The organism is Streptomyces sp. YGL11-2, assembly GCF_050054615.1.
Classification (GTDB): Bacteria; Actinomycetota; Actinomycetes; order Streptomycetales; family Streptomycetaceae; genus Streptomyces.
In genome coordinates, this window is record NZ_JBNHIN010000002.1 from 68,988 (window position 1) to 111,320 (window position 42,333).

The following is a 42,333-nucleotide window of genomic DNA, read 5'->3' on the forward strand; positions in this document are numbered from 1 at the left end:
CCACCTGTCCCTGATGCTCCGTCATCCGCGGTCGGACACCCGGACGACCGGCTCCTGGATCTCCGTCACCCACTTCTCCTGATCCTCTGGGCATTCCAGGTAAAGCTCCCGGGCATACCCGGCGGAGCGGTAGCCGTTGGCGTCGATCCAGTGCGCGAGGCTCTGCGCGGTCGGCATGATCCGGCTCATCGGGCCGCGGTGCACGACGGTCGCGGCGAGGTCGAGGCCCGGGAGCGTGACGACGTCGAACCCGAGGCCCGGGACGGGCCTGGGGGTGCGGGTCGTACCGTCAACCACGGTGCCGGGGGCGGCCTTTGCCAACGCCTCGGGGCTGATCACGAATCCGGCGTGCACGACGATCGCCTCGCCGCCGCCGTCCCCGCCGCCCTCGGCACCGCCCTCCCCCTGACCGCTGCCGCCGCGCCGCCCCTCCGGGACCTCCCCGGCGTCCGGGGCGTCCTCGTAATACGCCAGCCCCGGCCCCGAGGGCGTCATCCCGGACGCCGCCAGCCGGCGGCACAACTCCTCGTACAGCGGCGTGATGACCGGGCCGATGTCCTGCGGACCGTAGCCGGCGGCGAACCCGCTCAACTCCGCGAGCAGGACCGTTTCGGTGCGCTTGAGCACCACGTCGTCGGCGGACATGTGTCCCTCACTCTCGATCGTGCGGAGCCTCGCCTCGACCTGCGCCAGCCGCGCGCCGGCCGCGGCCCGCGCCGCCGCCAGCTCCGCCTGCCGCAACCGCAGCATGCCGCGCAACTCCGGCACACTCACCTGCTCGTCCAGGATCGCCGCCACCTGCTGGAGGCCGAACCCGAGATCCTTGAGCGCGATGATGCGGTTGAGCCGGGCGAGTTGGGCCGCCTCGTAGAAGCGGTAGCCGCTGGCAGGATCCGTACGGGCCGGGCGCAGCAGCCCGATCGCGTCGTAATGACGCAGCATCCGGGCCGAGACACGGCCGTACCTCGCGAAATCTCCGATGGTGAACATGACGCCTTCCAGTGGAGCGCTTGCCACAGTGTCAAGGTCAAGGTCAAGGGCAAGGGAAGGAGCGGGGACGGCGCCCGAGGGTGGGGGGGCTCCCCGGAGGGACGGGACGGGGACACTGCCACGGTCGCGGGGGCGGGTACCGGCGTCAAGATCAGCAGCGGAGGACCACTATCGGCTGACCCGCTCGCCGGCCGAACCGGTGCCCGACCGGTGCCGGACCGCCGCCCGCCGAGGCCGGACCGGCGTGGCCGCGGGACCAGGCCCGGGACCGCCTCTGCGATCACGTTCCGCCCACCACCGCTCACCTCTCCGCGACCGGAACGCGCCCCTCAGGTCCGTGCAACGGCCACCGGCAGCAGCATCGCGTCAAGTGACGTAGACAAGCCGTCAATGATGCGTCAGCAGGCGGCGCTCTGCCCGGAGGACCGGGCATAGCGTCTGTGGCGAGCCCCGGCATACGCGTTTTCCACCGGTCCGGGGCCGTCCCGTCGAGGAGCAACGCCGTGTCCCACCATCTCTACGCGGAAGATCCCGAGCCTTCTGATCATGTCCCGGCCGGACCTCTGTTCGTCCCCGTCCGGCCGGGACCCGCGGGCTGCACGACCCGCCTGTTCCGCACCCCGCTCGGCGGCCGGACCGCCGTCGGTTTCACCTCACCGCAGCGACTGGCCGAGGCCCTCGGCGGCGGCCAGCCCTGGGTACGGCTCTCCGAGCCCGCGCTGCGCGCGCTGGCCGAGCCCGTCGGGGCGACGATCGTGACCGTGGATCCGCGGTTCGCCCCCGAAGTTTCCCGCAGGCACCACCTACGGGCCGTCTGAGGAAGGGGCACCCCCACCATGAGCCACAGCACACTGCCCCAGACCGCGGTGCCCCGGACCGATCCGGTATCCGGCGCGGCACCCCAGGCCCCCGGGCCGCGCACCGCCACCCGGACCGCCACCCGTGACACCGCCACCCGTGACACCGGCGCCTGTGCCGACCCGCTCGCCATCTGGCCCGCGTCCGTCGTCCCCCTCTCCCAGGACGATCTCGCCGTGGGCGGCGTCCCGCTGACCGAACTCGCCGAGCGCTTCGGCACCCCCGCCTACGTCCTGGACGAGGACGAGGTGCGCAACCGCTGCCGCGCCTACCTCCGGGCCTTCCCGGACACCGATGTCTACTACGCGGCCAAGGCGTTCCTGTGCCGCGCCATGGCGCACTGGGTTGCGGAGGAAGGGCTGGGCCTGGACGTCTGCTCCGCCGGCGAACTGGAGCTGGCCGTCACCACCGGCTTCCCGCCCGAGCGGATCGTGCTGCACGGCAACGCCAAGAGCCCCGCGGACCTGCGGGCCGCGCTGCGGCTCGGCGTCGGCCGGATAGTGATCGACAGCACCTCGGAGATCGCCCGGCTGGCCGCCGCGGTCCCGGCGGGGACCCGGCAGAAGGTGCTGATCCGGGTCGTCCCGGGGATCGCCGCGGGCGGCCACGCCAAGATCCGCACGGGAACCGAGGACCAGAAGTTCGGACTGTCCATCGCCGACGGCTCCGCACAGCACGCCATCACCCGCGTACTGAACCAGCCGCGCCTCGAACTGGTCGGCCTGCACTGCCACTTGGGCTCGCAGATCACCACCGTCAAGCCCTACCTCTCGGCCGTACGGCGGCTGGTCGGCCTGCTGGCCCGCGTCCGGGAGCAGCACGGCATCACGCTCCCCGAACTGGACCTGGGCGGCGGCCACGGCGTCGCGTACCGCCCCGGTGAGGCCGCCCTCGACGTCGCCGGACTCGCCACCAAGATCCGCGCCGAGCTGGCCGGCGGCTGCGCGGCGGCCGGCCTGCCGGTGCCCCGGCTCGCCGTCGAACCCGGGCGGGCGATCGCCGGCCCGGCCGGAGTCGTCCTCTACCGCGTGCTCTCCGTCAAACGCACCGGCTCCACCACCTTCGTGGCGGTGGACGGCGGAATGAGCGACAACCCGCGGCCCGCACTCTACGGGGTGCGCTACGCGCCCCGGCTGGTCGGCCGCCGCTCGGGCACCGCGACCGAACCGGTCACCGTCGTCGGACGCCACTGCGAGGCGGGCGACGTCCTCGCCTCCGACGTCCACCTCCCCGGCGACATCCGCCCCGGAGACCTGATCGCCGTCCCCGTGGCCGGCGCCTATCACCTCTCCATGGCCTCCGGCTACAACCTCGTCGGCCGCCCCCCGGTCGTCGCCGTCACGGCAGGCCACGCCCGGCTGCTCGTCCGCCGCGAGTCGCTGGCGGACATCCAGGAGCGCGACATCGGGCTGTAGGACCGGGCGAGGGCGAGGAGGGGGATCCCTCACCATCCCCCTCCTCGCCCCGCCCACTCTTCCTCCGGTTTCTCCCCGCGCTCCCAGTTCCGTCCGCCCCCGCTGCCTCCAGTGGGGGCGTCGCCGTACGGGCATCGATGCGCACGCCGGCCTCCGTACGCACCCAGGCATCCATGTACAGTGAAACCATCGGTTGTAGGATGACTGGGCAACTGGAGCCACCGAGCAACCGGCCGGACCGGCGACACAGCCTGGTGATCCCGGACCGGCGATACCGGACCGGCGATAACCGAGAACGACGACGACACGACAGGAAGCGGGACAGCGGTATGGCACTCCAGGCGGCCGGACGGCAGTCCCTGGTCGACACTGTCGTCGAGGCCCTGCGCTCCCAACTGGCCGCCGGGGAATGGACGGTGGGGACCCGCATCCCCACCGAGCACGCCCTCGCCGAACAGCTCCAGGTCGGCCGCAACACCGTCCGCGAGGCCATCCGGGTCCTCGTACACGCCGGAATGCTGCGCTCCCGTCAGGGCGAGGGCACCTTCGTCGTCTCCACCGCGGATCCCGCCGAGGTCATGCGCGGCGTCCAGCGGGCCGGGATCCGCGACGTCCTCGAACTGCGCATCGCCCTGGAGGCCGAGGCCGCCCGCCTGGCCGCACTCCGGCACGAGCCCGCCGACCTGGAGCGCATGCGGGCCGCCCTGGACGCCCAGGCCGAACTGGAGGGCGCCGACGGCCATCCCCGCTCCGGCAACCTGGAGCTCTACGCCGACCACGACGTCGCCTTCCACCGGGCCGTCGTCGAGGCCGCCCACAACTCCGCGCTGACGGCGACCTATACGTGGTTCAGCAGCTCGGTCCGCGAGGCCCTGGTCACCGCGCTCGACGACCAGGCGATGCCAAGGATCCTGCACGGCGACCACCGCGCCGTCCTGGACGCGATCGCCCACGGCGACCCCGAGGCCGCGGAGCGCGCCACCCGCAACCTCCTGGAGAGGCCAAAACGGGCCGTGGAAGCCCTCTTGGCCACCACCGAGCCCACCACTCACTAGGCCGCCGCCCCACCCCTCCCTCACGGGCCGGCCTCCAAGCCCGTTCCCTCGCCGACCCGCTCCCCTCCACGTTCGTCCTCCGCACGCCTTCACCCCCACCTCCCGCACGATTGGCTGGTACACACGCATGTCTGGGCCCAGGTCCGAAGCCCCCGTGAACGCCTCCTCGGCCGCTCCCCCCACCGCTCCCCCGACGGCCTCCACCACCCCGCCCCACCGGCCCGAGGGGGTCGGGGCAAGCGGAGCAATCGACGCGGCCAGCACGATCAGCACGACCGAGGCGGCCAGCACGACCAACGCGACCGACAGGACCGAAGGCGTCAACGGGACGAGCGCGATCGACGTGATCGACATGATCGACGCCGAGGAGGACCTGGTCGCGACGCCGCAGGTCGCCAGCGCCCGCCACCGGCTGCGGACACACCCCGCCCTCCTCCTGACCGGCATCGTCCTCGCCGCGGTGAACATGCGCGCCGCCCTCGCCGGCGTCTCCCCCCTGGTCGGCGAAATAGCGCACCACTTCCACCTCGCCGCCACCGCCAGCAGCCTGGTGACCACCGTCCCGCTGGTCTTCATGGGCCTCGGCTCGATCATCGCCCCGAAACTGGCCCGCCGTTGGGGCACCGAGGCGGTGCTGTGCGGCGCGCTGGTGGCCCTGTGCGGGGGCATCGCGCTGCGCATCGCCCCGCCGGTGGCGGCGCTCTTCGCGGGCTGCGCGGTGGTGGGCGCGTCCATAGCCCTGCTCAACGTCCTGATGCCGGGCCTGATCAAGCGGGACTTCCCGGACCGAGCGGCCGGTATGACGGCGCTCTACTCCACCGCGATGATCATGGGGGCCACCCTCTCGGCCGCCTCCGCCGTCCCCCTGGAGAACGCCCTCGGCGGCTGGCAGGGCTCCCTCGTCTCCTGGGCCCTGCTCGCCGCCGTCGCCGCACTCGTCTGGATCCCCCAGGCCGTCATCGCCCGCCGCGGTGGGGGCCACTCCCCTGCCCTTCAAGCTGTGGGGGAGCACCACGGCGCGGCGGCGGCAACTCCCGCCCACGGCACGGCATCCGGCCCGAAGCTGAGCCGCTCGCCGCTCGCCTGGCAGGTCACGCTCTTCATGGGCTCGCAGTCGCTGATCGCCTACGTGATCATCGCCTGGATGCCGACGATCTTCACCGATCACGGCATGGGCAAGAGCGAGGCGGGCCTGGTCTTCGCCTTCAGCACGCTGGTGCAGATGGCCGGTTCGTTCGTGGTGCCGATGCTCGCGGGCCGGATGCGCCGTCAGCGGCTGCTGGGCGTGGCCGTCTCCGCCCTGATGGCCTGTGGCGTCACGGGCCTGCTGGCCGCCCCGGTGGCCGGCGCCTGGCTGTGGGCGGCGGTCCTCGGCATCGGCCAGGGCGGCGCCCTCGGCCTGGCCCTGACCATGATGGTCCTCCGCTCCGGCGACGCCCACACCGCCGCCCGCCTCTCCGGCATGTCCCAGACCGGCGGTTACCTCCTCGCCGCCGCCGGCCCCCTGGCCCTGGGCGCCGTCCACCAGGCCACCTCCGGCTGGACCGTCCCGCTCCTCCTCCTTCTCGCCGTGTGCGCGGGCCTGTCCCTCCTGGGCCTGGGCGCGGGCCGCGACCGCCGCATCGGAGAGGACGCCTAACGCCCCCTGACAGGACGCCTACCCGAACCCCGCCGAAACGACGCCGCGTTCGCGGTTCAGCGCCAGGAGACCGGCGCTGAACCGTGGCGCCGACCGCATCCGGTCACGACTCCGGTGGGCATACAGCCCACCGGACTTGAGGGCTTCCGGGGCCGGAGCAGAGCCCCGGTCAAGAGCCCTGGTCAAGAGCCCCGATTACGGGACGGGCGGGGTGACTGAACCCCCACCCGCGCTCCGCACGTCCGGAACGCCCCACACCCCCGCCGTCTGCCCTACCGTGCCCCCCATGAGCGATGTTCAGCACACCGTTCGCCGGCCCGGCCCACGGCTCTCCCGCACCGGCTGGCTCCTTCTCATCGCCGTCCTGTGTGTCGTGGCCATCCTCGCCGTACTGATCGTGCCGCGGTTGTTGCGCGAGCGGCAGCAAGGGGAGCTGACGGTCCCGGAGGGGCAGCGGGCCTCACAGGTCTACGCCGCCGCCGACCGGGCCCTGCACCTGCCGGACGGCACCACCGCGAAGGCCGCCAAGACCGCGCACCTCCCGCTGCCCACCGCGGCGAACGGCAACGCGGAGGGCTATCTCTTCCCGGCGACGTACCCGATCCGCTCGGACACCACCCCGACGTCGCTCCTCACGTACATGGTCAAAACCGCCGACCAGCGGCTCGCCGGCGACGGCATCACCGCCTACCGCACCGTCGTGATCGCCAGCATCGTGCAGGCCGAGGCCGACAGCCCGGCCGACATGGGCAAGGTCGCCCGGGTGATAGAGAACCGGCTCGCGAAACACATGCCGCTGCAGATGGACTCGACGATCAACTACGCGCTGGGCCGCAGCACCCTCCACACCAGCCACTCCGACACCCGGACCGAAAGCCCGTACAACACGTACCGGAACGAGGGCCTGCCGCCCACCCCGATAGACAATCCGGGTGCCGACGCGCTGAAGGCGGCAAGCGCCCCACCGGCGGGCGACTGGCTCTACTTCGTCACCGTCAAACCGGGCGACACCCGCTTCACCGCCAACTACCAGGAACACCTGCGGAACGTCCGCGAGTTCAACAACCAGCAGAAGCACACCACCGCGAACGCCGGCTAGCCCGCCCCCGGACGAAACGGCACCGTTGAACGAAACGGCACCGCTGGACGAAACGGCACTGCTCACGCCGGCCCCCACACCAGGGCAACCCGACCGAAGCCCGAGCCCGACGGCAGAGCGACAGGGCTGCAGGGCTGCTGTACGACAGTGGGCCGACCGGCACCGGCGGAGTGACCGGGGCCGGCGGACGGACCGGGACCGTGGGCCGACCGGAACGGCGGACGGACCGGCACCGGAGGCCGCACCGGCGGTGGCTGCGCACCACCCGTCGGCACCGCCCCGCCCCGGCCGCTCCGATCTCCGCTGCTCCCCGTCTACTCCTCGCCCGCCAGTGTGAGCGCCTTCAGCCGCCGTCCCGCGTACCACGTCGCCGCGACCGTGACGCCGATCAGCAGGCTGACGGCGAGCGGCAGTTGGACGTCCGAGCTCAGGGCGCCCTCGGCACCGATCTTCTGGCCTACGGCGAGGGCCCACTGCTGGACGCTGAGGGTCCGCGCGCCGGGGACGAGGGTCCCCACGAACGCCTCCCAGACCAGGGCGTAGACCAGGCCGAAGACCACGGCGTGCCGGGTGATCGTGCCGAAGAGGAGGAACAGGGCGCTGTAGGCGACCGAGGCGACCGCCGCCGCCACCGCATACGCCACGGCTATCTGCTGGCTGTTGCCGTTGAGGACGAATCCGGCCACCAGGACCGGTATCGCCGAGAAGGCGGCCGTCACACCGATCGCGACCAGCAGCTTGGTGAAGATGATCGTCGAGCGCGGCACCGGCTTGGCCAGGAGATAGACCACCGAGCCGTCGTCGATCTCCGGCCCGATCGCGCCCGTCCCCGCGATGACCCCGATCAACGGGACCATCGTGCCCAGCGCGAAGCCGCCGAGGATGCCGCTCGCGGTGGTGTCGTCGGCACCGGTCAGCGCGCGGACGATGACCGCGATGACCACCAGCATGGCGGGCAGCGCGAAGAGGATCAGGGCGCGCCGCCGGCCGAGCAGGGCGCGGTAGGTGAGCCGGGCGACGGTCGGGTGGAAGAACGCGGCCTTGGGTGCGGCGGCGGGCGCCGGCGGGGCCGTCGGAGAGGTCGTGGACATGCTGCCTCAGGGCTCCTTTCTGGCCTCAGGCCGCTACGAGGTACGAGAAGACGGATTCCAGCGACTCGTCGGAGGGCGAGACGGTCAGCAGGCGGATGCCGTGGTCGCGGGCGACCCGCGGCAGGAGCTCGGTGAACCGGCCGAAGTCGACGGCCTGGATACGCAGCGCACCCTCGGCGAAGTCCACCTCGATGCCGGCGGTCGAGGGATCGGCTATGAGCGCCCCGGCCAGCGCCCGGTCGTTGTCGGACCGTACGAGATAGCGGTGCGGCCGGTCCGTCATCAGCCGGCGGATCTTGCGGAAGTCGCCGGAGGCGGCATGCCGGCCTGCCACCACCACCTCGATGTGCGAGGCCAGTTGCTCGACCTCTTCCAGGATGTGCGAGGAGAACAGGACCGTACGGCCCTCGTCGCCCATCCGCCGCAGCAGCTCCATCAGCTGCATCCGCTGCCGGGGGTCCATGCCGTTGAACGGCTCGTCGAGCAGCAGCACGGACGGGTCGTGGACCAGCGCGGAGGCCATCTTCACGCGCTGCCGCATGCCCTTGCTGTAGGTCGAGATCTTGCGGTCCTGGGCGTACTCCATCTCGACGGTGGCCAGCGCCCGGGCCGCCGCGGCCCGGCCGAGGCCGTGCAACTCGGCGTTGGCGACCACGAATTCACGGCCGGTGAGGAAGTCGTACATCGCCTCCCGCTCCGGCACGATGCCGATGTGGTGGTAGCTGCCCGCATTGCGCCAGATCGTCGTCCCGTCGAGGGTGACGGTGCCGTTGGAGGGGGCGAGGAAGCCGCCCATCATGTTGATCAGGGTGGATTTTCCGGCGCCGTTGGGGCCGAGCAGGCCGGTGACGCCGGGGGCGATGGTCATCGAGATGTCGTTGACGGCGACGACGTTCCCGAACCAGCGCGAGACATGGTCGATGCGAAGAGTGCTCATGGGCGCAGCCCATTCCTTGAAGAGTGGTGGTCGGGCGTCGGGCAGGCGGTCACAGGCCGGCCTTCCGGTAGCGCCGCATCAGCAGGGCGTAGCAGCCGGCTATGAGGAGCAGCGTGACGAGCACGTAGACGACTCCGGCGCCGGTCGACGGCGCCTGGCCGTTGGGGAACGAACTGCTGCCCCCCAGGAACGTCGACTGCACACCGTCGATCAGCGTGATGGGGGAGAACAGTCCGAGCCAGCCGACGGCGGCTTCGCTGCCCCGGAAGGAGGCGATCCCCTGGACGGCGCTGACGGCGCCGTACGGGATGGTGAGTACGGCGATCACGGCGGCGACGCCGAACCCGCGGCGCGGGGTGAGCGCCGAGACCACCAGCCCTATCCCGGCGAACAGCAGCGAGAGCAGGGCGCTGGAGACCAGCCCCTGGCCGAACCCCTTGGTCTGGTCGAGGAAGTCGAGCTTCGCCAGCAGCGCCCCGGCATAGAGGATCACCAGCGGCGCTGCGGTGAGGATGAACAGCGCGCTGGCCATCGCCGCGAACTTCGCCATGACGTAGTCGGCCCGCTCGATGGGCCGGGAGAAATACAGCGGAACGGTCTTGAAGCGCAGATCACGCGAGACCGACTGCGGCGCCTGGGACGCGAGATAGAGGCCGATGACGGCCTGGAGGTAGATGGCGTAGCGGGTGTAGCCGATCGGCAGGCTGCCGGCCTTGGTGAACACCGTCACCGCGACCGTGATCCCGGCGGGCAGGCACATCACCCCGAAGAGCAGCATCGGCAGCACCTTGCTCTTCGCGGACCGCCCGAGGCCGTACGCACCGCGCAGACTCTGCGAGAACAGTGACCGCCGGGCATACGCGCGGCCCAGGCGGGGGCCGTCGTAATGGCGGTAGCCGATGTTGTGGATGTAGGCCCCACCGGGCGTGGTTTCCGTACTCATGCTGCGTTACCTCCGCCCACGGCGGAGGGACGCCCCGCGTCCCGCTCCGCCGGCCCGTTTCCCTCCGCTTGCGCGCCGGTCCGGGCGTCCGCGTCCCGGAAGACCTCGGCGATCTGGTGCCGCCGCTGCTCCATCCGCACCAGGCCGAGTCCCAGCCCGGCGACGGTGTCGCGCACCAGGTCGTAGGTCTGCTCGCCGGCCGCCTCGACGAACAGCACATGCCCGGGAGAGGCGAAGCCCTCGGTGCCCGGGCCGCCGGTGGACACCACCGCGCCCGCGGCGGCCAGGGCCGCGCGCAGCGCCTCGGTGCCGTCGGGATGCGCGTCGGTGTCCGTGACCTCGACCGCCAGCGAGGCGGTGGCCTTGGTGAACTCGTCCGTGGAGGAGGACCGCAGCAGCTTGCCGCCGTCGATGACGACGACGTGATCGCAGGTGCGCTCCAGCTCACCGAGGAGGTGGGAGGTGACCAGGACGGAGATGCCGAAGTCGGTGTGGACGCGCCGGATCAGGCCGAGCATCTCGTCCCGCCCGACCGGGTCCAGGCCGTTGGTGGGCTCGTCCAGGAACACGAGCTGCGGATCGTGGACCAGTGCCTGGGCCAGCTTCACCCGCTGCTTCATGCCCGTCGAATAGCCGCCGATGGGGCGGTAGCGCTCCTCATAGAGCCCGACGTGGCGCAGGGTGTCGGCGGTGCGCTCGCGGGCGGCGGTCGGCGGCAGGCCGGACATCCGCGCCATGTGCACGACGAATTCGGTGGCGGAGACGTCCGGCGGCAGGCAGTCGTGCTCGGGCATGTAGCCGACCCGTTCACGGATGGTGCCGCCGTCCTTGGTGACGTCCAGGCCGAGGACGTGGGCGGTGCCCTCGGTGGCCGGGGCTAGGCCGAGAAGGATCTTGATCAGGGTGGACTTTCCGGCGCCGTTGGCACCCACCAGGCCGGTCACGCCGGGGGCGATGTCAACGGAGAGCCGGTCCAAGGCGGTCACCCGCGGGTACCGCTTGCTCAGGCTTTCGGTCACGATCACTGTCACGCATTCGACGGTAGTGGCGCCCTCCACACCCGTCGTCAACCCAGGCGGTGGTATCCGCATACCCCTCCGGTACTACATGCCCGTAGGGGTCTCCTGCTTTCAGCCGCTCCGGAGGTCAGGGGGTCAGGTACCCACGGCCGGTGTCGCGGGTACGCGGCACCGGAGCAGCACCGGAGCAACCGCCTCCGGTCGGCCGGTCGCCGGCCGGATCGCCGTGTGCTGCGCCTCGTCGGCCGCACACCCCTTGACGCAGCCGCCAGTCATTGTCACATTCATCAGTGTCAAGTTACGGGCACGTACCGCGATGCACCGCTTACGGACGGACGGTTGGCGATGGCCTCAGGCACCTCAGCGACCTCAGCAGCAACCGGAGATCGCACCGCCGAGCTCAGGGGATTCCGGGAGGTGCAGCGGCTCGCCTACGCCTGCGCGGAAGCCGTGGCCGCCCAGCTCAAGCCCGGGGTCACCGAGCGCGCGGCGGCGCGGATGCAGCGCGAGTGGCTGCGCGAGCGCGGGGTGCAGGACTGGTTCCATCTGCCCTTCGCGTGGTTCGGCGACCGCACCGCGTTCGTCAACTTCCGCATTCCGCTGCAGTTCTTCCCCACCAACCGCGAGCTGGAGCCGGGGATGCCCTTCATCCTCGACATGGCACCGGTCCACAAGGGGTTCACCGCCGATATCGGCTACTCCGGCTGCCTCGGGCTCAACCCCGTGCACGACCGGCTGCTCGCCGACCTCGAAGCGCACCGGGAACTGATCCTGCGCGAGGTCCGCGAACGGCGCCCCCTCAAGGAGATCTACGAGGACGTCGACCGCCTGATGGTGCGCCAGGGATACGCCAACCGCCACCGCGCCTACCCCTTCGGCGTCATCGCGCACAAGATCGACCGGGTCAAGCAGCGACGCTGGTCACCGACGCTCTTCGGGTTCGGCACCCAGTCCCTCAAGGGCCTGGCCTCCGACGCGCTGCACGGGCACCGCGACGGCTGGTCCCCTCTGTGGAGCCCGTACTCCTTCTCCGACCACCCGCCGCAGCCGGGGCTCTGGGCGGTCGAACCACACCTCGGGTTCCGGGGCACCGGCGCCAAGTTCGAGGAGATCCTGGTCGTCACGGACTCCAAGAACCCGCAGGAAAGCGCCTTTTGGCTGGACGATGATCTGCCGCATGTGCGGCGCTGGCAGGAGGAGAAGGCCGCGTGAACACGGGACGTGGACGGGACGGGCGTCAGGACCGGCAGCCGGGGCAGGGGCAGCCGCCGGTGACCTGGGCCGGCCTCCAGGGGGCCAGGGAGCGCCGGGTGCGAACCGGCGGCATCGATCTGTGCGTGGCCGAGCTCGGGGATCCGGACCGGCCCACGGTGGTGCTGGTGCACGGCTATCCGGACAGCAAGGAGGTCTGGTCCGAGGTCGCCCGCGGACTGGCGGAGCGCTTCCACGTGGTGCTCTACGACGTCCGGGGCTGCGGTCGATCCACCGCACCGCAGCCACTCCGCGGCGGCTTCACCCTGGAGAAGCTGACGGATGACTTCCTGGCCGTCGCGGACGCCGTCAGCCCCGGCCGCCCGGTCCACCTCGTCGGCCACGACTGGGGCTCCGTACAGGCATGGGAGTTCGCCACCGTACGGCGCACGGAGGGCCGGATCGCCTCCTTCACCTCCATGTCCGGGCCGTCCCTCGACCACTTCGGCCACTGGATCAAGAAGCGGATGGCGCGCCCCACCCCCCGGCGGGCCGCCCAGCTGCTCGACCAGGGCGCCAAGTCCTGGTACGTCTACCTGCTGCACACCCCGGTCCTCCCCGAACTGGCCTGGAAAGGCGCGCTCGGCAAGCGCTGGCCGACCATCCTCCAGAGGGTGGAGAAGGTGCCGGACGGCGGCTACCCGACGGCTTCGCTACCCACCGACGCGGCCCACGGCACCTGGCTCTACCGCGACAACGTCCGCGCCCGGCTGCGCCGCCCGCGCGCCGACGCCTATGCGCACTGCCCGGTCCAGCTCATCACCCCGACCGGCGACGCGTTCCTCTCCCCGCGGCTGTACGACGACCTGGAGCAGTGGGCGCCCGACCTCGTCCGCCGTACCCTCCCGGCCAAGCACTGGGTGCCGCGCACCCGTCCCGACCAACTCATCTCCTGGATCGGCGAGTTCATCTCCGCCAAGGAAGAAGGCGATCCGGCGAAGAAGGTCGTGGCCGCCGGCCCGTACGCCGATCGGTTCGGCGGCCAGCTGGTGCTGGTGACCGGCGCGGCCAGCGGCATCGGCCGGGCCACGGCATTCGCGTTCGCGGAGGCCGGCGCGCGGATCATCGCCGTCGACCGGGACGCGGAGGGCGCCGCCCGCACCGCCGAGATGGCGCGGCTGATCGGGGCCCCGCAGGCATGGGGCGAGGTCGTCGACGTCGCGGACGAGGCGGCGATGGAGAAGCTCGCCGACAAGGTCGACGCCGAATACGGCACTGTGGACGTCCTGGTCAACAACGCCGGCATCGGCCTGTCCGGCTCCTTCATGGAGACCAGCACCGAGGACTGGAAGAAGGTCCTGGACGTCAATCTGTGGGGTGTCATCCACGGCTGCCGGATCTTCGGCGGGCGGATGGCGGACCGCGGGCAGGGCGGCCACATCGTCAACACCGCCTCGGCCGCCGCCTTCCAGCCGTCCCGGATACTGCCCGCCTACAGCGCCTCCAAGGCGGCCGTCCTCATGCTCAGCGAGTGTCTGCGCGCCGAGCTGGCCGGCCGCGGCATCGGCGTCTCCGCCATCTGCCCCGGGCTCGTCAACACCTCCATCACCAGCACCGCCCGCTTCACCGGCGTCTCCGCCGACGAGGAGAAGCGCCGTCAGGCTAAGGCTGCACGGATGTACGGGCTGCGCAACTACCCGCCGGAGAAGGTCGCCGACGCGATCCTGCGCGCGGTGGTCCGCAACCAAGCCGTGGTGCCGGTCACCCCCGAGGCGCGCGGCGCCCACCTGATGTCCCGCTTCACCCCGCGCGCGCTGCGTGCCCTCGCCCGCATCGAGCCGCCGGTGTAACCGCTCCGGCCCGCCCGTCCGAAATCCCACCACACGGCGCGCCGCCGGCCGACGACACCCGGCGCGCCCCCACCGAGACCAGGAGCACCGCGCACGTCAGGAGCCGCGCATGAGCACGCCACGTCCCCAGGAGCACCACACCATCGCGCCACGCCGGGTCGCGTTCGAATGGCGCCGGACGCCGCTGCACTGGATACCCGACGAACCCACCGCCACCCACGTCATCAACGTGCTGCATCTGCTGCTGCCGGCGGGCGAGCGGTGGTTCGTCAGGGTCTTCAAGGAAGCCCTCCCGCTGGTCCGGGACGAGCAACTCCTCCAGGACGTCAAGGGGTTCATGGGCCAGGAGGCCACCCACAGCGTCCAGCACTCCTACGTCCTGGAGCACCTGGCCCATCAGGGCCTCGACACCGCCCCCTACACCCGGCACGTCGACTTCCTCTTCGCCTACCTCCTCGGTGACAAGCCGCCCTTCGGACTGCCGGTCCCCGAGGCGGAGTGGCTGCGCTTCCGGCTCTCGGTGATCGCCGCGATCGAGCAGTTCACCGCGGTGCTCGGCAACTGGGTCCTGGATGCCGACGGCCTGGACCGCGCCGGGCCCGACCCGGTGATGCTCGACCTGCTGCGCTGGCACGGCGCCGAGGAGGTCGAACACCGCGCGGTCGCCTTCGACATGTACCAGCACGCCGGCGGCGAGGAACCCGCCCGCTATGCCCGCCGCGTCCTGGGCATGTCCGTGACGGCCCCCGTCCTGATCTACCTCTGGACCTGGGGCGCGTCCTATCTCCTGCGGCACGACCCGCAACTCGCCGTCCGCTCCCGCTATTCGCTGCGCGAGCACAACCGTGCCGTCCACAAGGGACTGCTGCCCAGCTGGCGCGAACTGGGTACGGCGATACCCCGCTACCTGCGGCGGTCGTACCATCCCTCCCAGGAAGGCTCGCTCCGCGCGGCCGTCTCCTACCTCGCCTCCTCCCCGGCGGCCCGCGCCGCGGCGGGCGCGGTGGGCCGCACGGCGCTCTCGTAACACCCGGACGCCCGCCCCCGCCCGGCCCTCCCGCGGCGTCTGGCCGGCCGATGGACACCTCACCCGTCGGCGGCCCGTGACATGGCGGTCTCCGGACGTCCCGGCAGCCGACGCACGGGACGACCGCCCCAAGGCCGCTGCCGGGCGCGGCAGTCGTGCCGTACGGCGGTCGCCTCGCACCACGGCCCGGCGGCCGCCTCGCAGGGCGGTCGGCCCGGAGCGCGCCCACCCCGTAGGGCAGCCGCCCGTACGGCGGCTACCTTGTCACGCGGCCTCCTCCCCGAGGTGGCCGTCCCGTAAGGAGCACCGCAGTGACCGAGCAGCCACCGTCGGCCGAGTACCGCATCGAGGACCTGGCCCACCTCAGCGGCGCCACGGTCCGCACCATCCGCGCCTACCAGGACCGGGGGCTGCTCCCGCGCCCGGAACGCCGCGGCCGGGCCAATGTCTACGGTGCCCCCCACCTGGCCCGGCTGCGCCAGATCTCCGATCTGCTCGACCGCGGCTACACCCTCGCCAGCATCAAGGAACTCCTCGAAGCCTGGGACACGGGGCGCGGCCTGGGTGGAGTCCTGGGCCTGGTCGCCGAGATCGACGGGCCGTGGACGGACGAGAAGGCCACCCGCATCACCCGTGCCGAACTGGACTCCGCCTTCGGTGGCACCTCCCACGAGAAGGCGGTGGCCGAGGCCGTCGACCTGGGCGTCCTGGAACGCGTCCCCGGCCAGGAGGACACGTTCCTCGTCCCCAGTCCGCAGGAACTCGCCGTCGCCGCCGAACTGCATTCCGCGGGTGTCCCGCTCCCGGCAATCTCCGGTCATCTGCGAGAGGTGCGCGGACAGGTCGAGCACATCGCCTCCCGTTTCCTGGACTTCACCGCCGAGCACGTCTTCCAGCCGTTCCTGGACCATCCCCCCACCGAGGCCGAAGCGGCGGAAGCCGCCGCGCTTGTACGCCGTCTACGCCCTCTGGCCCAGCAGACCATCGACGCCGAACTCGCCCGTGCCATGCGCACCCTGGCCGCCCAGTACCTTCGGCACCACCTCACGGAGGCACTCCCGCTCAGCGGCCGGGAGACGGGCGGGGAAGAGGAAGGGGTGGGGGAAAAGGTGGGGGCCCGGCGCGGGGAGGTGACGGGGCGGGTGGGCTGCGCGTCCGAGAGCGCGTATGTTCCCTGGCCGTCCCACGTCCCCGCGGCGGCCGCCGACGCTGGACCGGCTGCCGCTCCCGTGCCTCGTGTCGCCACCGGGTCGGCCCCCGGCCGTGAGCCCGCAGCGGCCCCCGAGCCGGAATCCGCCTTCGGGCCCGGCGCTGCCCCCCGTTCCGCGCCGGGCCCCGAGACGGTCCTCCTCCCCGCCGAGGCCGTCGCGGCCGTACGGAGCTTGGTGGGCCCGGAGAACACGGCCACCTTCATCGCCGCCGCCGCACACCGCGAGGTGCAGGCGCGCACCATGGACGCCCTGGCCTCGGCCGCCCGCGAGGCCCGAGCCGTCAGCGAGACTCCGGATGCCGCGGCGCCCGGTACCCGGGGCAGTGACACCGGCACCCCCAGCACCGAAGCTCCCGACGCCCCGGCCGACGATCCGCACACTGACCGCTGACCACGCACCACCGACCTGTCCCACGGTTCGCGTCTCGCCGGCTCCTCGCTCAGCCCCTCCTCAACGGCTCTCCGCCGGCTCTCCCGGCCCCTTTCTCTTCTGCTTCTCTCTGCAGTTGTCAAAGACCGAGCCGGGCGCCCTTCCCCAGCCACCCCTCCGGGTTGCCTCAACCAGCCGCATCCGGGAGCCAGTTGCCGTGGAATCCGTACGGAACACGCTGCGGAAGACGGACCGTGGCGACAGGGTCGGCGGATATGTCCTCCGCGTCGAGGATGACGAGATCGCTGGTATCGGTGGTCGCGTCATAGACGTAGGTGATCAGCCAGCCCGGACCGCCCGGCCGGTCGTCCGCGGGGGCGAAGGCCGCCTCTCCCGGGGTGCGTCCCGGGCGGAAGTCGTGGCGGACGACCGCTCCCGTCTCCAGGTCGTAGCGGAGCAGGGCGCCCGGTATCGGACCCGTGCCGGGCGACTCGCCTGCTGACACATGGCCGAAGCGGGCGGGCTGTCCGGCCAGGCGGTCGTCGATCCGGGGGAACTCGCCGACCTGGTCGTCGAGTTGCTCCTCGACCACCGTTCCGGAGGCCAGATCGATCGTCCAACGCCAGAGGCAGGGCGGGGCGGCGCGCCCGTCGAGCGCGGCGTAGCGCGAGACATAGAGGACTATCCGCTGCTCACCGTCGTCATGGGCATTGAGGGAGTGGAAGACGTAGCAGGGGTCGATGGACAGCCAGCGGACCTGCCCGTACGGATCGTCGCGGCGCAGTACACCCAGCCGGGCGCCGTACTCCGGATCCCAGCTGTAGGGCATACCGGGACGGTTGCGGTCATGGACGACCGGGAGGTCCATGAAGACGACATGGCGGGCCGTCAGATGGAAGTCGTGCATCATCGTCGCCGCCGGGACGTCGACGGGGCGGCTGACCACCAACTCCCCTTGCGCATCGGCCCGGTGATAGGTCAAGTAGGGCGGTGTCGCGTGGCCGTAGCCGAAGAAGTGCAGCTCACCGGTGGTAGGGCAGGTCTTGGGGTGGGCGGTCATGGCGGTGGTGAGCCGGCCGCCGAAGTCATGCGGACCGACGGTCTCCAGCTCATGGCCGGGACGGCAGTCGATCTCGTACGGAAAGGACGACTCGACCAGTGCCAGGGTGCGTCCGGCATGCCGGACGACATGGGTGTTGGCCACACCCGCCGCAGGATTCCGGCGCCCCTGTGCGTCCCCGGCCCGGATGCCGTCGGTGAAGGTCGAGGTGCGGACCCAGCGATTGCGGTAGGAGACGGCCCGGCCGCCTTCCAGCCGCACGCCGTGGACCATGCCGTCGCCGAAGAACCAGTGCGGGCTGGCCGCGTCCCTCGGGTTGGGGCCGTTGCGCAGATACCAGCCGGTGAGCTCCGGCGGGATGGCGCCGGTCACCGGGAGGTCGTAGGCGATCAGTTCGTCCATGACCGGGGCGAAGTTTCCGGCCAGGTGCGGTGCGGGAGCGGAGGATTCGGAAACCGCCGCTGGTGATGTGGTGGTCATGAGGCCAGGCCCCCCTGGGCGTCGAGCTGCGCGCCGGCCTGCTGCCGGAAGCGGGCCCGAGCCCGTTCCGGATAGGTGGCGGTGAAGCGGACGGGAAGAACGAATGCGGCGATCTGGACAAGGATCGAGAAGACCGCGCTCATGCCAGAGGCGGCGATGACGACCTGGGCGATCGCGGTGACGGTGAAGGACAGCGCCCAGGCGGCGGTGAGCACGACGTTGATGCGGTGGAACAGGGGCATCCGCCAGACCTCTGGCGGCGCCATCCGGCGCGCGATCGCCAGCGTGAAGGGACGCTGGACGGCGATCGACACCCAGGCAATGAGAGCCAGCCAGCCCACCGACAGCGCGCCGCTGTACACCTTGAGGCCGCTGTCGGGGCGGGCGAAAGCCAGCACGGCGAGGCCCGCGAAATACACGATTGTGCCGTAATCCAGCAGTCGCGCTTCGAGCGACAGCCCCGCGGCACGGTCCGCTATGAGCAGCACTGCCGATGCCGCCAGACCGGCGAGTGCGCCCCACTGCCAGCCGGCGGAGGACACCCCCGCGAAGACAAGCCACGGGATGAAGCCCCGCAGATAGCTCATGATTCCCCCCTCTTTGCTCGCGCCCGCTCACGGCGGGTCGGCGACGGCACACAGCACCAAGGCCGGGCAGCGACCGCAGCATGCGATCGGGATCCTGGACGGCTCCACCCCCAGCCACATTCCAACTCTGACATGTCGAAGCTGGAAAGTCCATCTTTGACATGTCGAATGTGGAAGGTAAAGTGTTGACCATGAGCTTGAGACATGCCGTTCTGGGCCTGCTGTCCGAATCCCCGGCGAGCGGCTACGACCTGATGAAGCTGTTCAACGCCTCGCTCACCAGCGTCTGGCCGGCGACCCAGAGCCAGGTGTACGGCGAGCTCAACAAGCTCACGACCGCCGGCCTCGTCGAGGTGACGGCCCACGGCCCGCGGGGTCGCAAGGAATACGCGATCACCGAGGACGGCCTGGCCGAGCTGCGCCACTGGCTCACGGACATCGCGCCCAGCGGCCCGCAGCGCCACGACGGTCTGCTGCGCGTCTTCTTCCTCGGCCTCCTCACGCCACTCGAAGCGCGCGCCTATCTCCTCACCCAGGCCGAGTCCGCCGCCCGTGCGCACGCCGCGTACGAGCAGATCGACGAGGTGTCCGACTGGGACGACGAGATGATCTCCGTCTACGGCCGGATCGCCCTGGAATTCGGTCTGCGGATGTCGGCGACCCAGGAGGAGTGGGCCCGCTGGGCCGCCGAGGAGGTGACCGGCGCGAAGGCCAGGAAGGCGAGCGAACTGGCCCGCGGGAGGCATCCCAAGTCGCCGCAGAACGGCGGCGGGCGGCAGGACGACGCAGGCGGGGCGAACCCGGAACGGCCCGGCGGCGAGTGACGCGCGCGCCGCGACGGCGGGCTCGCCCGTCCGCCCACCGGCCCGTCAGTGCCGGGGAATTCGGATGCCGCAGCGCCCGCGCCGCAGCATCCTGGAGGCATGAACCACCAGCGTTCCGTACGCATCTCGAAGTATCTGGCGAAGCATCTGCGCCATGAGCCGGAGCGGATCGGCATCGCCCTCGACGCACAGGGCTGGGTCCCGGTGGCGGAGCTCCTCGAAGCGGCCGCGCGGCATGGATTCCCCTTCTCCCGGGCGGAGTTGGAAGCCGTGGTCGCCGGCAGCGACAAGCAGCGCTACGCCCTGGAGGACGGCCGGATCCGCGCCAATCAGGGCCACTCCGTGCCCATCGACCTCGGACTGCCGGCGGCGGTACCGCCCGACCACCTCTTTCACGGCACGGTGGCCCGCAGCGTGGCGGCCATACGGGAGCAGGGGCTGCGGCCGATGTCCCGGCATGCCGTGCATCTCTCGCCGGACCGGGAGACCGCGACCCGGGTGGGCGCGCGGCGCGGCAAGGCCGTCGTGCTGACGGTCGACGCAGCCTCGATGCACCGGAGGGGCCACGTCTTCCGCGTCAGCGCCAACGGGGTCTGGCTGACCGACCGCGTGCCGCCGGAGTTCCTCCGCTTCCCCGGCTGAGCCTCGTCCGGCACCGAAGTCCAGGACGGACTCCAGGTCGGAACTCCGGGTCGGTGGCACCTTCAGAGACCGGGTGCACCCCACACCGGGAACCACCGCGCCAGATCCTGCTCGATCGACAGATCGTCCCCGAGCATCGCCCGTACCTGCAGTTCGAGCGGGTTGTCCCGCTTCTCGCCGCCCCCGGCCTGGGGGGCGAAGGGGTAGAACGTGCCGCGCTTGTAGAGGTACACCAGCGCCAGCGACCGCTGCCGCGCGTCGCGGAAACCCAGCAGCGAGCACAGCAACTGCGGGCCGAAACCCGCCTCCTCCAGGGACGTATTGACCGCGTGGAGATCATTGACCAGACCCGCGACATCCTCCGGAGAGTGCCGCACCAGCAGCCACGTATATCCGTAGGAGTCCTGGGTGAACTCCACCGATCCGTCCAGGAGGGACCGCGCCTCCTCCTGGATCCGCGAGAACGCCCCGCCCTCGACACTCGCGAAACACACCGATCCCAGACCGGTGGGCTCGAAGCCGGCCGCCGCCTGGAGGGTGACGACGGCGGACGGCAGCGCGAAGAGCTGGTCGAGATCGGGGCGTACCGGCTTGCTGCGGCCGAGGATGGCGTCCAGAAATCCCATGCGCGGACTACTCCTTGATCCCTTGCTCCGGTGATGCGGCGCGGTCACCGCCGCGCCGGCCGCCCCTGCCACTCACGGCCGCCCCAGCTCCGCCGCGATCCGGCCGAGCTGGTCGAGCCGCTGCTCCAGCGTCGGGTGCGAGGACAGCAGCTGGCTGAACGTCTCCTTGTTGAACGCCGGCGCGAAGTAGAAGGCGTTGAACGGCTGGGCCTTGCGCAGGTCCTCGGTCGGGATCCGGGCGATCTGGCCGGTGACCTTCGTCAGCGCCGCGGCCAGCGCCGAGGGGCGGCCGGTCAGCAGGGCCGCGGCCCGGTCGGCGGACAGTTCGCGGTAGCGGGACAGCAGCCGGGTCAGTAGGAAGCTGATGGCGTAGACCACCACGCTGACGGCGGTGACGATCAGCACGGCGATGGCCGCGTTCTGGTCCCGGTTGTTGCGCCCGACGCCGCTCCACAGGGCGGCACGGGTGATGATTCCGGCCAGCACGCCGAGGAACGAGGCGATGGTCATCACCGCCACGTCGCGATGCGCGACGTGGGAGAGCTCATGCGCCAGCACGCCCTCCAGTTCCTCCGGCTCCAGCCGCCTGAGTAGCCCGGTCGTGGCGCACACCATCGAGTTCTTCTGATTGCGGCCGGTCGCGAAGGCGTTCGGCACATCCGACTCGGCGATCGCGACCCGCGGTTTGGGCATATCGGCCAGCGCGCACAGCCGGTCCACGGCGCCGTGCAGCTCGGGAGCCTGCTCCGGCGTGACCTCGCGCGCGCCCATGCTGAAGGCGGCGATCCGGTCGCTGTACCAGAACTGCGCGACGAACATGGCGCCCGAGATCAGCAGCACCACCACCCAGGCGCCCTTGAGCAGCACCACCAGCGCGCCGACGACCACGACGTACAGCAGTCCGATGAAGAACATCGTCGTCACCATGCGCGAGGTCAGCCCGCGGTCCGGGGCGAATCGGGTCTGTGCCATGGCTCCTCCACAACGCACCGCACTTCGCGCAGTGTCCCGACCCGGTCGCGCGCCGTCCAGCCTCCGCGCGCCACGTACCGCACACTGCGCCGCTGTCCCGATTCTCCCTCTTCGAGGCTATATACGGGGTAAAGCCCGGGCTAGACACCTGAGGAAACCGGCCGTGACACCGCAAGGCCGCCGACCCCGACCCGCCGGAAAGGCCCTAGCGGGCACCCAGCTGGGCCAGCCCCTCCGTGGCGATCCGCTCGAAGACCGCGGTGTCGGCCTCGAAGACGGAATCGGCGATCGGCCAGTGGACGACCAGCTCGTCGAAGCCCAGCGCGGCATGGCTGCCGGCGAAGTCCACGAAGGCGTCCAGGGACTCCAGCGGACGGTCCGGGGAGAAGCCGGTCAGCATGATCTTCCGCAGTTCGGCGGGGTCGCGTCCCAGGTCCGCGCACGCCTTCTCCAGACGCTCGATCTGCCCGCGGATCGCCTCCCGCGACTCGGCCGGCGTACCGCCCGCGTTCGCGACCTTGGGGTCACCGGTCGTCACCCACGCCTGGCCGTAGCGGGCCGCCAGCTTCAGTCCGCGCGGCCCGGTGGCCGCCACCGCGAACGGCAGCCGCGGTCGCTGCACACAGCCGGGGATGTTGCGCGCCTCGTCGGCCGAGTAGTGCTCGCCACGGTAGGAGACGGCGTCCTGGGTCAGCAGCTCGTCGAGCAGTGCCGTGAACTCCGCGAAACGGTCGGCCCGTTCGCGCGGGGACCACGCCTCGTGGCCGAGCGCGGTGGCGTCGAAGCCGTTGCCGCCGGCACCGATGCCCAGGGTGAACCGGCCGTCGCTGATGTCGTCAAGTGAGATCAGTTCCTTGGCGAGGGTGACCGGGTGCCGGAAGTTCGGCGAGGTGACGAGGGTGCCCAGCCGCATCCGGGAGGTCGCGGCGGCGGCTGCGGTCAGCGTCGGGACGGCGCCGAACCAGGTCTGGTCGCGGAAGCTCCGCCAGGAGAGGTGGTCATAGGTGTACGCGGCGTGGAAGCCCAGCTCCTCGGCGCGCTGCCACACCTCCTTTCCGCCTTCGGACCAGCGGCGGACGGGCAGGATCACAGTGCTCAGTCGCATGCCTCCGAGCCTACGGCCGTCCCGGAGCGATCGGATCCGGCCTCGGGAGCGGCCCCGGGCCGGCCCGGCAACTGCGCTCCCGCCGGCCCCGGCCGGCCTCCGCGCCCGCCGCAGCGGCTCATCTGCGCCACCCACCGCACGCCTGTGCGTACCCGTACGCGAAGATGGCCCCGTGACTGACGCCTCCGCCACGCCACCCCGCGCGCCCGAGCCAGCCGTGACGCCCCGGCCCACCCGGCTGATCGCCACCGATCTCGACGGCACCCTGCTGCACGACGACAAGACGGTCTCCGACCGGACGATCGCCGCACTCGCCGCCGCGGAAGAGGCCGGCATCGAGGTCTTCTTCGTCACCGGGCGCCCGGCCCGCTGGATGGACGTGGTCAGCGACCACGTCCACGGGCACGGCCTGGCGATCTGTGCGAACGGTGCGGCCGTCGTCGATCTCCACCGTGGCTACCGGATCGTCGAGGTCAGCCAGCTGGACCGCGCCGTCGCGCTCGATGTCGTCCACGCCCTGCGCGCCGCGGCGCCGGGAACCTCCTTCGCCGTGGAGCGCACCGGCGGCATCCACTACGAGCCGCAGTACCCGCCCTTCCTTCTCGACCCGGCCGCCGCCATCGCCCCGGCGGAGAAGCTCCTCGCCGAGGGCTTCGCCCCGCCGCTGACCGCGGAGCCGGAGGCCGGCGCCGGCACCGACGGCCCGTATTCGTCCGACGCCGATCCGGCCGGGCCGGGCGCGGCGGGCGCCGCCTCCGGCGACACGGGCGCCGACCAGCCCGTGCTCAAGCTGCTCGCGCACCACCCCGAGATGGACCCCGACGCCTTTCTCGCGCTGGCCCGTACCGCCGCGGGCCATCTGGCCTCGTTCACCCGGTCCAGCCCCACCGCACTGCTGGAGATCAGCGGCCTGGGAGTCAGCAAGGCCGGCACCCTCGCCCGCTGCTGCGCCGAGCGCGGGATCTCGCCGCGCGAGGTCGTCGCCTTCGGGGACATGCCGAACGACATCGAGATGCTCACCTGGGCCGGCACCTCGTACGCCATGGCCAACGCGCACCCGGACGTGCTGGCCGCGACCACCCGCCGTACGGATTCCAACAACGACGACGGCGTCGCAGTCGTCATCGAGCGGATCCTCCGGCAGGGCTGAGCCGGGCCGCAGCGCCGAGCCCGGCGATGTTTCACGGTCTGTACTGTTTCACGTGAAACGGCCCGCTTCACGGCGGGCTTCGCCGAGGGGCGCTCTCCTCGCTCAGGCAGTTTCACGTTGCCGCACCGTTTCACGTGAAACAGCGCGACGGCTCGCTGCCGGGTCGGCCTTCGGTCCCGGGCACGCCGCTCAGAGCGGCGCCTCCCACATCACCATCGTCCCGGTACCGTCCTTCCCCAGCCCCGGGCCGTACGTGCTCGATCCGCCCAGCGACTCTGCTCGTTTGGCGAGGTTCTTGAGACCGCTGCGGCGGCCTCCCTCCGCGATCCCGACGCCATCGTCGGCGACCGTCAGCCGGACGCCGTCGGCGCCGTCCGGCAGCCTGACGGTCGCGTCGACCACTACCTCGATCCGCGATGCCGCCGCATGCCGGAAGGCGTTCGACAGCGCCTCACGCAGCGCGGCGATCAGGTTCTTGCCGGTCAGCTCCCCGACCCGGGCGTCGACCGGGCCGACGAAATGCGCCGACGGCTGGAAGCCGAGCGGCACGGCGGCGGTACCGATCTCGCGCAGTACCCGGGTCCGCAGCCCCGACGGCGCCTCGGCCGGGCCCTGCTGGAGGGCGAAGATCGCGGTCCTGATCTCCTGGATCGTCACGTCGAGTTCGTCGACGGCCTTGCCGACGCCCCGCGCCACCTCCGGCACCTCGGATCGGCGCTGTGCCGTCTCCAGCATCATCCCGGTCGCGAACAGCCGCTGGATGACGAGGTCGTGCAGATCACGGGCGATGCGGTCGCGGTCCTCGTAAACCGCGAGCCGCTCCCGGTCGCGCTGGGCGTCGGCCAATACCAGCGCCAGTGCGGCCTGCGCCGCGAACTGGGTGGCGAGCGTCCGCTCGGCGGCGGTGAACGGGCGTCCGCCGCGGCCCCGCGGTGTGGCGAGCGTGCCGAGCACCCGGCCACCGCTCTTGAGCGGCAGCATCATGCTCGGGCCGAAGCGCGGCGCGATGGCGGTGACCATGCGCGGATCGCTGGCCGAGTCGTCCACGAACACCGGCTCCCCGGCGAGGAGTTGCTCGGCCACCGGGCTGTCGGGCGGGATCTGGGTGCCCATGATCCCGGTGGGGTCGTCCGCCGACACCGCGACGATCTCCAAGCCGCCCTCCTCATCGGGCAGCAGCACGATGCCGGCCGCCGAATCCGCCAGCTTTCTGGCCTGCTCGGCGACCACCGCGAGCGCTTCGTCGACATCGCTGCCGGCGAGAAGCTCGGTGGTCACCGCCACCGAACCGTCGATCCACCGCTCCCGCTGCCGGGTCGCCGCGTACAGCCGGGCGTTGCCGATCGCGATACCGGCCTCGGTGGCGAGCACCCGCACCATGTGCAGATCCTCTTCGCTGAACTCCCCGCCGCGCTTCTCGGTCAGATAGAGATTGCCGAAGATCTCGCCCTGGACGCGGATCGGCACTCCCAGGAACGTGCGCATCGGCGGATGCCCCGGCGGAAACCCAGCCGACCGGGAGTCCTGCGTGAGGTCGGCGAGCCGCAGCGCCCGCGGCTCGTGGATGAGCGCGCCGAGCAGGCCCTTGTGGCCGTCGGGCAGCGCACCGATCCGCCGGTGCTGCTCCGCGGTCACGCCGTACGTGACGAAGTCCGACAGCCCCTCGCGGGCGTCGTCGATGATCCCGATCGCGGCATAGCGCGCGTCGGCGAGTTCGGCGGCGGTCTCCACGATCCGGTCCAGGGTGATGTGCAGATCCAGCCCTGCGCCGACCGTGCGCATCGCCTCCAGCAGCTGTGGCACCCGCGCGGTCAGCTCGGACGACAGCCCCTGGAGACTGCGGGTGGCCTCGGTGGCGGCGTCCATGGGGTCGGGACTCGCGTCGAGGCCCCCCAGGCGCGCGGGGTCCGACGGGGGTCCTGCCGTGGCTGACATGCCCCGAGCCTAATAAGGTCGCATTTCCGAGGAAAGTCCGGTTATGCGGGCATGGTGGCCTACTGGGCCCTCACCAGGGCAGTACCCTCCACCGCGGCCCCGGGGGCACCCGGCGCCAGCATCTGCGGATATGCCGCGTCCACCGCCCGCTCACGCTCCAGCATCCGCCGGAACGGGCCGTCGGCCGCGGCCAGCTCCGCGTATCCGCCGCGCTGCACGACCCGGCCCCGATCCAGGACCAGGACCTCGTCGACCGCGTCGAGGCCGGTGAGCCGGTGGGTGATCAGAACCGTCGTACGGCCCTCGGTAGCGGCCAGCAGATCGGCGGTCAGCGCGTCGGCGGTGGCCAGGTCGAGGTGTTCGGCGGGCTCGTCCAGGACGAGCACCGGGAAGTCCGCGAGCAGCGCACGAGCCAGGGCCAGCCGCTGCCGCTGGCCCCCGGACAGCCGGGCGCCGTGCTCGCCGACCATCGTGTCGAGCCCGTCGGGCAGCCCGCGCACCCAGTCCGCCAGCCGTGCCCGGTGGAGCGCGTCCCACAGATCCCGGTCATCGGCCGGGCCCCGATCCGGGTCCCGGCGCGCGAGCCGGAGGTTCTCCCGCAGCGAGCTGTCGAAGAGGTGCGCGTCCTGCGCGCACAGTCCGACCAGCCGCCGCACCGCGTCGCCGTCCAGCGCTCCGGCGTCCGTCCCGGCCAGGGTGTACGTCCCCGACTCCCGGTCCAGGAAGCGCAGCAGCAGCTGAGCGAGGGTGGTCTTGCCGGAGCCGGACGAGCCGACCACGGCGAGCCGGCGACCGGCCGGCAGCGTGAACCCGACACCGTCCAGCGCCGGCCGGTCCTGTCCGGCGTGACGCGCGGTCAGGTCCCGTACGACCAGCGGAAAGGGGGCGTCGGGAGCGGAGGCGGGCGCGGCCGGCTCATCGACCGGCGCCGGGGCGTCCAGCACCTCGAAGACCCGCTCGGCGGCGTGCCGGGTACGCCGGCGGTACTGCACGGCGAGCGGCAACCCGGCCACCGCCTCGAACGCGGCCAGCGGCGTGAGCACGATGACGGCCAGCGCCACCCCTTCCAGCCGCCCCGCGTGCACCGCCTGGACGCCAACCACCGCCGCGGCGGCGACGGTCAGTCCGCACAGCAGCGCGGAAAGGCCCGCGCCGGCACCGGCCGCCGCCGCCGAGCGGGACGCGATCCGGGTCAGATCCCGGTCCGCGCGCCGCACCGCTTCGGTACGCGCCCCGATGGCGCCGGCCACCGTCAACTCGGCCGTCCCGGTGAGCAGATCGACAACCCGGGTGGACAGCACCCCGCGGGCCGGGGCCAGTTGGCGCTCCGCCCGGCGGGCCAGCGCACCCGACAGCGCGGGCACCCCGGCGCCCGCGAGCAGCAGCCCGACCGCGAGGATCGCCCCGGCCTCGGGCAGCAGCCAGGCGGTGAACCCGACCGTGCCCGCACCGACCAGCAGCGCCGCCCCGACGGGCAGCAGCCAGCGCAGGAAGTAGTCCTGCACCGCGTCGACATCCGCCACCAGCCGCGACAGCAGATCGCCGCGGCGCCGCTCCTTGAGACCGGCCGGGGCCAGCCGCTCCAGCCGCCGGAAGACCGCCACCCGTACGTCGGCGAGCATCCGGAACACCGCGTCGTGCGCCACCAGCCGCTCGGCGTACCGGAAGACCGCGCGCCCGATGCCGAACGCCCTGGTCGCGGTCACCGCCACCATCAGATACAGCACCGGCGGCTGCTGCGAGGCCCGCGAGATCAGCCACCCGGAGGTCGCCATCAGGCCGACCGCGCAGCCCAGCGCAAGGCTCCCCAGCAGCAGTGCGAGCGCGAAGCGCGACCGGCGGGCGCCGGCCGTCCGCCGCAGCCGGCGCAGCGCCGAACCACCGCCGGAGCCGGGCAGGGCGGCCTCGCGCACGGCCTCGGGCTCCGCCGCCCGGACCGGAACGGAACCCGAACCGGAGCCGGAGTCCTCAGCCGCGGCGGTCTCCAGCGCGTCCGCGGCCGTGGCACCCGCCAGCCGCACCGTCCGGTCGGCCACCGCCAGCAGCGCCGGCCGGTGCACGACCATCAGGACCGTACGCCCGGCCGCGAGCCGGCGGACGGCCGCCACGACGGCCTCCTCCGTCCCACCGTCAAGGTTCGCGGTGGGCTCGTCCAGCAGCAGGATCGGGCGGTCGACCAGGAAGGCGCGGGCGAGCGCGAGGCGCTGCCGCTGCCCCGCGGAGAGCCCGGCGCCGGATTCGCCGAGCCTGGTGGCCAGGCCCTCGGGCAGCGCGTCGACGAACTCCAGCGCGCCCGCGTCCTCCAGGGCGGTGCGCACCGCCGCGTCCTCCGCGTCCGGCCGGGCCAGCCGTACGTTCTCGGCGATGGTCCCGGCGAAGAGGTGCGGGTGCTGCGGCACCCAGGCGATTCGGCCGCGCCAGCTCTCGGGTGAGAGGGCCGCGATGTCCTGGCCGTCGGCCAGCACCCGCCCCTCGGACGGTGCGGTGAAGCCGAGCAGCACGCTCAGCAGCGTGGACTTGCCGGCGCCCGACGGGCCGACCAGGGCGACGGTCTCCCCGGGCCGGACCTCGAACGAGGTCGCCGGAAGCGAGTCGGCGGCGCGTCCGGGGTGTCGGACCACCAGCCCCTCGACGGTCAGCGCGGTGCCCTCGGGCGCAGGCGCGGTACCGGGCGTCCGCGGCTGGGTCTCCAGTACGGCGAAGACCTCCTCCGCCGCGGACAGCCCCTCGGCCGCGGCGTGGTACTGCGCACCCACCTGCCGCAGCGGCAGATACGCCTCGGGGGCCAGCACCAGCACCATCAGTCCTGTGTAGAGGTCGAGTTCGCCGTTCACCAGGCGCATGCCGATGCCGACCGCGACCAGCGCCACGGAGATGGTGGCGAGGAGTTCCAGCGCGAACGACGAGAGGAAGGCGATCCGCAGGGTGCGCAGGGTCGCCCGGCGGTACTCGCCGGTGATGGCGCGGATGGAGGCCGCCTGGGCCTTGGCCCGGCCGAAGACCTTGAGGGTCGGCAGCCCCTCGACGACGTCGAGGAAGTGCCCGGACAGCCGGGCGAGCAGCCGCCACTGGCGGTCCATCCGCGACTGCGTGGCCCAGCCGATGAGGATCATGAAGAGCGGGATCAGCGGCAGGGTGACGACGATCGTCAGCGCGGAGATCCAGTCACCGGTGGCGATCCGGGCCAGCACCGCCACGGGGACCACCACCGCCAGCCCCAACTGCGGCAGATAGCGGGAGAAGTAGTCGTCCAGTGCGTCGATACCGCGGGTCGCCAGGGTGGTGAGTTCCCCGGTACGCATCTCCAGAGTGCCGTCCTGCGCGGCGTTCTCCGCGCCGCCCGCCGCCCGCCGCACCGTCGCCCCCGGCCCGAGCAGCGCCGCGCGCTCGACCAGCCGCATCCGCAGCTCGGACTTGACCGCCGCGCTGGCGCGGTGCGCGGCCAGCTCGGTGAGCCAGGAGACCACCCCGCGGCCGACGGAGACCGCGGCGAGCAGCGCCAACGGAGTGGCCAGAGCGCCGAGTTCGAGGTCGTGCCGGAAGGCTCCGACCACGATCTCGGCGATCAGCATGGCTTGGCCGACGACCAGGCCCGCTCCGGCAAGCCCGAGCACCACCACCGCGATGAGGAATCCGCGGGTGGCACGGGCGTATCGGAGCAGACGGGGGTCGACCGGTTTCACGTGAAACCTTCCGTTCTCCTGAGGCCCGCCGCGCGGGGCGGGGCTCAGCTAGTGGGCTTCGGCGATGTGTTGGGTGCCGATCCGCTTACGGAACACCCAATAGGTCCACGCTTGGTAGAGCACCACGATCGGTGCGGCGATCCCGGCGCACCAGGTCATGATCTTCAGGGTGTAGGGGCTGGACGAGGCGTTGCTGACCGTGAGGTTCCAGCTCTCGTTCAGCGTGGACGGCATGACGTTCGGGAAGAGCGTCAGGAACAGCATCGCGACCGTGGCGGCGATGGTGATCCCGGAGAATGCGAACGCCCAGCCCTCGCGCCCGAGTTTATTGGACCCGAGCGCCGCGACCAGCGCGACCACCGCGACGACCATGGCGATCAGGCTGGTGCCGTCGCCCTTGTCGGCCTGGGTCCAGCCCAGGAAGCCGACCGCGAGCACCGCCGTGACCAGCCCGAGCACACCCGCCGTCCGACGCGCCCGTTCCCGGATGTCGCCGACGGTCTTCAGCGACGCGAACACCGCACCGTGGAAGGTGAACAGCGTCAGCGTGACCAGCCCGCCGAGGATCGCGTACGGGTTCAGCAGGTCCAGGACGCTGCCGACGTACTCCTTGTGCGCGTCGATCCGAACGCCGTGCACGATGTTGCCGAACGCCACGCCCCACAGCACCGCGGGCAGCAGCGAGGTCCAGAAGATCGCATGCTCCCAGTTGCGCTGCCAGTGCTCCTCGGGCCGCTTGGCGCGGTACTCGAACGCGACGCCGCGCACGATCAGGCACACCAGGATCAACAGCAGCGGCAGATAGAACCCGGAGAAGAGGGTGGCGTACCAGTCGGGGAAGGCCGCGAAGGTCGCGCCGCCCGCACTGAGCAGCCAGACCTCGTTGCCGTCCCAGACCGGCCCGATGGTGTTGATCAGTACGCGCCTCTCGCTGCGGTCGCGGGCGAGGAGCTTGGTGAGCACGCCGATTCCGAAGTCGAAGCCTTCGAGGAAGAAGTACCCGGTCCAGAGGACGGCGATGAGGACGAACCAGACGTCGTGGAGTTGCACAGCGCCTCCTAGTACGAGAAGGCCATCGGCCGGTCGGCGTCTGAGGTGTCGCCGCCGATCTTGGTGGGCGGGTTGAGGTCGGAGTCGGAGAGCTCCTGGGGGCCGGCCTTGACGTACTTCACCAGCAGCTTGATCTCGATCACGGCGAGGATCGCGTAGAGCGTGGTGAAGACGATCAGCGAGGTGATCACCTCGCCCTGCGAGACCCCGGGCGAGACCGCGTCACGGGTGCGCAGCACGCCGTAGACCACCCAGGGCTGGCGGCCCATCTCGGTGAAGATCCAGCCCCACGAGTTCGCGATGAGCGGGAAGCCGAGGGTGACGAAGGCCAGCGACCAGTACCACTTGGACAGACGGGCACCGAGTGTCCGGTGCTTGGTGAGGGCGAGGTGCGGTGGTTCCTCGTCGCCGGTACGCAGCGACGGCGCGAGCCAGAACTTCTTCCGGGTGAGCCAGAGCCCGGCCAGTCCGACGGCGAACGACGTCATGCCGAAGCCGATCATCCAGCGGAAGCCCCAGTACGTGACCGGGATGTTGGGCCGGTAGTCCCCGGGCCCGAACTTCTGCTGCTCGGACTTGTTGACGTCGTTGATGCCGGGGACCGGCGACGAGAAGTCGCTGTGGGCGAGGAAGGAGAGCAGACCGGGTATCTCGATGGCGACCTTGTTGTGGCCCTTGGCGACATCGCCGTACGAGAAGACCGAGAACGGCGCGGGTGCCGCGGTGTCCCAGAGCGCCTCGGCGGACGCCATCTTCATCGGCTGCTGCTTGAACATCACCTTGCCGAGCGAGTCGCCGCTGAACGCGGTGAGCAGTCCGGCGATGACGAGCGTGACCAGCCCGAGCCGCAGCGACGTCCGCATGACCTTGATGTGCTTCTTGCGCATCAAGTGGTACGCGGAGATGCCCACCATGAAGGCCGCACCGGTCAGGAAGGCGGCGGTGAGGGTGTGGAAGACGACGACCAGGGTGGTGTCCTGGGTCAGCACCTTCCAGAAGTCGGTCAGCTCGGCACGGCCGGTGGCGTGGTTGTACTTGTAGCCGACCGGGTGCTGCATCCAGGAGTTGGCCGCGAGGATGAAGTACGCGGACAGCATCGTGCCGATCGAGACCATCCACATGCAGAAGCAGTGGATCTTCTTCGGCAGCTTGTCCCAGCCGAAGATCCACAACCCGATGAAGGTGGACTCGAAGAAGAACGCTATGAGGGCTTCGAAGGCGAGCGGGGCACCGAAGATGTCACCGACGAACCGCGAGTAGTCCGACCAGTTCATGCCGAACTGGAACTCCTGGACGATGCCGGTGACGACACCCATCGCGATATTGATCAGGAACAGCTTGCCCCAGAACTTGGTGGCCTTGAGGTACTGCTGCTTTCCCGTTCGCACCCATGCGGTCTCCAGTCCGGCCACCAGAGCGGCGAGGGAGATCGTCAGGGGAACGAAGAGGAAGTGGTAGACGGTCGTGATGCCGAATTGCCAGCGCGCCATAGTCTCTGGCGCCAAAGCCAGTTCCACGTCGCTGCCTCCTTACGTCGCCGATACACCACGGCAATGTCCCTTTTGCGTCACATAAAGCGGTACATACTGGGACCGAGCTTGTGAACGCGTTCACATTCACAAGCATTATCTCCTATCGCCTTCAAGCCTTGAGGAAGGGGGGTACGTGACCGCGGTCACGCTCGATTCCATGGCGCGTAAACGCTTATCCCGAGGTTACGTACACACCCTTCCCTCGGGCTTCAACATATTGTTGAATTCATCGCCATGAAGATCCGAATCTCCTGGCCCGCCGGGCATCTGACCGCCACCCTCGACGACACCCCGACCGCCGCCGCGCTGATCGCCGCGCTGCCCCTCCAGGCCACCGCGCACACATGGGGCGAAGAGGTCTACTTCGACACCGGCCTCACACCCGCCCTGGAAGCCGGCGCCCGCCAGGTCGTCGCCCCCGGCACCGTCGCCTTCTGGACCGAGGGCAACGCGCTCGCGCTCCCCTACGGCCCCACCCCGATATCCCGCGGATGGGGGTTCCCCCAAACAGAGTTCGGGGGAGAGTGCCGCCTCGCCTCGCCCTGCAACGTGCTGGGCCGCGTCGACGGCGACCCGCGCGCCCTGGCCACCGTCCGCGACGGCGACGTCATTCACGTAGAGCGGGCCTGAGCACCTGCCCCAGCCGGCACGGACGACCGGAGGCCGCGGGTCGGCGGACCCACGGCCTCGGTGCGATGCCGGCGAAGGCGCGGTGCCCGCCGCCGGCTCACAGCTCCTTGCGGAACTCCTCCGCCGCCCGCAGGAACAGATCCATCGCCGGCTGCTCGCCGATCGTCACGCGCACGCCCTCACCGGGGAACGGCCGCACGACCACCCCGGCCCGCTCGCACGCCGCCGCGAAGTCGGTCGTCCGCTCCCCCAGCCGCAGCCAGACGAAGTTCGCCTGCGACTCGGGAACCGTCCAGCCCTGGCCGACCAGCCCGTCGAACACCCGGGTCCGCTCGGCGACCAGCGCCTCGACCCGCTCCAGCAGCGCCTCCTCACTGCGCAGCGAGGCCACCGCCGCGTCCTGCGCCAGCTGGCTCACCCCGAACGGCACCGCCGTCTTGCGCAGCGCCGCGGCCACCGGCTCGTGCGCCACCGCGAAGCCGATCCGCAGCCCTGCCAGGCCGTACGCCTTGGAGAAGGTCCGCAGCACGCAGACGTTGGGGCGGTCCCGGTAGATCTCGATGCCGTCCGGCACCTCCTCGTCGCGGATGAACTCGCGGTACGCCTCGTCCAGCACGACCAGGACATCGCCCGGCACCCGGTCCAGGAACGACTCCAGCTCCGCCCGGCGCACCACGGTGCCGGTGGGGTTGTTGGGGTTGCAGACGAAGATCAGCCGGGTCCGGTCGGTGACCGCCGCCAGCATCGCCTCCAGGTCGTGGCCCTCACCGGGGGTCAGCGGCACCTTGACGGAGGCCGCCCCGGAGATCTGGGTGATGATCGGGTACGCCTCGAACGACCGCCAGGGGTAGATCACTTCGTCGCCCGGCCCGGCCGTCGCCTGGATCAGTTGCTGGGCCACCCCCACCGAACCGGTGCCGGTCGCCAGGTGCTCCACCGGCACCGAGAAGCGCTCGGCCAGCTCCGCCATCAGTCCGGCACACGCCATGTCCGGGTAGCGATTGAAGGACCCCGCAGCCGCCACCGCGCTCTCCATGACACCCGGCAGCGGAGGATAGGGGTTCTCGTTGGAGGACAGCTTGTACGCCACCCGCCCGCCGGTCGCCGCCGGCCGGCCCGGCTTGTACGTGGGGATGCCGTCCAGCGCAGTACGCAGCTTCGGGGTCTTCTCGCTCACCGCAGGTCCTCCTCAAAAACCGTCCCGCTCGTCTCCAATACTGCACACCTTATGAGGATTGCCCCGCCGGGCGGCAGCCCCAAAAAGGAGAGCATCCCCGACCCCCGGCCGCGCCGGGGGTCCGGCGTGCGCTCCCAGGGGCGCGCCACTCGTGATGCTGTGCGCCGGTGGCTCACTCCGTGGCGCGCGTCCCTCGTCAAGGTGACTTGAGACCTCTTCGAGACCTGGTCCCATCGACAGGCAGAGCCCTCAGATCTCCCATCGAACGACCAGGAATGGCACCAACTCCTTTAGTTTCCAAGGATGTTGACGGCATATCACCATGCAGAAACGTGCCTTCCCAGGGCCGTCTGTGGTCACCCGCTAATGGCCGTAGCGAGCCCTACTATCGGCTCGCCATGACAGCAGCAGGGAAGCACCAGGTGGGCCGGTCGACCGGTCGCCGACTGGGGCGGGCGGGTATCCGGGATGTGGCCGCCGCAGCCGGTGTATCGATCACGACTGTCTCCGACGCGCTCAACGGCAAGGGCCGGCTTCCGGATGCCACCCGTAGCCATGTCCGCGAGGTGGCCGACCGGCTGGGCTACCGCCCGTCCGCAGCCGCCCGCACGCTCCGTACCGGCAAGTCGGGCCTCATCGGCCTGACCGTGACGACATACGGGGATGAACCTTTCACCTTCACCGAGTTCGCGTACTTCGCCGAGATGGCCAGAGCCGCCACCTCCGCCGCGCTGGCCCGCGGCTATGCGCTGGTCATCCTCCCCGCGACCTCCCGCCACGACGTGTGGTCCAACGTCGCCCTCGACGGCACCGTGGTCATCGACCCGGCCGACGGCGACCCGGTCGTCACCGAGCTCGTCCGGCACGGCATCCCGGTCGTCTCCGACGGCCGTCCCGGGGGCGCCCTCCCGGTCACCGGCTGGGTCGACAACGACCACGAAACGGCCGTTCTCAGCCTGCTCGACCACCTCGCCGACGCCGGCGCCCGCCGCATCGGCCTGCTCACGGGCACCACCACCGACACCTACACCCGACTGTCGACCACCGCGTACCTGAACTGGTGCGAGCGGGTCGGCCAGGACCCCGTGTACGAGTCGTACCCCGCGCACGACCCGTGCGCCGGCGCCGTCGCCGCGGACCGGCTGCTGGCCCGCCCGGACCGCCCGGACGCGGTCTACGGACTCTTCGACCCCAACGGCACCGATCTGCTCGCCGCGGCCCGGCGCTACGGCCTCCGCGTACCCGACGATCTGCTGCTGGTCTGCTGCAGCGAGTCCACCGTCTACGCCACCACCGAGCCGCCGATCACCACGCTCTCGCTCAAGCCGCGCCGGATCGGCACCGCCGTCGTCCAGATCCTGATCGACGCCATCGAGGGACTCGACAACGGCCGCCCCGTCGAACAGGTGATACCGACGGACCTGATCGTGCGCACGTCCTCCCAGCGGCGCCGCCCGCGCACCACCGTCAGCCCGCCGCGCAGCCCGGCCGGCGACTGAGCGTGCTCCCAGGTATGAAGGACCGGGCGTACGGGCAAGCCCCGGGCGCCCTCTCCTGCGAGGAAAAAACAGGGCGATCACGGGAGAAATCCGTCGCGAACGCCGGTCTTCGCAGTATTGATCACCCCCGGGTGCGTCACAACCCGCGAGCGGCGTTCCTATGATGGGCGCACGACACCGCGGATCGCCGTCGACCAGGCAAAGGTCCGAGAGGTGCACGGCGGCGCAACGGTGGAGGGGTCGATGACTCAGGGGGCCAGGCAGGGACCCATGGTGTGGACCGTGGGGGCACAACCTCCGGCGTCCGTTCCGCCGCCCGGAGCACCGTCCGGCACGCCCGTCGTACCGCCGGCCGGTCCGCCGCTGCAGTTGCCCGCAGGCTCCCCGGTCGCGGCGCCTCCGGTCCAGCTGCCCGAGGACTACACCCCGACCGCCCGCGACCTCCCGGTCATCGGCCGTACGGACACCCTCATCGACCACCCGGTGGTGCTGCCGGTCCCCGAGCCCGCGGCCGCTCCCGACGTGCCCGGCGGCATGGGCCCGCTCTACGTCGTCGGCGACGTGCACGGCTACCACGACGAGTTGCGCGAGGCGCTGGCCGCCGAAGGGCTGATCGACGCCAACGGCGACTGGGCGGCGGGCAACGCCCGGCTGTGGTTCCTCGGCGACTTCACCGACCGCGGCCCGGACGGGATCGGCGTCATCGACCTGGTCATGCAGCTCTCCGCCCAGGCCGCGGCGGCCGGCGGCTACTGCAAGGCTCTGATGGGCAACCACGAGCTGCTGCTGCTGGGCGCCAAGCGGTTCGGCGACACCCCCGTCCAGTCCGGCGCCGGCACCGCGTCCTTCCAGGCGGCCTGGCTCCTGAACGGCGGCCAGAAGACCGACATGGACCGCCTGGAGGACCACCACCTCCAGTGGATGGCCCGCCTGGACGCCGTGATGGAGGAGGACGGGCATCTGCTCGTGCACTCCGACACCACCGCGTACCTCGACTACGGCGGCTCCATCGAGGCGGTCAACGACACCGTCCACGAGGTCCTGACGCGCAGCGACGCCGATGAAGTCTGGGATCTCTTCCGCAAGTTCACCAAGCGGTTCGCCTTCCGCGACGAGGCCGGCTCGCAGGCCGTCCGCGAACTGCTCGACGCCTACGGCGGCAACCGCGTCGTGCACGGCCACAGCCCGATCCCGTATCTGCTGGGCGAGGTCGGCGCGGAGGACGGCGAGGGCGACGGGATCGCGGTCAACGGTCCGCATGTCTACGCCGACGGCCTGGCCATCGCGATGGACGGCGGTATCACGATGGCTGGAAAGCTGCTGGTCGTGCAACTCCCGCTGACTGGCTGAGCGTTCTCCGGGCAGATCTACGCCAGGCCGGCGGGCGGCCTGGAGGGCGGGATCCGGTCGTGGCATTACTCAAATTCCGCAAACTCTCTGTCACCTCGCGCCGGAGGCGCTCTACCATCGGTCTATCCGTAGCAGGCTCTCCTCCGTTTCCGCCCACCGCCCGGCCCCGGCCGGCCCGTACGGCCCTACGGAGCATCGGGGGATCCACATGAACAGCGCTCCGCACCTGCTGAACGAGGACCGCGCGGAATTCGCGCGCATCCTTGATGAGGCGCTGCGTACCGCGGAATACCGCCCGGACGACCTCACCACCGTCACGGGAAGTCATCTCAACACCGAGCAGTTGCGCACGATGGCGCTCAGCGCGACCACCGCCATCGCCGCCTGCGCCACGGCCGAATACCAACGTTTCGTGCAGCTGCGTACCGAACTGCGCGCCCCGGCGTCCAGCGCATACGGCGTCGGCGCGCCCCGCTCGTCAGCGGACCAGACCTCTGACGAGCGCACCGGACCGGCCACCGCGACCGGTGGCGAGGCCACCGAATCGGCCGGCGTCGGACTTGCCGCGATGGCCACCGTCCTCGTCCCGGTCCTCGCCGGTATCGCGGCCGTCCTCTTCCTCCTCATCGGCTACGTACTGCGCGCCGTCAGCCCCGACCAGGCCGTCGCCCAACCGCTGATCAGCGTCGGCTGGATCTTCGCCGCGCTCACCGCCGCCGGCGCGCTGGTCGCGATGGGCGGGCTGGTCGTCACCGCGCTGCGCAACGGCGCGTCCTCCCGGGCCGTCAGAGACGACGAGCTGGTGGCCGCCCTGGACGGCGCCCACGACGCCTGGCGGCACGCCCTCCTGGAGCGCGGTCTGCTGCCCTTTCTGCGCGAGGCCCTGGCGGACCCGTCGGCCGACCCCGCCGACGACCCGGTCCGCTACGTTCCCGACCCGGCCCCGGCGCCGCAGCGCCGCATCCCCACCCTCGGCTACACCCGCCCCGACTTCACCAGCCCCGACACCGGCTCCTCCCGGTCCCGCCCCCGCTACTCCAGCCCGGACTTCACCAGCCCGGACTACGGCGGGCCGGATCACCAGCCGGAGTAGCGGCCGGCCGCCGCAGCGCCACCGGCCCGAAGTCGCCTCCCGTGCAAGCGACTTCGGGCCGGTCTGCGATGTTCGCCGTGTTCACGGTATTCGCGCCGTTCACGTTGTTCGCTCGGATCAGTCCGTGATCGGCGGACAGGCCCGTTTGCCGGCCGCCGCGAACCACCCCGATACGGCTGACATCACGCCGTCGGCCAAGAGGCGGCAACGGTACGGGTCTCCCTCAGAGGCGCCCAGGTCAGATGCGGCGTCGCCGCCGTACCGTCAGCATCCCGGCCGCGATCGCTCCGACGCCCACGCCGGCTCCGACGACAGTCCCTGGGACGGAGGCCAAGGCGCCGCCGACGGACGGGTCTTTGATCCAGAAGTGCGCCTTGGTGACGGCGTTTCCGCCGTGGCTGATCACACGAGCCCGCGCCTGGCGCGGTCCGGCATCGGCGCGCAGGCGCGCCACGCCCGTGTACTGACGACCGGAGAACGTGAGCGTCACCGGCGCCTCGAAGGCGGGTGACGTCACCTTCACCGTCTCTTCGTCGCTGTCACGCCACTCGTCCAGCCATGACGCCTCGACCTCCTGGCCAGGCGCACCCGTACTGACCCACAGCGCGGCCGACGGTGCGGTCTCCGGCCGCGCCGAGGGGGTGGCCGCAGCCGACGGCGCGAAGCAGGGCCGCCGCGATCCCGCAGGCGGTGAGCCCTGCGCAGGCGGCGCGAAACATGAAAAAACGCACCTTTCAAGCGTTCCGGCAACCAGCGCACTTTACCCCCCTCGTGCCTCCTGAGATGACCGTGGCAGAAGCACGTACATGGCTCAGCGCCTCCAGCTTCGTCCGGAGGCGCTGAGCCATTGCGATCCCTCGCTCTTGGGCAGCGGACCGGCACCCGTGATCACGGATGAAGGCCCGCCACTCCCCACCTCAGGAGTCGGCCAGCGGCAGGTAGACGCGGTTTCCGGCCGCGGCGAACTCCTTGGACTTCTCCAGCATCCCCGCCTCGATCTCCTCGGGGGTCGAGCCCTCGTCACCACCGAACTGCTCGGTGATGCTTCGGCTGATCTTCATCGAGCAGAACTTCGGCCCGCACATCGAGCAGAAGTGGGCCGTCTTCGCCGGCTCCGCGGGCAGCGTCGCGTCGTGGAACGCGCGCGCGGTGTCGGGGTCGAGGGCCAGGTTGAACTGGTCCTCCCAGCGGAACTCGAAGCGGGCGTCGGAGAGGGCGTCGTCCCATTCCTGAGCGCCCGGGTGCCCCTTGGCGAGGTCCGCCGCATGGGCCGCGATCTTGTACGTGATGACGCCGGTCTTGACGTCGTCGCGGTCCGGGAGGCCCAGGTGCTCCTTGGGCGTGACGTAGCAGAGCATCGCGGTGCCCCACCAGGCGATCATCGCGGCGCCGATACCGGAGGTGATGTGGTCGTAGGCGGGCGCGATGTCGGTGGTGAGCGGGCCGAGCGTGTAGAACGGCGCCTCCTCGCAGATCTCCTGCTGGAGGTCGATGTTCTCCTTGATCTTGTGCATCGGGACGTGTCCCGGGCCCTCGATCATCGTCTGGACGCCGTGCCGCTTGGCGATGGTGTTCAGCTCGCCGAGCGTCCGCAGTTCCGCGAACTGCGCCTCGTCGTTGGCGTCCGCGATGGAGCCGGGGCGCAGACCGTCACCGAGGGAGTAGGTGACGTCGTAGGCGGCGAGGATCTCGCAGAGCTCCTCGAAGTGCGTGTAGAGGAACGACTCCTTGTGGTGCGCCAGGCACCAGGCGGCCATGATCGAGCCGCCGCGGGAGACGATGCCGGTCTTGCGGCGGGCCGTGAGCGGGACGTACCGGAGCAGCACACCGGCGTGCACCGTCATGTAGTCGACGCCCTGTTCGGCCTGCTCGATGACGGTGTCCTTGTAGATCTCCCAGGTCAGTTCCTCGGCCTTGCCGTCGACCTTCTCCAGCGCCTGGTAGAGGGGCACGGTGCCGATGGGAACGGGGGAGTTGCGCAGCACCCACTCGCGGGTGGTGTGGATGTTGCGGCCGGTGGAGAGGTCCATGACCGTGTCGGCGCCCCAGCGGGTCGCCCAGGTCATCTTCTCCACCTCCTCCTCGATGGAGGAAGTGACCGCGGAATTGCCGATGTTGGCGTTCACCTTCACCAGGAAGTTCTTGCCGATGATCATCGGCTCGATCTCCGGGTGGTTGATGTTGGCCGGCAGCACCGCGCGGCCGGCCGCGATCTCGTCCCGTACGAACTCGGGCGTGACGTTCTCGCGGAGGGCGACGTACTCCATCTCCGCGGTGATCTCGCCGCGCCGGGCGTAGGCGAGCTGGGTCACCGCGGCGCCGTCCCGGCCCCGGCGCGGCTGGCGCGGCCGGCCCGGGAAGACCGCGTCGAGGTTCTTGAGGCCACCGCGCGGCGAGGTGTGCTTGATGCCGTCGTCCTCGGGGCGCAGCGGGCGGCCCGCGTACTCCTCGGTGTCGCCGCGGGCGATGATCCAGTTCTCCCGCAGCGGCGCCAGACCGCGGCGGACATCGGTATCGATCTGGGGATCGGTGTACGGCCCTGACGTGTCGTAGAGCGTCACGTCCTTGCCGTTGGTGAGGTGCACCCGCCGGACCGGGACCCGGAGGTCCGGACGCGATCCGGAGACATAGCCCTTGTGCCAGCCGATCTGCGGCTTTTCTCCGTTGTCGGAGACGCTTTCGGGCGTGCGTGCATCCTGCAGAGTCATATCGACCCAACTCCCTACGCCGGCATTACCCGGTAACAGGTTCGGCGGTCGACGCAGCGGCTTCCGTCCGCCGGCGTTTCACGTGAAACGCCGCTGGGACGGAGGTCAGCGCCCTCTCAGCCCGGTGCTCCGAGCTCCCGCGATTGCAAAGGTGGCACCACGGTAGCGGCCGATACGGCAGTGTGAACAGGGGGCCCCATCGCTTCTTGCGATGATCTGGCGGTGAGCCCTCCCGAGCACCAGCACCACGCTGCCGCCCACTCGCACTCCCACAGCCATGGGCCTGCGGCACCCGTCTCCCGGCACCTGCGCAAGGTCATCGCCGCGGTGCTGATCCCGTTCGCCGCCGCGGTGGCGGTCGGCCTGATCGTGCTGTGGCCGGGCGGCGCACCGCCGCATAAGCCGTCCGGTGTGGGCTTCGACCAGCCCACCGAACAGGCCAGAGTGATCAAGGTCGATGAGGTGGACTGCGCGAAGGTGCATGCCGAGCAGCAGCCACAGCCGACCTCGCCCACGGGGCAGCCGGCGGCCGGGGGAGCGGCGAACGGCAAGCCCTGCGAACAGGACACGATCAAGGTCACCACGGGGCCGAACGCCGGCCGGACCTTCCAGACGGTGGTGACACCGGACGCCCTGCGGCACTACACCACCGGTCAGAACGTGGTCGTCGCCTACTCCCCCAAGGCGCCGAAGGAACTCCAGTACTCGGTGACCGATGTCGACCGGACCCTGCCGATGTGGATGCTGGCCGCGCTCTTCGCCGCCGCGGTGGTGATCGTCGGGCGGCTGCGCGGGGTACTCGCCCTGGTGGCCCTGGCCGCCAGCTTCGCGGTGCTCACCCTGTTCATCCTCCCGGCGGTCCTCCAGGGCTCCGATCCGCTGCTGGTGGCGGTGATCGGCGGCAGCGCGATCATGCTGATCGCGCTCTACATGTGCCATGGGCTGACCGCCCGTACGTCCGTGGCGGTGCTCGGCACCCTCGCCTCGCTGCTGCTGATCGGGCTGCTCGGCTCGGTGTTCATCAACTGGGCCCTGCTCACCGGCAATACGGACGAGACGACCGGGTTGGTGCACGGCCTGTACCCGACCATTGAGATCCGCGGCCTGCTGCTGGCGGGGATCATCATCGGGTCGCTGGGGGTGCTCGACGATGTGACGGTGACGCAGACCGCGGCGGTGTGGGAGCTCAAGGAAGCGGATCCGTCGGCGGGTTGGCGCAAGCTGTACGGCGCGGCGATGCGGATCGGCCGGGATCACATCGCGTCCGTCGTGAACACCCTCGTCATGGCGTACGCGGGCGCCGCACTGCCGTTGCTTTTGCTGTTCTCGATCGCACAGAGCAGTGTCGGTACGGTCGCCACGAGCGAGGTGGTCGCGGAAGAGATCATCCGTACGCTCGTGGGCAGCATCGGGCTGGTCGCGTCGGTGCCGGTGACCACGCTGCTCGCGGCGATGGTGGTCGCGGCGGACCGCCCGGGACCGGACGACGGCACGCCGGCGCCGCCCGCCGGGGCACGGGGAGGGCGGCGCGGGGGG

The 42,333-nt window shown here is 71.2% G+C and carries 34 protein-coding genes; 17 read left to right on the plus strand and 17 right to left on the minus strand.

All coding sequences use genetic code 11. The features are described 5' to 3' along the window. Window positions 1-21: 21 nt before the first annotated feature. Entirely contained in the window at window positions 22-990 is a 969-nt protein-coding gene (locus ACO1BR_RS02640) for a MerR family transcriptional regulator (RefSeq protein ID WP_426793395.1), read from the minus strand. 503 nt (window positions 991-1,493) lie between these two features. Here ACO1BR_RS02640 and ACO1BR_RS02645 point away from each other — a divergent pair. The 5 genes from ACO1BR_RS02645 (at window position 1,494) to mltG (ending at window position 7,056) form a co-directional block, all read left to right on the plus strand. Then, window positions 1,494-1,808 carry an SAV_915 family protein gene (locus ACO1BR_RS02645; protein WP_159509413.1) on the plus strand — a complete coding sequence of 105 codons (315 nt, stop codon included), beginning with the start codon at window positions 1,494-1,496 and terminating at the stop codon, window positions 1,806-1,808. Window positions 1,809-1,826: 18 nt separating this feature from the next. Continuing rightward, the gene (gene lysA / locus ACO1BR_RS02650) at window positions 1,827-3,263 is read left to right on the plus strand and encodes a diaminopimelate decarboxylase (RefSeq protein WP_426793396.1); all 1,437 of its coding nucleotides are present in this window, start codon (window positions 1,827-1,829) and stop codon (window positions 3,261-3,263) included. A 329-nt stretch (window positions 3,264-3,592) separates the two neighbouring features. Continuing rightward, window positions 3,593-4,318, plus strand: a complete 726-nt coding sequence (locus ACO1BR_RS02655) for a FadR/GntR family transcriptional regulator (RefSeq protein WP_426793397.1) — start codon at window positions 3,593-3,595, stop codon at window positions 4,316-4,318. 352 nt (window positions 4,319-4,670) lie between these two features. Next, window positions 4,671-5,957 (plus strand): CynX/NimT family MFS transporter, encoded by a 1,287-nt coding sequence (locus ACO1BR_RS02660; RefSeq protein WP_426793713.1) that lies wholly within the window; start codon window positions 4,671-4,673, stop codon window positions 5,955-5,957. 286 nt (window positions 5,958-6,243) lie between these two features. Continuing rightward, on the plus strand, window positions 6,244-7,056 hold the full coding sequence (mltG, locus tag ACO1BR_RS02665; RefSeq protein ID WP_426793398.1) for an endolytic transglycosylase MltG: 813 nt from the start codon (window positions 6,244-6,246) through the stop codon (window positions 7,054-7,056). Window positions 7,057-7,370: 314 nt separating this feature from the next. Here mltG and ACO1BR_RS02670 read toward each other — a convergent pair whose 3' ends face one another. Genes ACO1BR_RS02670 through ACO1BR_RS02685 form a run of 4 tightly spaced genes read right to left on the minus strand, consistent with a single transcriptional unit; the run spans window position 7,371 to window position 11,118 of the window. Next, window positions 7,371-8,147: an ABC transporter permease subunit gene (locus ACO1BR_RS02670; protein WP_426793399.1), complete on the minus strand. Its 777-nt coding sequence runs from the start codon at window positions 8,145-8,147 to the stop codon at window positions 7,371-7,373. Window positions 8,148-8,172: 25 nt separating this feature from the next. After that, window positions 8,173-9,084 (minus strand): ABC transporter ATP-binding protein, encoded by a 912-nt coding sequence (locus ACO1BR_RS02675; protein WP_426793400.1) that lies wholly within the window; start codon window positions 9,082-9,084, stop codon window positions 8,173-8,175. 49 nt (window positions 9,085-9,133) lie between these two features. Next, on the minus strand, window positions 9,134-10,027 hold the full coding sequence (locus tag ACO1BR_RS02680) for an ABC transporter permease (RefSeq protein ID WP_426793401.1): 894 nt from the start codon (window positions 10,025-10,027) through the stop codon (window positions 9,134-9,136). Next, window positions 10,024-11,118 (minus strand): ABC transporter ATP-binding protein, encoded by a 1,095-nt coding sequence (locus tag ACO1BR_RS02685; RefSeq protein ID WP_426793402.1) that lies wholly within the window; start codon window positions 11,116-11,118, stop codon window positions 10,024-10,026. Before ACO1BR_RS02685 ends, ACO1BR_RS02680 begins: the two co-directional genes overlap by 4 nt. A gap of 273 nt (window positions 11,119-11,391) precedes the next feature. Between ACO1BR_RS02685 and ACO1BR_RS02690 the strand changes: the two genes are divergently transcribed. From ACO1BR_RS02690 to ACO1BR_RS02705, 4 genes are all read left to right on the plus strand, one after another. Beyond that, on the plus strand, window positions 11,392-12,258 hold the full coding sequence (locus tag ACO1BR_RS02690) for a M24 family metallopeptidase (RefSeq protein WP_426793403.1): 867 nt from the start codon (window positions 11,392-11,394) through the stop codon (window positions 12,256-12,258). Further along, window positions 12,255-14,087, plus strand: a complete 1,833-nt coding sequence (locus ACO1BR_RS02695) for an SDR family oxidoreductase (RefSeq protein ID WP_426793404.1) — start codon at window positions 12,255-12,257, stop codon at window positions 14,085-14,087. Before ACO1BR_RS02690 ends, ACO1BR_RS02695 begins: the two co-directional genes overlap by 4 nt. A gap of 109 nt (window positions 14,088-14,196) precedes the next feature. Beyond that, window positions 14,197-15,114 carry a metal-dependent hydrolase gene (locus ACO1BR_RS02700; RefSeq protein ID WP_426793405.1) on the plus strand — a complete coding sequence of 306 codons (918 nt, stop codon included), beginning with the start codon at window positions 14,197-14,199 and terminating at the stop codon, window positions 15,112-15,114. Between the two features lie 311 nt (window positions 15,115-15,425). After that, complete coding sequence (locus ACO1BR_RS02705) at window positions 15,426-16,715, plus strand: MerR family transcriptional regulator (protein WP_426793406.1); 1,290 nt, start codon at window positions 15,426-15,428, stop codon at window positions 16,713-16,715. A 166-nt stretch (window positions 16,716-16,881) separates the two neighbouring features. On the opposite strand, the gene ACO1BR_RS02710 is transcribed toward ACO1BR_RS02705, so the two are convergent. Both ACO1BR_RS02710 and ACO1BR_RS02715 read right to left on the minus strand, forming a co-directional pair. After that, window positions 16,882-18,234, minus strand: coding sequence for a carotenoid oxygenase family protein (locus tag ACO1BR_RS02710; RefSeq protein ID WP_426793407.1), 1,353 nt, complete (start codon window positions 18,232-18,234; stop codon window positions 16,882-16,884). Beyond that, window positions 18,231-18,821, minus strand: a complete 591-nt coding sequence (locus ACO1BR_RS02715; protein WP_426793408.1) for a hypothetical protein — start codon at window positions 18,819-18,821, stop codon at window positions 18,231-18,233. Before ACO1BR_RS02715 ends, ACO1BR_RS02710 begins: the two co-directional genes overlap by 4 nt. 191 nt (window positions 18,822-19,012) lie before the next feature. Between ACO1BR_RS02715 and ACO1BR_RS02720 the strand changes: the two genes are divergently transcribed. Continuing rightward, window positions 19,013-19,645: a PadR family transcriptional regulator gene (locus ACO1BR_RS02720; RefSeq protein WP_426793409.1), complete on the plus strand. Its 633-nt coding sequence runs from the start codon at window positions 19,013-19,015 to the stop codon at window positions 19,643-19,645. A 99-nt stretch (window positions 19,646-19,744) separates the two neighbouring features. After that, on the plus strand, window positions 19,745-20,287 hold the full coding sequence (locus tag ACO1BR_RS02725) for an RNA 2'-phosphotransferase (RefSeq protein WP_426793410.1): 543 nt from the start codon (window positions 19,745-19,747) through the stop codon (window positions 20,285-20,287). Between the two features lie 62 nt (window positions 20,288-20,349). Here ACO1BR_RS02725 and pspAB read toward each other — a convergent pair whose 3' ends face one another. The 3 genes from pspAB to ACO1BR_RS02740 all read right to left on the minus strand — a co-directional run bounded on the left by pspAB (window position 20,350) and on the right by ACO1BR_RS02740 (window position 22,990). Further along, the gene (gene pspAB / locus ACO1BR_RS02730) at window positions 20,350-20,913 is read right to left on the minus strand and encodes a PspA-associated protein PspAB (protein ID WP_426793411.1); all 564 of its coding nucleotides are present in this window, start codon (window positions 20,911-20,913) and stop codon (window positions 20,350-20,352) included. Window positions 20,914-20,985: 72 nt separating this feature from the next. Next, window positions 20,986-21,885, minus strand: a complete 900-nt coding sequence (gene htpX, locus ACO1BR_RS02735; RefSeq protein WP_426793412.1) for a zinc metalloprotease HtpX — start codon at window positions 21,883-21,885, stop codon at window positions 20,986-20,988. A gap of 205 nt (window positions 21,886-22,090) precedes the next feature. Continuing rightward, the gene (locus ACO1BR_RS02740; RefSeq protein ID WP_426793413.1) at window positions 22,091-22,990 is read right to left on the minus strand and encodes an LLM class flavin-dependent oxidoreductase; all 900 of its coding nucleotides are present in this window, start codon (window positions 22,988-22,990) and stop codon (window positions 22,091-22,093) included. Between the two features lie 172 nt (window positions 22,991-23,162). Here ACO1BR_RS02740 and ACO1BR_RS02745 point away from each other — a divergent pair, with 172 nt between their 5' ends. Continuing rightward, window positions 23,163-24,140, plus strand: coding sequence for an HAD-IIB family hydrolase (locus ACO1BR_RS02745; RefSeq protein ID WP_426793414.1), 978 nt, complete (start codon window positions 23,163-23,165; stop codon window positions 24,138-24,140). A 189-nt stretch (window positions 24,141-24,329) separates the two neighbouring features. On the opposite strand, the gene ACO1BR_RS02750 is transcribed toward ACO1BR_RS02745, so the two are convergent. The 4 genes from ACO1BR_RS02750 to ACO1BR_RS02765 form a co-directional block, all read right to left on the minus strand. Then, window positions 24,330-26,006: a GAF domain-containing protein gene (locus ACO1BR_RS02750; protein ID WP_426793714.1), complete on the minus strand. Its 1,677-nt coding sequence runs from the start codon at window positions 26,004-26,006 to the stop codon at window positions 24,330-24,332. Window positions 26,007-26,134: 128 nt separating this feature from the next. Further along, window positions 26,135-29,758 (minus strand): thiol reductant ABC exporter subunit CydD, encoded by a 3,624-nt coding sequence (cydD, locus tag ACO1BR_RS02755; protein ID WP_426793415.1) that lies wholly within the window; start codon window positions 29,756-29,758, stop codon window positions 26,135-26,137. A gap of 48 nt (window positions 29,759-29,806) precedes the next feature. Then, window positions 29,807-30,808: a cytochrome d ubiquinol oxidase subunit II gene (gene cydB, locus ACO1BR_RS02760; RefSeq protein ID WP_426793416.1), complete on the minus strand. Its 1,002-nt coding sequence runs from the start codon at window positions 30,806-30,808 to the stop codon at window positions 29,807-29,809. Between the two features lie 8 nt (window positions 30,809-30,816). Next, complete coding sequence (locus tag ACO1BR_RS02765; protein WP_426793417.1) at window positions 30,817-32,325, minus strand: cytochrome ubiquinol oxidase subunit I; 1,509 nt, start codon at window positions 32,323-32,325, stop codon at window positions 30,817-30,819. Window positions 32,326-32,574: 249 nt separating this feature from the next. Between ACO1BR_RS02765 and ACO1BR_RS02770 the strand changes: the two genes are divergently transcribed. Next, a complete protein-coding gene (locus ACO1BR_RS02770; RefSeq protein WP_426793418.1) occupies window positions 32,575-32,970 on the plus strand; it encodes a cyclophilin-like fold protein in 396 nt (131 codons plus the stop codon). A gap of 97 nt (window positions 32,971-33,067) precedes the next feature. Here the strand turns inward: ACO1BR_RS02770 and hisC are convergent, their stop codons facing one another. Then, window positions 33,068-34,147 carry a histidinol-phosphate transaminase gene (hisC, locus tag ACO1BR_RS02775; RefSeq protein WP_426793419.1) on the minus strand — a complete coding sequence of 360 codons (1,080 nt, stop codon included), beginning with the start codon at window positions 34,145-34,147 and terminating at the stop codon, window positions 33,068-33,070. A 398-nt stretch (window positions 34,148-34,545) separates the two neighbouring features. On the opposite strand from hisC, the gene ACO1BR_RS02780 reads away from it, so the two are divergent. The 3 genes from ACO1BR_RS02780 (at window position 34,546) to ACO1BR_RS02790 (ending at window position 38,089) form a co-directional block, all read left to right on the plus strand. Then, window positions 34,546-35,646: a LacI family DNA-binding transcriptional regulator gene (locus ACO1BR_RS02780; RefSeq protein WP_426793420.1), complete on the plus strand. Its 1,101-nt coding sequence runs from the start codon at window positions 34,546-34,548 to the stop codon at window positions 35,644-35,646. Window positions 35,647-35,916: 270 nt separating this feature from the next. Then, the gene (locus tag ACO1BR_RS02785; protein WP_426793421.1) at window positions 35,917-36,996 is read left to right on the plus strand and encodes a metallophosphoesterase; all 1,080 of its coding nucleotides are present in this window, start codon (window positions 35,917-35,919) and stop codon (window positions 36,994-36,996) included. 208 nt (window positions 36,997-37,204) lie between these two features. Beyond that, window positions 37,205-38,089, plus strand: a complete 885-nt coding sequence (locus ACO1BR_RS02790) for a hypothetical protein (RefSeq protein ID WP_426793422.1) — start codon at window positions 37,205-37,207, stop codon at window positions 38,087-38,089. A gap of 238 nt (window positions 38,090-38,327) precedes the next feature. Here ACO1BR_RS02790 and ACO1BR_RS02795 read toward each other — a convergent pair whose 3' ends face one another. Next, window positions 38,328-38,606 carry a hypothetical protein gene (locus ACO1BR_RS02795; RefSeq protein ID WP_426793423.1) on the minus strand — a complete coding sequence of 93 codons (279 nt, stop codon included), beginning with the start codon at window positions 38,604-38,606 and terminating at the stop codon, window positions 38,328-38,330. A 400-nt stretch (window positions 38,607-39,006) separates the two neighbouring features. Further along, the gene (gene thiC / locus ACO1BR_RS02800) at window positions 39,007-40,797 is read right to left on the minus strand and encodes a phosphomethylpyrimidine synthase ThiC (protein ID WP_426793424.1); all 1,791 of its coding nucleotides are present in this window, start codon (window positions 40,795-40,797) and stop codon (window positions 39,007-39,009) included. 222 nt (window positions 40,798-41,019) lie between these two features. On the opposite strand from thiC, the gene ACO1BR_RS02805 reads away from it, so the two are divergent. Continuing rightward, window positions 41,020-42,333, plus strand: a 1,314-nt coding sequence (locus ACO1BR_RS02805; RefSeq protein WP_426793425.1) for a YibE/F family protein, incomplete at its 3' end; no start/stop codon positions are given.

What these genes read in the sequence shown, in the direction of transcription:
- ACO1BR_RS02640 (WP_426793395.1), bottom strand. Translation starts at nt 990, where the DNA reads ATGTTCACCATCGGAGATTTCGCGAGGTACGGCCGTGTCTCGGCCCGG.
- lysA (WP_426793396.1), top strand. Translation starts at nt 1,827, where the DNA reads ATGAGCCACAGCACACTGCCCCAGACCGCGGTGCCCCGGACCGATCCG.
- ACO1BR_RS02655 (WP_426793397.1), top strand. Translation starts at nt 3,593, where the DNA reads ATGGCACTCCAGGCGGCCGGACGGCAGTCCCTGGTCGACACTGTCGTC.
- ACO1BR_RS02660 (WP_426793713.1), top strand. Translation starts at nt 4,671, where the DNA reads ATGATCGACGCCGAGGAGGACCTGGTCGCGACGCCGCAGGTCGCCAGC.
- mltG (WP_426793398.1), top strand. Translation starts at nt 6,244, where the DNA reads ATGAGCGATGTTCAGCACACCGTTCGCCGGCCCGGCCCACGGCTCTCC.
- ACO1BR_RS02670 (WP_426793399.1), bottom strand. Translation starts at nt 8,147, where the DNA reads ATGTCCACGACCTCTCCGACGGCCCCGCCGGCGCCCGCCGCCGCACCC.
- ACO1BR_RS02675 (WP_426793400.1), bottom strand. Translation starts at nt 9,084, where the DNA reads ATGAGCACTCTTCGCATCGACCATGTCTCGCGCTGGTTCGGGAACGTC.
- ACO1BR_RS02680 (WP_426793401.1), bottom strand. Translation starts at nt 10,027, where the DNA reads ATGAGTACGGAAACCACGCCCGGTGGGGCCTACATCCACAACATCGGC.
- ACO1BR_RS02685 (WP_426793402.1), bottom strand. Translation starts at nt 11,118, where the DNA reads ATGCGGATACCACCGCCTGGGTTGACGACGGGTGTGGAGGGCGCCACT.
- ACO1BR_RS02690 (WP_426793403.1), top strand. Translation starts at nt 11,392, where the DNA reads ATGGCCTCAGGCACCTCAGCGACCTCAGCAGCAACCGGAGATCGCACC.
- ACO1BR_RS02700 (WP_426793405.1), top strand. Translation starts at nt 14,197, where the DNA reads ATGAGCACGCCACGTCCCCAGGAGCACCACACCATCGCGCCACGCCGG.
- ACO1BR_RS02710 (WP_426793407.1), bottom strand. Translation starts at nt 18,234, where the DNA reads ATGACCACCACATCACCAGCGGCGGTTTCCGAATCCTCCGCTCCCGCA.
- ACO1BR_RS02715 (WP_426793408.1), bottom strand. Translation starts at nt 18,821, where the DNA reads ATGAGCTATCTGCGGGGCTTCATCCCGTGGCTTGTCTTCGCGGGGGTG.
- ACO1BR_RS02720 (WP_426793409.1), top strand. Translation starts at nt 19,013, where the DNA reads ATGAGCTTGAGACATGCCGTTCTGGGCCTGCTGTCCGAATCCCCGGCG.
- ACO1BR_RS02725 (WP_426793410.1), top strand. Translation starts at nt 19,745, where the DNA reads ATGAACCACCAGCGTTCCGTACGCATCTCGAAGTATCTGGCGAAGCAT.
- pspAB (WP_426793411.1), bottom strand. Translation starts at nt 20,913, where the DNA reads ATGGGATTTCTGGACGCCATCCTCGGCCGCAGCAAGCCGGTACGCCCC.
- htpX (WP_426793412.1), bottom strand. Translation starts at nt 21,885, where the DNA reads ATGGCACAGACCCGATTCGCCCCGGACCGCGGGCTGACCTCGCGCATG.
- ACO1BR_RS02740 (WP_426793413.1), bottom strand. Translation starts at nt 22,990, where the DNA reads ATGCGACTGAGCACTGTGATCCTGCCCGTCCGCCGCTGGTCCGAAGGC.
- ACO1BR_RS02750 (WP_426793714.1), bottom strand. Translation starts at nt 26,006, where the DNA reads ATGGACGCCGCCACCGAGGCCACCCGCAGTCTCCAGGGGCTGTCGTCC.
- ACO1BR_RS02770 (WP_426793418.1), top strand. Translation starts at nt 32,575, where the DNA reads ATGAAGATCCGAATCTCCTGGCCCGCCGGGCATCTGACCGCCACCCTC.
- ACO1BR_RS02780 (WP_426793420.1), top strand. Translation starts at nt 34,546, where the DNA reads ATGACAGCAGCAGGGAAGCACCAGGTGGGCCGGTCGACCGGTCGCCGA.
- ACO1BR_RS02785 (WP_426793421.1), top strand. Translation starts at nt 35,917, where the DNA reads ATGGTGTGGACCGTGGGGGCACAACCTCCGGCGTCCGTTCCGCCGCCC.
- ACO1BR_RS02790 (WP_426793422.1), top strand. Translation starts at nt 37,205, where the DNA reads ATGAACAGCGCTCCGCACCTGCTGAACGAGGACCGCGCGGAATTCGCG.
- thiC (WP_426793424.1), bottom strand. Translation starts at nt 40,797, where the DNA reads ATGACTCTGCAGGATGCACGCACGCCCGAAAGCGTCTCCGACAACGGA.